The sequence below is a fragment of the Nonomuraea purpurea genome (genome assembly GCF_042650645.1).
Lineage (GTDB): Bacteria > Actinomycetota > Actinomycetes > Streptosporangiales > Streptosporangiaceae > Nonomuraea > Nonomuraea purpurea.
Genome location: NZ_JBHSBI010000053.1, coordinates 1 through 50,747, shown reverse-complemented (window position 1 = coordinate 50,747; position 50,747 = coordinate 1). Strand labels below are relative to the sequence as shown.

47 protein-coding genes are annotated in these 50,747 nt (G+C 69.1%); 22 read left to right on the top strand and 25 right to left on the bottom strand.

What is annotated here, in order from left to right; genetic code table 11:
* Positions 1-328: 328 nt before the first annotated feature.
* The 3 genes from ACFOY2_RS52900 to ACFOY2_RS52890 all read right to left on the bottom strand — a co-directional run bounded on the left by ACFOY2_RS52900 (position 329) and on the right by ACFOY2_RS52890 (position 3,476).
* Positions 329-2,014 (bottom strand): ribonuclease J, encoded by a 1,686-nt coding sequence (locus ACFOY2_RS52900; protein ID WP_379535787.1) that lies wholly within the window; start codon positions 2,012-2,014, stop codon positions 329-331.
* A 54-nt stretch (positions 2,015-2,068) separates the two neighbouring features.
* Positions 2,069-2,986 carry a 4-hydroxy-tetrahydrodipicolinate synthase gene (gene dapA, locus ACFOY2_RS52895; RefSeq protein ID WP_379535786.1) on the bottom strand — a complete coding sequence of 306 codons (918 nt, stop codon included), beginning with the start codon at positions 2,984-2,986 and terminating at the stop codon, positions 2,069-2,071.
* Positions 2,987-3,251: 265 nt separating this feature from the next.
* Entirely contained in the window at positions 3,252-3,476 is a 225-nt protein-coding gene (locus ACFOY2_RS52890; RefSeq protein ID WP_379535785.1) for a hypothetical protein, read from the bottom strand.
* 909 nt (positions 3,477-4,385) lie between these two features.
* On the opposite strand from ACFOY2_RS52890, the gene ACFOY2_RS52885 reads away from it, so the two are divergent.
* Positions 4,386-5,102 carry a GntR family transcriptional regulator gene (locus ACFOY2_RS52885; protein WP_379535784.1) on the top strand — a complete coding sequence of 239 codons (717 nt, stop codon included), beginning with the start codon at positions 4,386-4,388 and terminating at the stop codon, positions 5,100-5,102.
* 828 nt (positions 5,103-5,930) lie between these two features.
* On the top strand, positions 5,931-6,587 hold the full coding sequence (locus ACFOY2_RS52880) for a JAB domain-containing protein (RefSeq protein ID WP_379535783.1): 657 nt from the start codon (positions 5,931-5,933) through the stop codon (positions 6,585-6,587).
* Between the two features lie 1,801 nt (positions 6,588-8,388).
* Here ACFOY2_RS52880 and ACFOY2_RS52875 read toward each other — a convergent pair.
* Entirely contained in the window at positions 8,389-8,709 is a 321-nt protein-coding gene (locus tag ACFOY2_RS52875; RefSeq protein WP_379535782.1) for a hypothetical protein, read from the bottom strand.
* An 80-nt stretch (positions 8,710-8,789) separates the two neighbouring features.
* On the opposite strand from ACFOY2_RS52875, the gene ACFOY2_RS52870 reads away from it, so the two are divergent.
* Both ACFOY2_RS52870 and ACFOY2_RS52865 read left to right on the top strand, forming a co-directional pair.
* A complete protein-coding gene (locus tag ACFOY2_RS52870) occupies positions 8,790-9,305 on the top strand; it encodes a GntR family transcriptional regulator (protein WP_379535781.1) in 516 nt (171 codons plus the stop codon).
* A gap of 39 nt (positions 9,306-9,344) precedes the next feature.
* Positions 9,345-9,833 carry a GntR family transcriptional regulator gene (locus ACFOY2_RS52865; protein WP_379535780.1) on the top strand — a complete coding sequence of 163 codons (489 nt, stop codon included), beginning with the start codon at positions 9,345-9,347 and terminating at the stop codon, positions 9,831-9,833.
* 423 nt (positions 9,834-10,256) lie between these two features.
* On the opposite strand, the gene ACFOY2_RS52860 is transcribed toward ACFOY2_RS52865, so the two are convergent.
* Positions 10,257-11,279, bottom strand: a complete 1,023-nt coding sequence (locus ACFOY2_RS52860; RefSeq protein ID WP_379535779.1) for a hypothetical protein — start codon at positions 11,277-11,279, stop codon at positions 10,257-10,259.
* A gap of 46 nt (positions 11,280-11,325) precedes the next feature.
* Complete coding sequence (locus ACFOY2_RS52855) at positions 11,326-12,177, bottom strand: DMT family transporter (RefSeq protein WP_379535789.1); 852 nt, start codon at positions 12,175-12,177, stop codon at positions 11,326-11,328.
* 259 nt (positions 12,178-12,436) lie between these two features.
* Between ACFOY2_RS52855 and ACFOY2_RS52850 the strand changes: the two genes are divergently transcribed.
* The 4 genes from ACFOY2_RS52850 to ACFOY2_RS52835 all read left to right on the top strand — a co-directional run bounded on the left by ACFOY2_RS52850 (position 12,437) and on the right by ACFOY2_RS52835 (position 16,602).
* Positions 12,437-13,837 carry an aminotransferase-like domain-containing protein gene (locus ACFOY2_RS52850; protein ID WP_379535778.1) on the top strand — a complete coding sequence of 467 codons (1,401 nt, stop codon included), beginning with the start codon at positions 12,437-12,439 and terminating at the stop codon, positions 13,835-13,837.
* A 236-nt stretch (positions 13,838-14,073) separates the two neighbouring features.
* Positions 14,074-14,682, top strand: a complete 609-nt coding sequence (locus ACFOY2_RS52845) for a GNAT family N-acetyltransferase (protein WP_357810921.1) — start codon at positions 14,074-14,076, stop codon at positions 14,680-14,682.
* A gap of 36 nt (positions 14,683-14,718) precedes the next feature.
* Complete coding sequence (locus ACFOY2_RS52840; RefSeq protein WP_379535777.1) at positions 14,719-15,594, top strand: 1,4-dihydroxy-2-naphthoate polyprenyltransferase; 876 nt, start codon at positions 14,719-14,721, stop codon at positions 15,592-15,594.
* Between the two features lie 9 nt (positions 15,595-15,603).
* A complete protein-coding gene (locus ACFOY2_RS52835) occupies positions 15,604-16,602 on the top strand; it encodes an adenosine deaminase (protein ID WP_379535788.1) in 999 nt (332 codons plus the stop codon).
* A gap of 172 nt (positions 16,603-16,774) precedes the next feature.
* Here ACFOY2_RS52835 and ACFOY2_RS52830 read toward each other — a convergent pair whose 3' ends face one another.
* The 6 genes from ACFOY2_RS52830 to ACFOY2_RS52805 form a co-directional block, all read right to left on the bottom strand.
* The gene (locus tag ACFOY2_RS52830) at positions 16,775-17,254 is read right to left on the bottom strand and encodes a GNAT family N-acetyltransferase (protein ID WP_379535776.1); all 480 of its coding nucleotides are present in this window, start codon (positions 17,252-17,254) and stop codon (positions 16,775-16,777) included.
* A gap of 144 nt (positions 17,255-17,398) precedes the next feature.
* Positions 17,399-18,136, bottom strand: a complete 738-nt coding sequence (gene dapB, locus ACFOY2_RS52825; protein ID WP_379535775.1) for a 4-hydroxy-tetrahydrodipicolinate reductase — start codon at positions 18,134-18,136, stop codon at positions 17,399-17,401.
* A 9-nt stretch (positions 18,137-18,145) separates the two neighbouring features.
* Positions 18,146-19,456, bottom strand: coding sequence for a M16 family metallopeptidase (locus ACFOY2_RS52820; RefSeq protein ID WP_379535774.1), 1,311 nt, complete (start codon positions 19,454-19,456; stop codon positions 18,146-18,148).
* A gap of 40 nt (positions 19,457-19,496) precedes the next feature.
* Complete coding sequence (locus tag ACFOY2_RS52815; RefSeq protein ID WP_379535773.1) at positions 19,497-21,827, bottom strand: polyribonucleotide nucleotidyltransferase; 2,331 nt, start codon at positions 21,825-21,827, stop codon at positions 19,497-19,499.
* Positions 21,828-22,147: 320 nt separating this feature from the next.
* Positions 22,148-22,417, bottom strand: coding sequence for a 30S ribosomal protein S15 (gene rpsO, locus ACFOY2_RS52810; RefSeq protein ID WP_132592555.1), 270 nt, complete (start codon positions 22,415-22,417; stop codon positions 22,148-22,150).
* Positions 22,418-22,727: 310 nt separating this feature from the next.
* Entirely contained in the window at positions 22,728-23,654 is a 927-nt protein-coding gene (locus tag ACFOY2_RS52805; protein WP_379535772.1) for a bifunctional riboflavin kinase/FAD synthetase, read from the bottom strand.
* 82 nt (positions 23,655-23,736) lie between these two features.
* Here ACFOY2_RS52805 and ACFOY2_RS52800 point away from each other — a divergent pair, with 82 nt between their 5' ends.
* Complete coding sequence (locus tag ACFOY2_RS52800) at positions 23,737-24,756, top strand: TRM11 family SAM-dependent methyltransferase (protein ID WP_379535771.1); 1,020 nt, start codon at positions 23,737-23,739, stop codon at positions 24,754-24,756.
* Positions 24,757-24,767: 11 nt separating this feature from the next.
* Here ACFOY2_RS52800 and truB read toward each other — a convergent pair whose 3' ends face one another.
* The 8 genes from truB to rimP form a co-directional block, all read right to left on the bottom strand.
* Positions 24,768-25,640, bottom strand: a complete 873-nt coding sequence (truB, locus tag ACFOY2_RS52795) for a tRNA pseudouridine(55) synthase TruB (RefSeq protein WP_379535770.1) — start codon at positions 25,638-25,640, stop codon at positions 24,768-24,770.
* Positions 25,640-26,698: a DHH family phosphoesterase gene (locus ACFOY2_RS52790; protein WP_379535769.1), complete on the bottom strand. Its 1,059-nt coding sequence runs from the start codon at positions 26,696-26,698 to the stop codon at positions 25,640-25,642. Before ACFOY2_RS52790 ends, truB begins: the two co-directional genes overlap by 1 nt.
* Positions 26,695-27,135, bottom strand: a complete 441-nt coding sequence (rbfA, locus tag ACFOY2_RS52785; protein WP_379535768.1) for a 30S ribosome-binding factor RbfA — start codon at positions 27,133-27,135, stop codon at positions 26,695-26,697. Before rbfA ends, ACFOY2_RS52790 begins: the two co-directional genes overlap by 4 nt.
* Positions 27,136-27,175: 40 nt before the next feature.
* Complete coding sequence (locus ACFOY2_RS52780; protein ID WP_379535767.1) at positions 27,176-27,472, bottom strand: DUF503 domain-containing protein; 297 nt, start codon at positions 27,470-27,472, stop codon at positions 27,176-27,178.
* Positions 27,473-27,592: 120 nt separating this feature from the next.
* Positions 27,593-30,763 (bottom strand): translation initiation factor IF-2, encoded by a 3,171-nt coding sequence (infB, locus tag ACFOY2_RS52775; protein WP_379535766.1) that lies wholly within the window; start codon positions 30,761-30,763, stop codon positions 27,593-27,595.
* Positions 30,764-30,875: 112 nt separating this feature from the next.
* Positions 30,876-31,187 carry a YlxR family protein gene (locus tag ACFOY2_RS52770; RefSeq protein WP_379535765.1) on the bottom strand — a complete coding sequence of 104 codons (312 nt, stop codon included), beginning with the start codon at positions 31,185-31,187 and terminating at the stop codon, positions 30,876-30,878.
* Complete coding sequence (gene nusA, locus ACFOY2_RS52765) at positions 31,171-32,175, bottom strand: transcription termination factor NusA (RefSeq protein ID WP_379535764.1); 1,005 nt, start codon at positions 32,173-32,175, stop codon at positions 31,171-31,173. Before nusA ends, ACFOY2_RS52770 begins: the two co-directional genes overlap by 17 nt.
* An 11-nt stretch (positions 32,176-32,186) precedes the next feature.
* Positions 32,187-32,672 (bottom strand): ribosome maturation factor RimP, encoded by a 486-nt coding sequence (rimP, locus tag ACFOY2_RS52760; RefSeq protein ID WP_379535763.1) that lies wholly within the window; start codon positions 32,670-32,672, stop codon positions 32,187-32,189.
* A 224-nt stretch (positions 32,673-32,896) separates the two neighbouring features.
* Here rimP and ACFOY2_RS52755 point away from each other — a divergent pair, with 224 nt between their 5' ends.
* Both ACFOY2_RS52755 and ACFOY2_RS52750 read left to right on the top strand, forming a co-directional pair.
* Positions 32,897-33,394: a hypothetical protein gene (locus ACFOY2_RS52755; RefSeq protein WP_379535762.1), complete on the top strand. Its 498-nt coding sequence runs from the start codon at positions 32,897-32,899 to the stop codon at positions 33,392-33,394.
* A 32-nt stretch (positions 33,395-33,426) separates the two neighbouring features.
* The gene (locus ACFOY2_RS52750; RefSeq protein WP_379535761.1) at positions 33,427-33,876 is read left to right on the top strand and encodes a ferritin-like domain-containing protein; all 450 of its coding nucleotides are present in this window, start codon (positions 33,427-33,429) and stop codon (positions 33,874-33,876) included.
* Here ACFOY2_RS52750 and ACFOY2_RS52745 read toward each other — a convergent pair.
* Positions 33,853-34,947, bottom strand: coding sequence for an ArsR/SmtB family transcription factor (locus ACFOY2_RS52745; protein ID WP_379535760.1), 1,095 nt, complete (start codon positions 34,945-34,947; stop codon positions 33,853-33,855). The genes ACFOY2_RS52750 and ACFOY2_RS52745 overlap by 24 nt on opposite strands.
* Before the next feature lie 38 nt (positions 34,948-34,985).
* Between ACFOY2_RS52745 and ACFOY2_RS52740 the strand changes: the two genes are divergently transcribed.
* The 4 genes from ACFOY2_RS52740 to ACFOY2_RS52725 are packed head-to-tail and all read left to right on the top strand — an operon-like array spanning position 34,986 to position 38,788.
* Positions 34,986-35,834, top strand: a complete 849-nt coding sequence (locus tag ACFOY2_RS52740) for a hypothetical protein (RefSeq protein ID WP_379535759.1) — start codon at positions 34,986-34,988, stop codon at positions 35,832-35,834.
* Positions 35,831-36,817, top strand: a complete 987-nt coding sequence (locus ACFOY2_RS52735; protein WP_379535758.1) for a Bug family tripartite tricarboxylate transporter substrate binding protein — start codon at positions 35,831-35,833, stop codon at positions 36,815-36,817. The genes ACFOY2_RS52740 and ACFOY2_RS52735 overlap by 4 nt, the downstream gene beginning before the upstream one ends.
* Complete coding sequence (locus ACFOY2_RS52730) at positions 36,814-37,287, top strand: tripartite tricarboxylate transporter TctB family protein (protein WP_379535757.1); 474 nt, start codon at positions 36,814-36,816, stop codon at positions 37,285-37,287. The genes ACFOY2_RS52735 and ACFOY2_RS52730 overlap by 4 nt, the downstream gene beginning before the upstream one ends.
* Position 37,288: 1 nt before the next feature.
* A complete protein-coding gene (locus tag ACFOY2_RS52725) occupies positions 37,289-38,788 on the top strand; it encodes a tripartite tricarboxylate transporter permease (RefSeq protein WP_379535756.1) in 1,500 nt (499 codons plus the stop codon).
* 60 nt (positions 38,789-38,848) lie between these two features.
* Here the strand turns inward: ACFOY2_RS52725 and ACFOY2_RS52720 are convergent, their stop codons facing one another.
* A complete protein-coding gene (locus tag ACFOY2_RS52720; protein ID WP_379535755.1) occupies positions 38,849-40,591 on the bottom strand; it encodes a proline--tRNA ligase in 1,743 nt (580 codons plus the stop codon).
* A gap of 83 nt (positions 40,592-40,674) precedes the next feature.
* The gene (locus ACFOY2_RS52715) at positions 40,675-41,346 is read right to left on the bottom strand and encodes a hypothetical protein (protein WP_379535754.1); all 672 of its coding nucleotides are present in this window, start codon (positions 41,344-41,346) and stop codon (positions 40,675-40,677) included.
* Positions 41,347-41,478: 132 nt separating this feature from the next.
* Between ACFOY2_RS52715 and ACFOY2_RS52710 the strand changes: the two genes are divergently transcribed.
* Entirely contained in the window at positions 41,479-42,426 is a 948-nt protein-coding gene (locus ACFOY2_RS52710; protein WP_379535753.1) for an acyl-CoA dehydrogenase family protein, read from the top strand.
* A gap of 212 nt (positions 42,427-42,638) precedes the next feature.
* Here the strand turns inward: ACFOY2_RS52710 and ACFOY2_RS52705 are convergent, their stop codons facing one another.
* Positions 42,639-43,124, bottom strand: coding sequence for a hypothetical protein (locus tag ACFOY2_RS52705; protein WP_379535752.1), 486 nt, complete (start codon positions 43,122-43,124; stop codon positions 42,639-42,641).
* 94 nt (positions 43,125-43,218) lie between these two features.
* Between ACFOY2_RS52705 and ACFOY2_RS52700 the strand changes: the two genes are divergently transcribed.
* From ACFOY2_RS52700 to ACFOY2_RS52680, 5 genes are all read left to right on the top strand, one after another.
* Positions 43,219-44,286 carry an LLM class flavin-dependent oxidoreductase gene (locus ACFOY2_RS52700; protein ID WP_379535751.1) on the top strand — a complete coding sequence of 356 codons (1,068 nt, stop codon included), beginning with the start codon at positions 43,219-43,221 and terminating at the stop codon, positions 44,284-44,286.
* Complete coding sequence (locus ACFOY2_RS52695; RefSeq protein WP_379535750.1) at positions 44,283-45,329, top strand: hypothetical protein; 1,047 nt, start codon at positions 44,283-44,285, stop codon at positions 45,327-45,329. The genes ACFOY2_RS52700 and ACFOY2_RS52695 overlap by 4 nt, the downstream gene beginning before the upstream one ends.
* A gap of 12 nt (positions 45,330-45,341) precedes the next feature.
* Positions 45,342-46,856: an AMP-binding protein gene (locus ACFOY2_RS52690; protein ID WP_379535749.1), complete on the top strand. Its 1,515-nt coding sequence runs from the start codon at positions 45,342-45,344 to the stop codon at positions 46,854-46,856.
* Positions 46,857-47,027: 171 nt separating this feature from the next.
* A complete protein-coding gene (locus ACFOY2_RS52685) occupies positions 47,028-48,329 on the top strand; it encodes an FAD-dependent oxidoreductase (protein WP_379535748.1) in 1,302 nt (433 codons plus the stop codon).
* Complete coding sequence (locus ACFOY2_RS52680; protein WP_379535747.1) at positions 48,313-49,455, top strand: DUF6986 family protein; 1,143 nt, start codon at positions 48,313-48,315, stop codon at positions 49,453-49,455. The genes ACFOY2_RS52685 and ACFOY2_RS52680 overlap by 17 nt, the downstream gene beginning before the upstream one ends.
* Positions 49,456-49,468: 13 nt before the next feature.
* Here the strand turns inward: ACFOY2_RS52680 and ACFOY2_RS52675 are convergent, their stop codons facing one another.
* Positions 49,469-50,149, bottom strand: coding sequence for a copper homeostasis protein CutC (locus ACFOY2_RS52675; protein WP_379535746.1), 681 nt, complete (start codon positions 50,147-50,149; stop codon positions 49,469-49,471).
* 152 nt (positions 50,150-50,301) lie between these two features.
* Between ACFOY2_RS52675 and ACFOY2_RS52670 the strand changes: the two genes are divergently transcribed.
* On the top strand, positions 50,302-50,655 hold the full coding sequence (locus ACFOY2_RS52670) for a hypothetical protein (protein WP_379535745.1): 354 nt from the start codon (positions 50,302-50,304) through the stop codon (positions 50,653-50,655).
* Positions 50,656-50,747: the final 92 nt, after the last annotated feature.

Genomic DNA, 50,747 nt, shown 5'->3' with positions numbered 1-50,747 from the left:
TACGGCTACACCACACGTCAGGAGAGCATCATTGAACGGTGAACGTCAGGGCACGCTCAGGCCCTTGAGTGCCTTCCCGTTCCCGTTTCCTCCCCGGAGTGAACGCCGGGGTATCCACGAGAGCTTCTGATAAACGAATCACTGCACCACACGGCGGACCAATCACCAAACCGACGGATGATGAGCGAATCGGCCCATCGGCCGAAGAAGGGCAAGTCGCCCCACCCGTGCCTGACCAACGAACAAGCCCGGTGGCCGACCACAGCTTCAACCTTCCGCGCGGGTACGGCAGGCGGCAGCGCCTGCCGTACCGTCATCGCCAGAGGGCTCAGACCTCGAGCACCACAGGAATGATCATGGGGCGTCGGCGATAGGTGTCACTCACCCAACGCCCCACCGTCCGCCGCACCACCCGACGGATCTCCTGCATGTCCACCACGCCGTCCGCGGCCTTCTCCTGGAGGGCCCGTTCGATCTGTGGGATGAACTCGTCGAACTGCTGCGGATCGATACCCGACCCACGCGCGTGGATCTCGGGGCCGGCGGTGAGCTTACCCGTGGTGGAGTCGACCACGACGACCACGGAGATGAACCCCTCGTCGCCGAGGATCCTGCGGTCCTTCAACGAGGTGTCGGTGATCTCGCCCACCGACGAGCCGTCGACGTACACGTACCCGGCGTGAACCGCACCGACGATCTCCGCTCGGCCGTCGACCAGGTCCACCACGACGCCGTCCTCGGCGATCACGATGTGGTCTTTCGGCACGCCGGTGAGGGCGGCCAGCTTGGCGTGCGCACGCAGGTGCCGCCACTCGCCGTGGACGGGCATGAAGTTCGAGGGGCGCGTCAGATTCAGGACGTAGAGGAGTTCGCCCGCGGCCGCGTGGCCGGAGACGTGCACCTTGGCGTTGCCCTTGTGCACGACGCGGGCTCCCCAGCGAGTCAGGCCGTTGATGACCTTGTTGACCGCGGTCTCGTTCCCGGGCACCAACGACGAGGCCAGCAGGACGGTGTCGCCGTCGGCGATGCGGATCGGGTGATCGCGGTTGGCCATCCTGGACAGCGCGGCCATGGGCTCGCCCTGGGACCCGGTGCAGATCAGCACCACGTCCTGCGGCGGCCACTCCTCGATGTCGCGCGAGTCGACGATCAAATCCGGGGGCACCTTGAGGTAGCCCAGATCGCGAGCCACCCCCATGTTTCGCACCATCGAGCGCCCCACCAGGGCCACCTTCCGGCCGTGCTTGGATGCGGCGTCCATGACCTGCTGGATTCGGTGGACGTGCGAGGCGAAGCTGGCCACGATGACCCGCTGCTCGGAGGTGCGGATCACCTCGTCGATGACCGGACCGATCTCGCGTTCGCTGGTGACGAACCCCGGCACCTCGGCGTTGGTCGAGTCGGACATCAGCAGATCGACGCCCTCGCTGCCGAGCCGGGCGAATCCGCCGAGGTCGGTGAGGCGGCCGTCGCTGGGCAGCTGGTCCATTCGGAAGTCGCCGGTGTGCAGAACGATGCCTGCGGGCGTCCTGATGGCCACAGCCAGGGCGTCGGGGATCGAGTGGTTGACCGCGAGGAACTCGCATTCGAAGGGCCCGAACGCGTGCCGTTCGCCCTCGACGACCTCGCGTTTGGTCGGCTGGATCCTGTGCTCGGTGAGCTTGGCCTCGATCAGGGCAAGCGTGAGCTTGGATCCGATGAGCGGGATATTGCGCCGCTCGCGCAGCAGATAGGGCACGGCCCCGATGTGGTCCTCGTGGGCGTGCGTCAGGACCACGGCCTCGATGTCGTCGAGCCGGTCCCTGATGTATTCGAAGTCGGGCAGGATCAGGTCGACACCCGGCTGGTCGGGCTCGGGGAACAGCACCCCGCAGTCGACGATCAGCAGGCGCCCGTCGTACTCGAAGACGGCCATGTTCCTGCCGATCTCCCCCAATCCGCCGAGCGCGACGATGCGCAAGCCGCCCTCAGGCAGCACCGGCGGCGGGCCAAGCTCAGGATGCGGGTGGCTCATACCTGGCCCCCACGGTCAGATCGTGTTCTCAAAACTCCCAGTTCCTCCCCGTTCCTATGCGTCTGTCAACTTCACCCCGCCGGCTACCAGGCAAGCACGCAGCTCGGCGATTTGCTTCTCTGTCGCGTCCACCAGCGGCAGCCGTACCGGCCCCGCCGGCACGCCAACCATGCTCAGTGCCGCTTTTGCCATGATCGCGCCACCTGCGCGCAGCATGATCCCGTCGACGACGGGGGCCACCTGACTGTGCACCGCCAGGGCCTGGGAGACGTCGCCGCTCTTGTGGAACTGGATCATGCGAGCCAGTTCGGCACCCACGACATGACCCACAACGCTGACGAACCCGGCCGCTCCAAGCGAGAGCCAGGCCAGGTTGAGCAGGTCGTCGCCGGAGTAGAAGGCGAGATCGGTCGCGGTCATGACCTGGCTGGCGGCGTACAGATCGCCCTTGGCATCCTTCACAGCCACGATACGCTCATGCTGCGCCAGCCGGATCAGCGTCTCGGTGTTGATCGGCACACCACTACGCCCCGGGATGTCGTAGAGCATCACGGGCAGGCCGGTCGCGTCGGCGACGGCGGTGAAGTGGCGATACAGCCCCTCTTGCGGAGGCTTGTTGTAATAGGGCGTCACCACAAGCAGACCGTGCGCCCCCACCTGCGCCGCCTGCTTCGCGAGCTCGACGCTGTGACGTGTGTCGTTGGTACCGGCCCCGGCCACCACGGTCGCGCGATCGCCCACCGCTTCGAGGACCGCACCGACAATACGCTGCTTTTCCTCGTCAGTCGTGGTGGGCGACTCGCCGGTCGTCCCATTGACGATCAAGCCGTCGTTCCGCTGCTCGTCCACCAGATAGGCGGCAAGAGCTCGCACAGCCGCATAATCGACCTCGCCGTCGGAGGTGAACGGCGTGACCATCGCGGTCAGCATGCGGCCGAAGGGTGCGTCGGTGGTTCCAGTTGGCGATGCCATAGTGCGAACGCTACCTGGATTCAGAAATCCATTGGACCTCGCCACCCCGCTTCGCCTGCCCAGGGCTGCCTATTGCCCCGGTTCGGTGACATTCAGGACCCCCTGTCCCACATTGATCAACAGCCGCTGACGCAGTCAGCCGACGCACCCGTACGGATCAAGCGCTCGAATCCGGAACCCCGCCCGCACGAACATACCGATCACCAGAGACCCACGCGCCGGCCTCCTGCCCAGGACGCGATCATGAAGCCCTTGCCGCAGCAATTCAATCTGCCACCTGATGATCTACCTTGCCGTTCGAGCGACGTGCCGTGACCTCCTGGGCCAGATGGTGGGGCTGCTCCCGCGTGTACGGGAACACGGACAAGTCGAACAGCACGGTCGTGGCCAAGGGCGAGTCCAGGGGGTGACCACCGCGTTGATCGAAGTCGGTCTCGCAGTTGAGCTCGAGCAGCGCGCCGGACGAGTCGCCGTCCCGCTTGAGCGCCACCAGACCGTTGGACGCGGTACGGGTGATGGTGCCCCGCCGAATGGTGGATCAACGATCCCAATGGCAGGTCGGCTGCCACACCGGATGACACCAACCCGGCACGAAACTACACCCCTCGACGGGACGCCACCTTCTCCACCGCCTCCGTTCAGACACGTGCACGTCGAACGGTGGCCCTCTTGGCTTCGTGGGGAAGCCGACTCGCCTTGGGCAGGCACCGAAGCCGACCCCACCTTGGGCTGACCAGGATATTCGGTCCGGCTCCGGCAAAAGCGGAGGTACCACCCCACCGGACACGAAAGCCGACCCGACCCGCCTGGCCAGAGACATCGATCCGGCCCTCACGAGCGCGAAGGCCACCCCACCGGACACCGCGCCAACCCGACCTGACTGGGCAAGGAAGCCGATCCGGCCCCCACGAGCGCGAAGGCCACCCCACCGGACACCGAGTCGGCCTGACCTGACTGGGCAAGGAAGCTGATCCGGCTCCGGCAAACGCGGAAGCGGCTTGCCCCGGCGCGGAAGCTCGCCCGCCTGGTGCACGCAGACATGGGCGGCCTTGGCGAACCGGGCACCCGGGCTCAGTCCTGCACCTGGAAACTCACCCCGCAGTCGAAGCGAGCCGCCGTCGTCGCTCAGACCGGCGACCGACCAGGCACTCCGCCGGGCATCAGCCCTCACGGAGCCAGGAGCGAGCATTGGTAGAGGCCGCCGATATGTGCTCGGGGGTACACACATCGACGACCTCTACCGGAGAATCGGCACCCCTTACATCGGCGTTACAGGGTTTCTTCGATAATTTTCCGCTACCGCAAAGTTGGGGCTCCAACAGTCGTCGATGACGGTCGGTTACCTGCCGAATACGGCAACATGGGGCAACGCCTCACACGAACCCCCAGGGATGGACTAGTGGCCACCTCAGATCCGGTCTACCTGCGTGTCGTCGAAGACATTCGGCGGCAGATCACCGACGGCACCCTTCCCCCCGGCGCGCCCATCCCATCTCGGGCGCAGCTAACCCGTAAGTACCAGGTCGGCGAGACCGCCGCACGTCACGCGCTACGCGTGCTCGCGGGCGAAGGTCTCATCATCGGCCGAGTGGGCTCGGGTCATTACGTCAGGGAACGCCCCGATCTTACGACCCTCTACCGATGGCGCTTTTTGGATCATCCGGCCCCGTTCGCGGCCGACCTGCAGTCGCAGGGCAGACGCGTGACGTGGGACTGGCACAGCGAACCAGCCGAAGCGGGCCCTGAGATCGCCAGACGGTTGCGCCTCAAAGAGTCGGCCGCGCTCACGCGGACGCGTTATGTCTTCCGTGGCGACGGCAGACCGCTCCAGATCGCCACCTCTTATGAGCCGATGGAGTTCACACCCCATACGGAGGAGGAGCGGCGGAGTCTGGTCGCGAGGATGTATGCACACGGCATAAAGATCACGGAGATCGTCGAGAGTGTGCACACCCGCGTGCCGAAGCCTGGGGAGAGCGATGCGCTCGATCTGGCGGCGGGCGTTCATGTGCTGCATGTCGAACGCACGCACTGGGCTGGTGACCGTCCCGTTGAGACCAGCGACATCGTCATTCCCGGCGATCGTTTCCGGATCACCTACAGCATGCCGGTATAAGTCGGAATCGCATCGAGAATGCCCACCTTAGGGCGGAAGGTTCCGGGCATTCTGCCCGCACTTGCCCGGAGCCTCCGACCTGACCAACCTGCCCCACCGCCCGAGGCCCACCCCAAGCACGACCAGCACGACAGCCGCACCGGCCCACACGCAACCAACCACGAGGCCACCGATCGCGCAGCCCATCCGGCACACGAGTTGGCGCCCGACCGCCCAAGCATGCGAGCGGGGCAGGCCCGGGATGATGTCCCGTTGAGCGGTGAGAGGCCCTCCCCGGCGAACCCCGTGATTTCTCACTCGCCTGACCGCACCCGACCTGTTGGGCCGCCTACCGCTGGATCGTCGATCCACCACTCGACGGGACACCACCTTCAGCGACGGCAAGGGCAACCGCGAGTGGGGGCACCCGCGCAGGCACCATCAGGCGCGCGATCCCGCAGCTACGCACCGGCCCTCCTATCGAGACTGGTCGCCGGAGCGGCGCCGACGGCCGACGCGAGGTCCTCGACATGGACGTCGCCTCGGGCGAGGACGGCGGGGGCTGCCGGCGTTCCTGCGCGAGCTGGCGTTCCCGCCCCGCCTGACGGCGCCCGGACTGTCCAGCGTCCAACTGGAGGCTTGAATCCGTACTCCTTCGCTGTAGAGCTTTCGGGTCATCAGCCTCAAACGAGACACAGGATCGCCACGTAGGCGGAACGCCCCCTGCCCCTGTCCTCACCGAAGCCAATACACCGACCCAAAAGGGGCCGCTGAGGAACATCGTCAGCCCTGAACACGCAGGCCAGAGATTGTCGGTGCGCTTTGATACAACGGTTGCGGAGGTTGCCGATGCGAGTCAAAGACCTGTCCGCGCGTGATCGACCACGCGAACGACTCATGTCCACCGGTGCCGGCGCGCTGGCCGACTGGGAGCTACTGGCCGTGCTGCTCGGCTCGGGTTTCCGCGGCTCAAGTGCCCTGGAACTGGCCGCCCAGGTGATCGCCCACTGCGGCGATCTCAACGGGCTCGGGCAGTCCGACCCGCATCGGTTACTCGCCGTGCCCGGCGTCGGCCCCGCCAAGGCTGCGAGGGTCGCCGCCGCCTTCCACCTCGTACGTCGGGCGGAGACTCCGCCCGAACGCGAGCGGATCACCAGCTCCTCCGACCTGGCCCACCATTGCGCTCCCCTGCTGCGTAACCGCACGCTGGAGCGGCTCGTCCTGGTGGTGTGCGACGCCGGTGGCAGGGTGATGAAGCGTGCGGTGCTGTCTGAAGGCGCGACCGATCACACGGCGATGCCGATCCGCGAGGTGATCACGCAGGTGCTCACCACGGGCGGAGCCGTGTTCGGTCTCGCGCACAATCATCCGAGCGGGTGCCTCGAACCGAGCCCGGACGACGTGGAGGCCACGATCCAACTCGCGGAAGCGGCCGAGACGGTCGGCCTGCGACTCCTCGACCATCTGATCATCACAGACGCGGCCTGGAGGCGGATCCCCATATAAACCACCCACACTACGGATCATGAGCCCACCAGCCAGCAAACGGCATTATCCCGCCTATAGCGCCGAACTGCAGCTTTCCAAGGGACGGCCATGAGAATCTAATGGCGCGGGAAGGTCGTTGTGGACGTCAATCGACCTCCTCGCCATGGCGTGCGTCTCGTGTATCCCAGAGGGCACGTACCATGCCATGCTCTGTACCAATCCCAGGCCGGATCGCCTCTTGGTCTCCCTGGCAGTCTGCTTGCCTGGGATCTGGTACGGCGCACGGCGTGTGAAAAGAAGCCGGATTCACGCGCTGGGACAGGGGGCCAATTCGCGCATTTCTTTAGCCAGTGCGCGAATTGGACCCCTGTCATACGTTTCTCCCCATTCGATGAGTGGATCAATCGACCGGCACCTGTCACCCTCCGCGCCGATGGCGTTGGGGAGTCAGTTCCCGTGTGCGGCCGGCTTCTCCTCCGCGGCCGAGACCGTCTGGTCTGATGGGTCCACGCCTTCAACTTCTTGGTACGGATGGGGCCACTGGGTCTTCGGCGAGCTTGAAGATCGCGGTGTGTGCGGCGGTGAGGTTGGACGTCAGGAGCGATCTCCGTGTAGTTCGCCCTACGACATGGCTTCAACACGTCCACGAAGTCCGCCGGTCTGTACTTCTCCTGCAACGGAAGGGTGCCGGCGGGAGTTCCACGCTCTGCTGCCTGTACGTGGCCGTTCCTTCATAGGCGCGGCCTCTTGAGGGACCCAGCGCCTCCGTCGTTGACATCTTCCTCCTGCGCGTGGAAGCCCACAACGGATCCGCGGTCGGCCTCTCGCACGTTCCCGGCTCCGGAACCGCCCTGGGAGGGAGAGGTACGTGGTGATTGCGTGTTCCCAAGCCGCGGTTTGTTGTTCTGGCGATGGTGCCAGGGGCAACGGGGGTCGGGACGGGGAGGCTTGGGCGGGGAGGTATCGGGGCGGTGGCGTGGGGTGGGTGGCAAGGGGCTTGGGGGTGGCGGCTTGGCGTGAGTGGCGCAGGAATTCGTCCGAATTTGGGTTGATCATCTATGTTGTCGGCTTAATCTGCGATTAGACGATGATAATGCCAATCTGTTGGTGCCCGACATAATCGGCTTGGTATGATCCGCGAACTCGGCCACCGATAAAAGTCAGACCATTGTTCTCCATGGGTTGCGCTCGCAGGTTCGCAGGCGTCACACTAGTCCTGCGGTCATCGCGAGTCGCCTTCGAACCTGAATCGTTGCTACGAAGGGTCTACGCGATGACCGTCAAAAAAACCGGACAAGCCGCAATTCCCAAACTGCGCGAGGAAAACGGCTTGTATGCGGGTGCCCTCGCAAGCCTGGCGCGGAGAAACGGCTTGCGAGGGCGAAAAAGCCCGGCAGGCTCGGCGCATCGGGATGACACCTGTCGGGGAAAACGGACAGACACCGGCCCAAATGCCTGTTCGACTGAACGGGATGTGGTCCTGACTCACATACCCGCGAAACACAGCTCTGTGAGCACCTGATATCCCTCGATCAGCAAAGCCGTGCGACCCGGCTCCGACGATGGCAGCGAGAGAGCCGGGGGTTCTTCAAATTGAAGATCCGAGGGCCGCAGTAGGTCGCGGAGGGGTACGGCCCCCGGATCAGCTTGGGCACGTCGCGGGCTGCCAGAATGAACGAAAAGCCGGCAGCGGGCGACGGACGGGCCGATTCACGGCCCGTCGTGGTCGTCTGGGCACTGGGGCTACCCTTGACCTATGATGCGCTGGGTATACGTCTAGTCATAGTCTGCGATTAATGGACGCCAGAATTGATTTCTTCTATTTGAGCCGGCTTGCCTGACCTTTCTCCTTGTTCTCTTCTGGGTCCACCATCTCGAGCCAGGCGGCGAACACTTCGGAGTTGGTCCGAGCGGTGAACTCGTGAACTATGTCCTCGTCGTCGCCTTTACGGGTCCGACGAATGAACATGATGCCGCCCGCCAGGCAAAGTTCATAAACCACCGAACTGCACTCACATGTGTGATCGCGTACCCGCACCTTTTCGCCCCGGAAGACCCCCGGCGTCCATTTCATACCCTCCGGCTCCTTGCTGACCATTGGCATGTGTCGACCGTGGTAGTCGCCCTCCTCCCACTTCATGCCATCACTATAGCTCCGTCGTATCTCCTGGTCTAGCAAACGTCTCCATAGATCTTATTGAGCGTCTGCTTTGAGCACGCATGTACGGTTTCGTCTATAATCCGAGCGTGCTGGATCGTGAAGGACCCGTGCCCATTTACAAGCAGGTCGCAGAGCTGGTCCGCGATCAGATCGAACGCGGGGAACTCAAAGCGGGCGATCCGGTCCCGAGCGAGGCCGCCCTCGAGAGGGACTACGAGATAGCGCGCACCACGGCCCGGCGGGTGGCCCGTGAGCTGCGCGAACAAGGGCTGGCGTACACCGTCCAAGGCGAAGGCACGTTCGTCGGCCAGCCCGGCACTCCGCGCTCACCCAGGAAACTGCCCCTCTATCAGAAGATCGCCGAAGAAGTCGCTGAGAGCATCCAGCGCGGCGAGATCCCACCCAACAGGGCCATTTCCGGCGAGAAAGTCATGATGCGGCAGTACGGGGTCGCAAAGGTGACGGCACGCCAGGCCGTGGCGCACCTTCGGGAACAAGGATGGGTCTTCACCGTCCCCTATAGGGGCACATATGTGAACGAGCCCGAAAAGTGGCCCACGAATAGGGGTTCTTAATCGCCTCCGTTTGACAGATCCCTTGTATACCCTTGAAGGGTGCTGGATCGCGAGGGTGATACCCACCTATATCTTCAGATCAGTGAGGTCATCAGGTCGCGCATTATCGAGAGCCTCTCCCCAGGGGATCCCGTCATCAGCGAAGCGGGGATCCAACGGGAGTTCCGCGTAGCGCGTACGACCGCACGGCGAGCAATTCGCGTACTGCGCAACCAAGGACTTATCCACACCCGCCAGGGAAAAGGGACATTCGTCAGCTCCCCCGATGAAACCTGCCCTTCTGGCCACCAACCTCCGCTCTATCAGGCCATAGCCAACGAAATCAGGCAGCGCATCCAGGCCGGAGAGCTGGTTCCGAGCCGGCCGATTCCAAGCGAGGTCGCGTTGGTTCAGGAGTTCGGGGCGGCGCGGGAGACCGTGCGACGGGCCATCGCGTTTCTTCGGCAGCAGGAGTGGATCTACACCATTCCTCATCGGGGGAGTTACGTCTCACCCCGGGAGCAATGGCCTTCTCAAGGATCTACGTGAAACGTTACTCCTCGTCACTGTCGCCCCTTATGGCCGCCTCGAATGGTTGCGTTTGGGGTGGTTACGGCCCTGAGGGGTCCGAGCTGATGTCGGCTCACGTTGACGCCTGTGGCGGGGCAGAACGTCGCCGACAGGTTCGCGAGTGGCCGAAGGGTTCGACCGCAGCTCTCTGATCGGAACAAGCCGAAGGCCTGCAGACCGACGAGACGCGGGCCAACTCGACGCCGACCGGAGGGTTTGCCGCGGGAGCGGGTGCTACACCGCTTGCCGGGAGCGCCCATGCGGAAGGACTCTGGGCGGCGGCGCGGTACCAGGCGGGTGCGGTGGTGCCGCGCCGCTTACAGGGAGCGCCCACGCGGAAGGGCTCTGGGCGGTGGCGCGTGGCTTGTTCCGGAGGAGCAGGCCGCTGCGCGGGAGCTCGAATCAGAAGACCGGGATTATGTCCTCCGGGTCGATGAAGTCGACGTCCACACCTTTAAGATCCAGCTCTGGAATGGCGGGGAAGGCTATGCCCCAGCGTTCTACTATCGCGCGGATTCTGGCCATGGCCACGCGCCAGTTCTCCGCCTGTTCCTCGTACGACAGGACGCCCAGGCCCGCCTGCCTGGCGTGGTCCATGAGGACGCGGTGGTTGGGCAGGAAGTAGGGCGGGAGTTCCCAGAAACCTTCAGGAGGCTCCCAGAGGATCATGCTGAGGAAGACGAAGCCCGCTCTGAGCTGGCGGGTGATGAGCGTGCGGGTTTCGTCGGTGAGGCCCGGCCATTCGTTCTCCAGGATGGTCATGCAGATTTGGAGATGGCGGGACTCGTCCCGGCCGATGCGGTGGAACATTTCGCTGAAGACCGGGTGCTGGGTGCCTGACGCCATGCCCCTGAACAGCGTCGAGGCGGCCATCTCGCCCATCATGAAACTGGTGAACAGGACCGGCAGCGAATATCTGCCCACGGCCGAGCTGTAGCCGTTCCAGTAGCGGCCGCCGTTGTGGTAGAGCCAGCCGATGTTGTTGTGGGCAGCGGACTCGAGGTCGTCCGATGGGGTCCAGTTGAGGGGGCCGCCCGGCCAGAGCTTGGCGATGGTGCGCTGGCAGCATTCCTCGTGGTTCATCTCGTCACGGGTGATCGAGAAGAAGCACTTGCGGACCGGGTCCTCCTCGTGCTTTTCGAATGCCTGGATGGTGGCTCGGGCGAACACCGCCGGTCCTGAGGCGTCGAAGTTCGCCAGGACCGCGAACCAGTACATGATTCCCAGGCGCTGCTCCCTGGTGAAGTCGTCCGGGCTGAGGCCGTCCCAGGGCAGGTCGGCCGGGTTCCAGACCATGCGCTTGGACTTCTCGTAGATGGCGGCGAGCTTCTCGGTCTCCACCCGCCATTCCATGGGATAGATATTGGGCTGCGGGACCTCTGGCGCCGGCCAGAAGCCGCCTTCCGGGATCGTGAGGTCCGCCATGGTTGTGACACCTCCTCTCCCATCCTGCGTGGCGGCGTCACGGCTTTCAAGTACGGGCACGCTGGGTGACGGCCACACAGACGAGGACGGCCAGCGCGGCGGCCACCGTGGCGAGGCCGAATCGTTCGCCCATGAACAGCCAGGCCCATAGGAGGGTCAGGAGGGGCTGGGTGAGCTGGGTCTGGCCCGCTCTGGCGATGCCGCCTCTGGCCAAGCCCGCGTACCAGGGGATGAAGCCCACGAACATCGAGATCACGGCCACGTACGCGAAGCCGATCGCGGCTTGGGGGGTCGGGGTCATCGGGGTGGTCAGGGCCAGGATCGCGGTGATGGGGACGGTTACGGGGAGGGAGAGGACGAGGGTGTGGGAGATCACCTGCCACCCTGGGGTTCGCCTGGACAGACGGCCGCCTTCCGTGTAGCCGATGGCCGCCGAGAGGAGCGCGGCCACCAGGAGGAGGTCTGGCCAGGTCGCCGCTGCCTGGGACTGGTCGTGTTGGGTGAGGGTGAAGGCGGTTACGGCTGTCGCTCCTACCACGCAGGCTGCCCAGAACAGAGGGCGGGGGCGTTCGGCGGCTCTCAGGACGGCGCAGGCTGCCGTGGCGGCTGGGAGGAGGGCTATGACCACGGCCGCGTGGGAGGTGCTGACGCCTAGGGCCAGAGCCAGGCCGCTGAAGATCGGGAAGCCGAAGACCACGCCCAGGGAGATCAGGGCGTAGGAGGGCCAGAGGGGTCTTGGGGGGAGGAGGGGGTGGTTGGTCGCTTTCAGGCAGGTCAGGGCTATCGCACCGGCCAAGGCGGCGCGGCCTGTCGCCACCAGCCAGGGATTCATGCCTTGCATGGCGTAGACGGTGGCCGGGAAGGAGCCGGAGAACGCAAGAACGCCCAGAAATGCCAGGGCTGTCCCTTGGCGGATGGGCGTGTTGCGGGGGTTCTGTTCGGGGGTGGGGGCGGGGGTGGCTTGGGGTGCGGACGTGTCAGGCGCGTGCGGGTGGGGTGCGGACGAGCCGGGCGCAGATGGGCCGGGCGCAGATGGGCGGGATGCGGGCGGGTCGGGCGGCAGAGACGGGCCCGAGCAGGGGTGCTTCTGGCGGGGGTGGTGGGTGGGAGGAGGGATCGCTACTCGGTCGGATGGAGTAGCGCTATCCTATTCTTTCATGAACAATGATAGCAGTATCGATCAAATCGCCACGATACTGCGTGAAGAGGCCGCCCGCCTCGGCCCGGGTGCCAGGCTCCCGTCCAGCCGGGAGATCATGCGCAGGCACAACGTCAGCCCCGTCACCGTCTCCCGCGCCATCGCGCAGCTCACCGCCGAGGGCAGGGTGGTCACCAGGCCGGGCAGCGGGGCTTTCGTGGCGCAGCGGGTCAGCGGGGCGCGTGAGGCCCCCGACCTGTCCTGGCAGACGGTCGCGCTCGGCGATCGGGTCGTGGACGAGGGGCCGACGGCGGCGTTGCTGGGCGGGGCGCCCGAAGGGGTGGTGCCGCTGACCGGCGGGTACCTGCATCCGGGGTTGCGGCCCGACAAGCAGTTGGCGGCAGCGGCGGCCAGGGCGGTGCGGAGGCCGGACGCGTGGGCCATGCCGCCCCTGACGGGGCTGCTGGAGCTGCGCAGGTGGTTCGCGAGGCAGGCCGGGGGCGAGGTGACGGCGGCTGACGCGTTGATCGTGAGCGGCGGGCAGGCGGCGCTGACGCACGCGTTCAGGGCTCTGGCCGCCCCCGGGACGCCGGTGCTGATGGAGACGCCCACGTACCCGGGGGCGATGGCCTCGGCGAAGGCTGCCGGGCTGCGGGCGACGGCCGTACCGGTGGACAGGGAGGGTGTGCGGCCCGACCTGCTGGCCGAGGCGTTCGCCGTCACCGGCGCGCGGGTCTTCTACTGCCAGCCCACCCTGCAGAACCCGACGGGCGCCACCCTGCCGCTCGAACGCCGCCTGCAGGTGCTCGAGGTGGCCAGGGCGGCGGGGGCGTTCGTGATCGAGGACGACTACGCCCGCTACCTGACCGAACACGCGCCGCCGTCCCTGGCGTCCATGGACGACCATGGGAGCGTGGTCCACGTCGGCTCGCTGACGAAGATCCTGTCGCCGAGCCTGCGGGTGGCGGCCGTCGTGGCCAGGGGGCCGGCCGCGCACCGGTTGCGGGCCAGTCAGCTGGTGGAGTCGTTCTTCGTGGCGCGGCCGTTGCAGGAGACGGCGCTGGAGTTCGTCGGGTCGCCGGCCTGGGGGCGGCATCTGACGGCCGTGCAGAGCGAGATCAGGACGCGGCGTGACGCGCTGGCCGCCGCGCTCGCCGCCCACATGCCGGAGGCCGAGCTGCGGCTGCTGCCCATCGGCGGGATGCACCTGTGGGTAGGGCTGCCCCCGGAGGTCGATGAGAACGCGCTGGTCGAGGCCGCCAGGGTCAACGGGGCGCTGGTGAGCCCCGGCAGGATGTACTACCCGTCGGAGCCGCCGGGGCCGCATGTCCGCCTCACCCACATCGCCGCCGCTCACCTGTCTGAGCTGCGCGAAGGGGTACGCAGACTGGCCGGGGCGCTGGCCCACATGGCGACATAGCGCGCCGCGCGTGTCCGATCGTGTCGAAGACCACTCGGCGTGCATGATCATAATGACCGGAGGTGTTCACCGACTCGTCGAGGACCGTTCCCGCTCGTGGTGTTCCATGTAGGTATGTGGCAACCGCGCCGAGACGGGGCCAGGAAGAGGGGTTCGCGTCGTCTCCAAGGGTCAAACACCGATACGGTGTAACTCGTGCCTTGTGGCATGGACGGCAGGCGAAGGAGCGGGCCGAGATGGCAGACGTAGGCGTCCGGGCGGCCCGGCGCGAGGATGTGCTCCAGGTTGCGAACACTCAGATCCGCGCCTGGCGCTACGGCTATCGGGACTTCCTCCCCGAAGGCCCACTCGAGCAGATGACAGGCGCGGCGGCCGAGAAGATGTGGCTGCGCCAGTGGGATGAGGCGATCGTCGCCCCGCCCACCCCCATGCACCGGGTGCTGGTGGCGGTGGAGACCATCCTCGACACCGAGGGGTTCCCGGCCCTCGGCGCGGGCGGCAGCGCCGCCCTCGTCACCCCCCGCGGCGGCGAGCGCGTGGTCGGGCTGGCCTCCCATGCCCCCGCCGAGGATCCCGACCTTGATCCCAGCGTGGTGGCCGAGATGCTGACGCTGCTGGTCGACCCCGATTTCGTCCGGCGGGGCCACGGCAGCCGCCTGCTCAACGCGACGGTCGACTACCTGCGTGAAGACGGTTTCCGGCAGATCGTGACCTGGGTGTTCGCCGACAACTACGCGGTGCTCGGGTTCCTTGAGTCGGCGGGCTGGGGCGAGGACATGGCAGAACGCGTTCTCGACATGGGCCGCCCGATCAGGATGGTCAGGCTCACGACGGACATCAGCTAGGCAGCTACGCGCAGCGGACAAGAGGTCTCGGCAAATATGGCAACTCCCGGCCAGTGGATCGCCGGCGCGCGCCCGCGCACGCTGCCCAACGCCATCGTCCCCGTCATGGTCGGCACGGGCGTGGCGATCGGCGAGGGCGGCTTCGTGTGGTGGCGTGCGATCCTGGCGCTGCTCGTGGCGCTTTCGCTGCAGATCGGCGTCAACTACGCCAACGACTACAGCGACGGCATCCGCGGCACCGACGACCAGCGGGTCGGCCCGATGCGGCTGGTGGGCTCGCAGGCGGCGGCGCCCCGGCAGGTGCTGTTCGCGGCATTGGGCTGTTTCGCGCTCGCGGCGGTGCTGGGGCTCGTCCTGGTGATCGTCACGCGGGCGTGGTGGGTGCTGCTGGTGGGTGCCGCGGCGATCGCGGCGGCCTGGTTCTACACCGGCGGCAAGCGCCCGTACGGCTACCGAGGGCTGGGCGAGCCGGCCGTGTTCGTGTTCTTCGGGATCGTGCCCGTGGTCGGCACCGCGTACGTGCAGACCGAGCACCTGAGCTGGGCGGCGTTCTTCGCCTCCATCCCGGTGGGCTTGTTGTCCTGTTCGATGCTGGTCGTGAACAATCTGCGTGACGTGGGCACCGACGGCCAGGCGGGCAAGCGAACGCTGGCGGTCGTGCTGGGGGCCGAGCGCACCCGTGCGCTCTATGTGGCCTGCCAGGTGATCCCGTTCGTGGTGGCGCTGGCGATGGTCCCCATCACGCCGTGGGCCGCGCTCGTGCTGCTCGCCGCGCCGCTGGCGGTCTCCCCCATCAAGATCGTGCTGGGCAAGGCGGTGGGCCCGGCGCTGATCGCGGTGCTGCAGCAGACGGGCAAGCTGCAGATGGCGTACGGATTGTTGTTCGCGGTGGGTCTGTCGATCATCTTTTAGGGTGGGATGGTGAAGGATTTCATCGCCGGGCTGCCCAAGTGCGAGCTCCACCTGCACATCGAGGGCACTTTGGAGCCGGAGCTCAAGTTCGAGCTGGCCAGGCGTAACGGTCTGGAGCTGCCGTACGCCTCCGCCGAGGAGATGCGGGCCGCCTACGCCTTCGACGACCTGCCGTCCTTCCTCAAGATCTATTACGAGGGCATGCAGGTGCTGCGCACCGAGCCCGACTTCTACGACCTGGCCATGGGCTACCTGCGCAGGGCCGCCGAGCAGAACGTCCGCTACGCCGAGATCTTCTTCGACCCGCAGGCGCACACCTCACGCGGTGTGCCGTTCGACGTGGTGATCCGCGGGCTGCGCAGGGCGCTCATGGACGCCGAGGCCAGGCTCGGGGTGCGGGCCCAGCTCATCATGTGCTTCCTGCGCGACTTCCAGGCCGAGTACGCGATGGCGACGCTGCTGGAGTCGCTGCCCTACAGGGAGTGGATCGCCGGCGTCGGGCTGGACTCCGACGAGAAGGGCAACCCACCTGCCAAGTTCGCGGCCGTCTACGAACGCGCCCGCCAGGAGGGCTACCTCCTGACCATGCACTGCGACGTGGACCAGGACAACGCCGTCGAGCACATCCGCCAGGCCATCGAGGACATCGGCGTCGACCGCATCGACCACGGCGTCAACATCCTGGAGGACCAGCGGCTGGTGGAGACGGTCCTGGCGCGCGGCATCGGGCTGACGTGCTGCCCCATCTCCAACGGCCACGTCACCGACTCGATGAAGGCCGAGGGCATCCGCAAGCTCATGGACCTGGGCGTCCGCGTGACGGTCAACTCCGACGATCCCGCCTACTTCGCGGCCTACGTGCAGGAGAACCTCGAAGCCCTTCAGAACGCGCTCCAGCTCACCCGGCAGGAGCTCGCCCAGCTCGAACGGAACGCCTTCGAGATCACTTGGCTGCCCCGCCATCGCAAGGACGCCTACCTCGCCGAAATCAACGCATACGTCTCCTGAACACCTCCACCCTGGGAAGCCACCCCGACCGTGCCCACGGACGTCGAGGCGAGGAGCCGCCGCCTCCCGAAGGTGGTCCCCACGGCGTGAGGCCGGGTGGGGAAGCCCTGACTGCTCACTCGTGGTTTCCCCGAATTCCTGGACGTGGACGCGCTGCTGGCCGGCGCAGGAATCAGGGCTCGCGGCGCATCACCACGCGCGGGGCGATCTCGATGCCGAGCTCGCGTTCACGCTCCACCAGCGCGCGCAGCTCAGGCCCCCATTCGGGCTCGGGCATGACGGAGAAGCCGTGGCGCTCGTACCACGGCGCGTTCCACGGCACATCCCGATAGGTCGTCAGCGTCACGGCGGGCGCGCCCGAGGCCCGCGCGTGGTCGATCACCGCCGTCATCAGCCGCCCGCCGATGCCCTGGCGCATGCTCGCGGGGTGGACGGCGAGCTGTTCGAGATGCAGGTTGCCGTCAACCCGGCCGACCAGCGCGAACCCGGCGGGAGGCGCCCCCTCGACCAGGACCGACCCCGGGTCGTCCACCTCTTCGATCATGGTGGTGCCCGGTGGGAAAACGATGCCCACCTGCTCGAACAGCCGATCTGCGGCCAGCTCGATCGAGACCAGCCCGGAGAGGTCGTCCGCCTCCGCCCATCGCACCATGGCGACACGATCTCACGTTTCCGGTGGATCTCGCGGCTCGTATTAGGGTTGAAGATCGTAGGCCCGGCTGTGCGGAGCCGGGGACCCTCTCCTCACGACGTGCCCACGGCTCACCAGAGCGGGTCGTGGGCAACGTCGTGCTCCCTAAAGGTCGAGGAGGGGCTCCAGGCCGACCGTGAGGCCGGGAAGCTCGCGCACCCGGCGCACCCCCAGCAACACCCCGGGTGTGAACGACGCCCGGCTCATCGTGTCGTGCCGGATCGTGAGGATCTCGCCGTCGCCGCCGAGCAGCACCTCCTGGTGCGCGATCAGCCCCGACAGCCGCACCGCGTGCACGCGGACGCCCCCCACGTCGGCCCCACGAGCCCCCGCAAGGGCCGTGCTGGTGGCGTCGGGCATCTGGGCCAGGCCCGCCTTCACGCGCGCCTCAGCCACCATCTCAGCCGTGCGACGGGCCGTTCCGGACGGCGCGTCGGCCTTGCCCGGGTGGTGCAGCTCGACGATCTCGGCGGACTCGAAGTAGCGGGCCGCCTGCTGCGCGAAGTGCATCATCAGCACCGCGGCGATGCCGAAGTTGGGGGCGATCAGGCAGTTGGCGCCGGGAGATGCCGCCAGCCAGCCGCGTACGGTCTCCAGCCGCCCCTCGTCGAACCCGGTCGTGCCCACCACCGGATGGATGCCGTGGCCGATCGCCCATTCGAGGTTGTCCATGACCACGTCGGGGTGGGTGAAGTCGACCACCACCTCGGCGCCCTGCAGCCCCTCGACGGGGTCGTCCTTGTCGAGCGCGGCCACCAACTCCATGTCGGTGGCCGCCTCGACCGCCTTGCACACCTCGACGCCCACACGCCCGCGGGCCCCGAGCACACCTACCCTGATCACAGGCAGACCCTATCGGATGGCGTCGGTGAAGTCCTTGTCGCCGTACGGGCCGATCACCGCGAGCGTGAGCGGCCGGTGCAGCACGTCGGCGGCCACCTCGGCGATCTCGTCGGGGGTGACGGACTCGATGCGCGACAGCACCTCGTCCACCGACATCAGCTCGTCGTAGACCAGCTCGTTCTTGCCGATGCGGGACATCCGCGAACCGGTGTCCTCCAGGCCGAGCACGAGCCCGCCGCGCATCTGCCCCTTGCCCCGCATGATCTCGTCGGCGCTCAGCCCTTCGGTCACCACCCTGGACACCTCGTCCCGGCAGATCTTGAGCACGTCGTCGATCTTCGACGGCAGGCAGCCCACGTAGATCCCGAACTGCCCGGTGTCGGCGTAGGCCGAGGTGTAGCTGTAGGCGGAGTAGGCCAGGCCGCGTTTCTCCCTGATCTCCTGGAAGAGCCGGGAGGACATGCCGCCGCCCAGCGCCGCGTTCAGCACGCCGAGCGCGAACCTGCGATCGTCGGTGCGGGACAGGCCGAGCGTGCCGAGCACCAGGTTGGCCTGCTCGGTCGGCCGGTCGAGCACCCTGACGCCCGAGCGCGTCTGCGCGCCCGGGCCCGTGGTGCGCGGCGCGGAGAACTCGGCGGGCCCGCCCAGCGCGCCCGCCCGCTCGTACGCCCTCGTCACCAGCTCGACGACCTCTTCGTGCCGCACGTTGCCCGCCACCGACACGACCGTGCGCCGGGGACGGTAGTAGCGCTCGTAGTACTCGGCGATCCGCTCGCGGCCCAGGGCGTTGATCGAGTCGACCGTGCCCAGGATCGGCCGGCCGATCGCCGAGTCACCGTACAGCGCGGCGGCGAACTGCTCGTGCACCACGTCGGAGGGGTCGTCGTCGTGCATGGCGATCTCCTCAAGGATCACGCCCCGCTCCGACTCGACGTCCTGCTCGGTCACCAGCGAGCTGGTCACCACGTCGGAGAGCACGTCGACCGCGATCGGCAGATCGTCGTCGAGCACCCGCGCGTAGTAGCAGGTGTACTCCTTGGCGGTGAAGGCGTTGATCTCGCCGCCGATGCCCTCGATGGAGGCGGAGATCTGCATGGCGTCACGCGTCGGGGTGCCCTTGAACAGCAGGTGTTCGAGGAAGTGGGTGGCCCCCATGTGCTCGGGGGCCTCGTCGCGCGAGCCGATGCCGACCCACATGCCGACCGCGACGCTGCGCACGGTCGGCATGGTCTCGGTCACCACGCGCAGCCCACCCGGCAGGACCGTGCGGCGGACCACTCCGGCACCGTCCTTGCCAGGGTGAAGCGTCGTTGTACTCACAGCCCCTCCAGGGTGACCAGAGTGCCGAAAGGGGTGTCGGTCACGAGTTCCGGTCGTCCCCGTCGCCGCTGCGGGTGGTGCGCACGCGGGTGCGGGTGCGGCGAGGACGCTCGGACTTGTCCTCGCCGGCGGGCGCGGCGGCCTCGGGCTCGGGAGCACTCTCCCCGCCCTCGGCGGCCTTGGCCTCCTTCTCGGCGGCCTCCTTCTCGATGACCTCGACGGGCACCAGGGAGAGCTTGCCCCGGCCGTCGATCTCGGCGATCTCGACCTGGATCTTCTCGCCGACGCCCATCACGTCCTCGACGTTCTCGATGCGCTTGCCGCCGTGCAGCTTGCGGATCTGCGAGACGTGCAGCAGGCCGTCCTTGCCCGGCATGAGCGAGATGAACGCGCCGAAGGCGGCGATCTTGACGACCGTGCCCAGGTAGCGCTCGCCGACCTCCGGCATGTGCGGGTTGGCGATGCCGTTGATCGCCGACCTGGCGGCCTCGGCGGACGGGCCGTCGGTGGCGCCGATGTAGATCGTGCCGTCGTCCTCGATGGTGATCTCGGCGCCCGTGTCGTCCTGGATCTGGTTGATCATCTTGCCCTTGGGGCCGATGACCTCGCCGATCTTGTCGACGGGGACCTTGATGGTGATGATGCGCGGCGCGGTCGGGTTCATCTCCGCCGGAGAGGCGATCGCCTCCTGCATCACGTCGAGGATCGCCAGACGGGCGCCCTTGGCCTGCTTCAGCGCCCCCGCGAGCACGCTCGCCGGGATGCCGTCGAGCTTGGTGTCGAGCTGCAGCGCGGTGATGACGTCCTTGGTGCCGGCGACCTTGAAGTCCATGTCGCCCATGGCGTCCTCGGCGCCGAGGATGTCGGTCAGGGTGACGTAGGCGTCGCCCTCGCCGATCAGGCCCATCGCGATGCCCGCGACCATCTCCCTGAGCGGCACACCGGCGTCGAGCAGCGCCATCGTCGAGGCGCAGACCGAGCCCATCGAGGTGGAGCCGTTGGAGCCGAGCGCCTCGGAGACCTGGCGGATGGCGTAGGGGAACTCCTCGCGCGAAGGCAGCACCGGGATCAGCGCCCGCTCGGCCAGCGCGCCGTGGCCGATCTCGCGCCGCTTGGGCGAGCCCACGCGGCCGGTCTCGCCGGTGGAGTAGGGCGGGAAGTTGTAGTTGTGCATGTAGCGCTTGGTCCGCTCAGGGTTGAGCGTGTCGATGACCTGCTCCATGCGCAGCATGTTCAGCGTGGTGATGCCGAGGATCTGGGTCTCGCCGCGCTCGAACAGCGCCGAGCCGTGCACCCGGGGCACCACGTGGACCTCGGCCGACAGGGCGCGGATGTCCTTGGTGCCGCGGCCGTCGATGCGCACGCCCTCGTTGATGACCCGCTCGCGCATGAGCTTCTTCATCACCGAGCGGAACGCGGCCGAGATCTCCTTCTCCCGCCCCTCGAACTCGGGCAGGAGCTTCTCGGCGGCCAGCGCCTTGACCTTGTCCAGCTCGTTCTCGCGCTCCTGCTTGCCGGGGATGGTCAGCGCGGCGGTCAGCTCGGTCTTCACCGCGGCCTCGACCGCGGCGTAGACGTCCTCCTGGTAGTCGAGGAAGACCGGGTACTCGGCCGTCTCCTTGGCCGCGACCCGCGCGATGCGCGACTGCGCCTCGCACAGCACCTTGATGAAGGGCTTGGCGGCCTCCAGGCCCTGCGCCACCGTCTCCTCGGTGGGCGCGACGGCGCCCTCGGCGACCAGCTTGAGCGTGTCCTTGGTGGACTCGGCCTCGACCATCATGATCGCGACGTCGCCGTCCTCCAGCACCCGCCCCGCCACGACCATGTCGAACGTGGCCCGCTCCAGCTCGTGGTGCGTCGGGAAGGCCACCCACTGGCCCTCGATCAGCGCGACGCGCACACCGCCGATCGGGCCGCTGAACGGCAGCCCGGCGAGCTGGGTGGACAGCGACGCGGCGTTGATGGCGACCACGTCGTAGAGGTGGTCGGGGTTGAGCGCCATGACGGTGGCGACAACCTGGATCTCGTTGCGCAGGCCCTTGACGAACGACGGGCGCAGCGGCCGGTCGATCAGCCGGCAGGTGAGGATGGCGTCCTCGGAAGGACGGCCCTCACGGCGGAAGAACGAGCCGGGGATGCGGCCCGCGGCGTACATTCGCTCTTCGACGTCGACCGTCAGCGGGAAGAAGTCGAAGTTCTCCTTCGGAGACTTGGACGCGGTGGTCGCGGAGAGCACCATCGTGTCGTTGTCGAGATAGGCGATGGCCGAACCCGCCGCCTGGCGCGCCAGACGACCGGTCTCGAACCGGATTGTGCGCGTGCCGAACGAGCCGTTGTCTATAACGGCTTCAGCAGTGTGGACACCCTCCACGGGGGACCTCCTTGTAGTCGGTCTCCCGCGCCCTTTTCACCGGCACCCTCGTTAGGTGCAGCGCCGGTCTTCGATCGAAGCGCCCGGTCGAGGATCACTGTCGTTCCTACCGGAAGCCACTACCGAGGACCGGCCCGCAGGCGTCGCGGGTCGCATGGTGCTCAGCGGACGCGGGGGCTGTGTGTCTCGGATCTTCAGTTGTACGTCAGGCGCCGGGCGGTTTCACCTCGCCGCGCTCATCGCGCCTGACCATGGGCTCCAACCCAACTTCAGGAACCCATATGAGAAGGGAGCGGCGCGTGCGCCGCTCCCTTGTCATGCTATCGGCGCAGGCCGAGCCGCTCGATGAGCGAGCGGTAGCGCTGGATGTCGACCTTCTGCAGGTACTTCAGCAGGCGACGCCGGCGACCGACGAGCAGAAGCAGGCCACGACGGCTGTGGTGGTCGTGCTTGTGCGTCTTCAGGTGCTCGGTGAGCTCGCTGATGCGCTTGCTGAGCAGCGCGATCTGCACCTCGGGCGAACCGGTGTCGCCCTCGGCCGTCGCGTACTCGCTGATGATGGACTTCTTGGCAGCGGTGTCGAGAGACACGGCTCTCCTTCGATCTACGGACACGCACGAATAAGACGAAAGTGCGAACGACCGTGCGTGCCTACAGTCGCCGCGGGTGAAGGCCGTCATAAGGGCAGCGCAACGCGCCGCCTGAAGCCGACGTGTAAGACTATCACCTTCGTTCGTTACGCGTTGCCACGCCCGCCCATCATGCTCCGGGCGCGGTGGTTTTTCCTTCCGTACGCGCTGCCGTGGCCCCCACCCGCCGCCCCCGGCTGGCCTCTGTCCAGGGAAACGGCCGCTGACCGGTCAGTGGCGCGCCACCGTTACGGAGCGAAACGTCAACCGGTTACGTGGTCAGGCGGCGGGTGGCGGCCACGTCGGCGTGGATCTGGGCGATCAGCGCGTCGATCGACTCGAATCGGGTGTTGCCCCGCAGGCGCGCCGCGAACTCGACCGCCACATGCGCCCCATAAAGCTCAAGGTCGTCGCGGTCCAGCGCGTACGCCTCCACCGTGCGCGGCACCCCCTCGAACGTCGGGTTGGTGCCGACCGAGATCGCCGCCGGCCACCGTTCGCCTTCGTAGAGGGCGGGCATGTTGGCCACCGGGACGCATTCCAGCCAGCCCGCGTACACCCCATCGGCGGGGATGGCCGTGTATTGGGGCGTTTCGACGTTGGCGGTGGGGAAGCCGAGTTGGCGGCCGCGCTGGTAGCCGCGTACGACCACGCCCTCCACGCGGTGCGGGCGGCCGAGCTCGCTGGCCGCGCCCTCGACGTCGCCCGCCACCAGGCGCTCGCGGATCGACGTGGCGGAGACGGCGTCAAGAGTCGGTATGGATTCCACCGCGAAATCGCATTTTTCGCCCAGCGTCCGCAAAGTCTCGACGTTGCCCTTCCCCCCGTACCCGAACACGAACTCCTCCCCCACCACGACGACCGCCGCCCGAAGCCGCTCGGCCAGCAGCGACTGGGCGAAGTCGTCCGGGCTGGTCCGCGACACCTCCAGCGTGAACTCCACGACCTCGACCTCGTCGATCCCCAGCCCCTTCAGCAACTCGGCCCTGCGCCGGGGGTTGGTCAGCCGCTGCGGATGCGACCCTGGCCGCACCACCTCGTCAGGATGCGGCTCGAACGTGACCGCCACGCTCCGCAGGCCCCGCTCCCCCGCGACGGCGACGGCGCGCTCGACGACCCGCTGGTGCCCGCGATGGACCCCGTCGTACACGCCGATGGTGACGACAGACCTTCCCGAACCCTGCACGCTAGGCCCCATTCGCTCGTGGCTCGATCAATCCGAGACAAGCCTGCCACGCGCCGGGCGGTTCGCTCCAACCGGGGAGATAGGATCGGCCATCATGCCTCGTTACGCGCTGCTGATCCTGCCCGCCTTCAACCGGGTCTACGGCGAGAGCTCCATCCGGCTGACCATGAGCGAGCTGGCCGTCTTCAGCGACAGGGCGCTCGCCGGCAGGGTGCCGGCCAGCGAGGAGACCACGATCGGCGGCGTGCCGTACGTGACGTTCGAGACCTCCGAGCCCCTCGCAGGGCCCGACGTCGCGCTGCTGTCCAACCTCTCCTCGGTCTACGCGCTCTTCGGCCTGGAGGGCGATCTGCTCAGGCCGCTGACCATGCGGCCCCTCGACCGGCTGAGCAGCGACCTGATCACCATCCAGAAGTACGCGGGCAAGACCAACGAGCACTTCACCAAGCTGCTGCTCAACGTCACCGCTCTGGCCGGCGACAAGGGCCTGGGCGGGCGCCTTGCGGTGCTCGACCCGCTGTGCGGGCGCGGCACGACCCTCAACCAGGCCCTCATGTACGGCTGCGACGCCTCGGGCATCGACGTCGACGGCAAGGATTTCGAGGCCTACACCGGCTTCATCAAGACCTGGCTGCGCAACAAGCGCCTCAAGCACACCGCCGAGACCGTTCCCGTGCGCCGCGAGCGGGCGCTGGTCGGGCGGCGGCTCAACGTCACGTTCGGGCTGTCGAAAGAGTCGGTCAAGGCGGGCGACGTGCAGCATCTGAGCGTGGTCAACGCCGACACGCTCAAGAGCCGTGAGTTCTTCAAGCCGCGCTCGTTCGACGTCCTGGCCGCCGACGCCCCCTACGGCGTCCAGCACGGCAGCAAGGGCGGCGCCGGTCTGTCGCGCAGCCCTCTGGAGCTGCTGCGCCAGGCCGTGCCCGTCTGGGCCGAGCTGCTGCGGCCCGGGGGCGCGATGGGCATCGCCTGGAACACCTACGGCGGCAAGAGTTCGGAGCTGGCCAAGATCCTCGTGGCCGCCGGGCTCGACGTGATGGACTATCCCGACTTCGAGCACTGGGTGGATCAGGCGATCGTCCGCGACATCATCGTGGCCCGCAAACCTTCGTGAACCGCCGGGCCTCAGCCTGCGAAGACGGCGATGGGCTTGGCGATCCTGCCCTGCTCCTCCACCAGCGCCAGCAGTTCGCCCTCCGGCCCGAACACCCCGATCGGCCCCTCGCCCAGCCCGGCCGAGGGCAGCCGGCCCCCGTGGCCGATGACGCGCGCCTCATCGGCGGTCACGTCCCTGCGCGGGAAGGCAGCCGCCACCGCCTGCCCGATCGGCAGGATGACGCACTCCTCCGCAAGCTGCTCGACGGTCCTGGCCAGCGACAGGTCGTAGGGGCCCACCCGGGTACGCCGCAGCCGCGTCAGGTGGCCGCCGACCCCGAGCCCGGCCCCCAGGTCGCGGGCCAGTGCGCGGATGTAGGTGCCGCTGGAGCAGGTCACGACCGCGTCCACGTCCACGACGTCGCCCACGGCCCTGATGTCCAGCACCTCGAACGAGCGCACGGTGACGGGCCTGGCCCGCAGTTCGACCTCCTCGCCCGCCCGCGCCTTCTTGTAGGCCCGCTGCCCGTTCACCTTGATGGCGCTGACCTGCGGCGGGACCTGCATGATCGTCCCGGTCAGCGCCGCCACACCCTTGTGGACCTCGGCGGGCGTCACCCGCGCCGCGGACGCGGACGCGGTCACCTCGCCTTCGGCGTCGTCGGTGTTGGTGCTGACGCCGAGCCGGATCGTGGCCTCATACACCTTCTCGGTCAGCGTCAGGTGCCCCAGCAGCCTGGTCGCCTTCTCCACGCCGATCACCAGCACGCCGGTGGCCATCGGGTCGAGCGTGCCCGCGTGGCCGACCCTGCGGGTGCCCGCGATGCGCCGCATCTTGGCGACCACGTCGTGAGACGTCCAGTCGCCCGCCTTGTCGACGATGATCAGACCGCTCTCGGCCATCAAGCCTTCCCCAGCTCTCGCCTGAAGGCGGCCATGGTCTCCTCCACGCTGTCGTGGGAGGTGTACCCGGCCGCGTTGTGATGCCCGCCGCCGCCCAGGGCCACGCACACGGCCCCCACGTCGACGGCGCCCTTGGATCTGGTGGACACCTGCCAGGCGCCCTGGTCGTCCTCTTTGAGCACGACCGCGACCTCGGCCTCGTCGGTGCGGCGCACGATGTCGATGATGCCCTCGACCTCGGAGTACGGCAGTCCGTACGCGGCCCGGTCCACCCGCGTCACGTACGTCCACACCAGGCCGTCCTCCAGCATCACCCGCTCCAGGGCCCCCGCCAGCACCTTGAGGTAGCTGAACGGCGAGCGGTCCCACAGCTCGCGGGCGATCTCGTCCGTGCGCAGCCCCGTCGCCACCAGCCTGGCGGCCATCTGGTGCACCGCGGGCGTGGTCGAGGAGTGGCGGAAGGAGCCCGTGTCGGTCACCAGCCCCGCGTACAGGCACGTGGCGATGTCGCGGTCGAGCCGCCCGCCGAGCCGGTAGATGAGCTGCTCGGCGAGCACGGCGGTGGCCGCGGCGGTGGAGTCGATGAGGCTGAGCGTGCCGAACCCCTCGTTGGACGGGTGGTGGTCGACCACGATCACCTCGCGCGCCGCGGCGGTGTTGGCCCGCAGCAGCCCCAGCCGTTCGAACGTGGAGGAGTCGAACGTGATCATCAGCGCCGGCTCCGCCGGGAACTCCTCCGGCGGCACCAGCAGATCCTGACCGGGCAAAAAACGCAGCAGCCGAGGCACCGCGAAGTGCCGGTCGCCGAACGAGGCCGCGACCCGCTTGCCCAGCGACCGCAGCGCGAACCCGACGGCCAGCATCGAGCCGAGCGCGTCGCCGTCGGGCGTCACGTGGCAGGACAGGGCGACCTCGTCGGCCGCGCTGATCAGCCGCAGCGCCCGATCCCAGTCGGCCTCCGCGATGGCGGACCTGGGCCCGCCGCCGCCCTCGTCACGGGACTCCGCTCGCGCCGGGCGGTCGGCCCGGCGGGCTTCGTCACGAACGTCGGGCGTCACGCCTGATCGTCCTCGCCCTCGTCGGGCTTGCGGTAGGGGTCGGCCTCGCCGGCGTAGGAGGCGCTCTGGGCCTGGCGCGCCACCTCGGCGTCGCGCGCCTTGGCCACGTTGATCAGGTCGTCGAGTTGGCGCGCGCTGTCGGGCAGGGGGTCGTGCTTGAACGTCAGAGTGGGGGTGAAGCGAACGCCCGTCTGCCGGCCCACTTCGGAGCGGATGATCCCCTTGGCGCTTTCGAGCGCCGCCGCGCTGTCGGCCCGCTCGACCTCGGAGCCGAACACCGTGTAGAACACCGTCGCCTCGCGGAGATCCGCGGTGATGCGCGTGTCGGTCACGGTGACGAAGCCCAGGCGCGGGTCCTTGATCCGCCGCTCCAGCATTTCTGCGACGATCTGCTGGATGCGGTCGGCGAGCTTGCGCGCTCGTGCGGCATCCACCATGGTTCGCTCCCCCTCACGCACGACCTGGCCGTGCAGTTGTTCAATCTTCGTCGTTGTAGAGCCGCTGCCGGGCCGACAGCAGCTCGATCTCGGGGCGGAAGGCCACCATCCGCTCGCAGGCGTTCAGCACCTCGTTGCAGTTTCCCGCCGTGGCGGAGACCACCGCGACGCTGACCTCCGCCCTGCGGTGCAGATCGAGATGGCCGGTCTCAGCCACCGCGATGCTGGGATAACGGCGCTGCAGCTCGGCGATCAGCGGACGCACGACAGAGCGCTTCTGCTTGAGCGATCTGACGTCGCCGAGCAGGATGTCCAGGGTTAGAGCACCCACATACATCGTTGGCAACCACCGCTTGAACTGGTGTGGTGGACGCACGACCGGCCCGCTGCGGTGGGGAGGGGGTCAGGACGTGCGACAGGCGCCCGGCGGATGTCCCGCCGGGCGCCCGGCCGCGTGTCACACGCGCGGCTTCTCCCGCATCTCGAACGTCTCGATCACGTCGTCGATCCGCAGGTCGTTGTAGCCGACCCCGATACCGCACTCGAAGCCCTCGCGGACCTCGGTCGCGTCATCCTTGAAGCGACGCAGCGAGGAGACGGTCAGGTTGTCGGCGATGACGACGCCATCGCGGATCACCCTGGCCTTGCTGTTGCGGACGATCAGGCCGGAGCGGACCAGAGAACCGCCGATGTTGCCGATCTTCGGCACCTTGAAGATCTCGCGGACCTCCGCCGTGCCGAGCTGAACCTCTTCGAACTCGGGCTTGAGCATGCCCTTGAGCGCCGCTTCGATCTCCTCGATCGCCTGGTAGATGACCGAGTAGTAGCGGATGTCGACGCCCTCGCGCTCGGCCAGGTCGCGCGCCCGCGGCTCGGGGCGCACGTTGAAGCCGATGATGACCGCGTTGTCGTCGGCGACGGCCAGGTTGACGTCGTACTCGGTGATGGCGCCGACCGCGCGGTGCAGGACACGGAGCCTGACCTCGTCGCCGACGTCGATCTTGAGCAGGGCGTCTTCCAGGGCCTCCACCGAACCGGACACGTCGCCCTTGATGATGAGCTTGAGCTCGTCGACGCTGCCCTTCTCGAGGTCCTTGAAGATGTCCTCGAGGCTGCGGCGACGGCTCGACTTCGCCATGTCGGCGGTGCGCTTGCGCGCCGCGCGCTGCTGGGCGATCTGGCGGGCCATCCGGTCGTCGGTGACGACGATGAAGTTGTCACCGGCGCTCGGCACGGCCGTCAGACCCATCACCTGGACGGGACGCGACGGCGTCGCCTCTTCGACCGGCTCGCCGTTGTCGTCGAGCAGCGCCCGGACGCGGCCGAACGCCTCGCCACAGACGATCGAGTCGCCGACGCGCAGCGTGCCGCGCTGGACCAGGACGGTCGCGACGGGGCCGCGGCCCCGGTCGAGGTGGGCCTCGATCGCGATGCCCTGGGCGTCCATCGTCGGGTTGGCGCGCAGGTCGAGCTCGGCGTCCGCGGTCAGCAGGATGGCCTCGAGGAGGTTGTCGATGCCCGTGCCGTTCTTCGCCGAGATGTCGACGAACAGCGTCGAGCCGCCGTACTCCTCCGCCACCAGGCCGTACTCGGTGAGCTGGGCCCGGACCTTGCTGGGGTCGGCGCCCTCCTTGTCGACCTTGTTGACCGCGACCACGATCGGCACGTCGGCCGCCTGGGCGTGGTTGAGCGCCTCGATCGTCTGCGGCTTGACACCGTCGTCGGCCGCGACCACCAGCACCGCGATGTCGGTGGACTTGGCGCCTCGGGCACGCATGGCGGTGAACGCCTCGTGACCCGGGGTGTCGATGAAGGTGACCTTACGGTCCTGGCCCTCGTGCTCGGTGGCGACCTGGTAAGCGCCGATGTGCTGGGTGATGCCACCCGCCTCGCGCGCCACCACGTTGGTCTTGCGGATGGCGTCGAGCAGTTTGGTCTTACCGTGGTCGACGTGACCCATGACGGTCACGACCGGCGGACGCGCGGCCAGGTCGGCCTCGTCGCCCTCGTCCTCGCCGAACTCGATGTCGAAGGCCTCGAGAAGCTCGCGGTCCTCCTCCTCCGGGCTGACGACCTGGATGTTGTAGTCGAGCTCGCCGCCGAGGATCTGCAGCGTCTCCTCGCTCACCGACTGCGTGGCGGTCACCATCTCGCCGAGGTGCAGCATGATCTGCACGAGCGAGGCGGGGTTGGCGCCGATGCGGTCGGCGAAGTCGGCCAGGGACGCGCCGCGCGGCAGGCGGATGACCGCGCCGTTGCCACGGGCGACCTGCACACCGCCGATCGCCGGGGCCGACATGTTGTCGAACTCCTGGCGCCTCTGCCGCTTCGACTTGCGCCCGCGGGCAGGACGGCCGCCGGGACGCCCGAAGGCTCCCGCGGTGCCGCCGCCACGGCCACGACCGCCGCCACCGGGACGACCGGCGAAACCGCCGCCGCCACCGCCGGGACCGCCGGTGCCGGTGCGCTGACCGCCGCCGCCGGGACCACCGCCGGGACGGCCGCCGAAACCGCCGCCACCACCGGGACGGCCACCGCCGCCACCGCCAGGACGGCCACCGCCGCCACCACCGGGACGACCGCCACCGCCGCCGCCACCGCCGGGACGGCCACCGCCGCCACCACCACCGGGGCCGGCAGGACGGCCCTGCGGCATCATCATCGGGTTGGGCCGCGGACCACCAGGACGGGGACCGCCCGCACCGGGACCGGGACGCGGACCGCCCGAGGGCGGACCAGGACGCGGACCCGCGGGACGCGGACCACCGTCACGACCCTGCGGCGGACGCGGCATGGCGCCGTCGCGTGGCGGGCCGTCGCGGCGCTCGCGCTGGCCGGGGCCGCCGCCTCCGCGGTTGCCGCCGGGACGCGGCGGACGGGACTGGCCCATGCCGGTGGCGTTGGACGAGAACGGGTTGTTACCGGGACGCGGACCACGCGGGCCGGGCTTGGGACCCTGGCCGGGACGCGGGCCGCCGCCACGCTCGCCACGCTCCCCGCTGGGACGCGGAGCGTGCGTGGAGCCGCCGCCACGCTCCCCGCCACCGCCGCCGCCGGAAGGCCCCGGACGGGGGCCGGGCTTGGGACCCGGACGGGCGGCGGGACCGGGACGCGGACCCGGAGTCGGACGAGCGGGCGCGCCGCTCTCGAAACGTGCCTGCGGAGCCCCGGAGGTCTCACCGCGCGCGGCCTCGGGCTGCTGCGTCGGCTGGTGCGGCATCGGCACCGGCGGACGCGGCGCGGGGCCGCCGCCCGCGGAACCGCCGCCCGCAGGACCACCGCCCGCGGGACCGCCGCCCGCAGCGGGGCCTGGACGCGGACCGGGCTTGGGACCCGGACGCGGCGGGGCCGAGGGGACCGGCGCCTGCCTGGCGCCGTTGCCGGCCTGGCTGTCCGCCGGCCGGGGAGCAGCCTTAGGCGGCTGCGGCTTGTTGGACGGCTGACCGCCGCCTCTTGAGGGCCCACCCTTCGATGCGCCCAGAGCTTCGGTGAGCCTGCGGACCACCGGCGCCTCGATGGTCGAGGACGCCGAGCGGACGAACTCTCCCATCTCCTGGAGCTTGGCCATGACGACCTTGCTCTCTACGCCGAACTCCTTAGCGAGCTCGTATACCCGGACCTTCGCCACTGCACTCCCTTACTCGGCCCGGGAGGCTGGCTATGCCGTCCGGACCGTCGCTACCTTGACGTCTTCATCGCCGCGTGCTCATCAGGCGCTCATAGCAATCTGACTCCGCCCATCAACTCGGCGTCCTACATGACATTTCGTGGTCCTCCTCCAGGTGTGCCCGCACGCGCGAGACGTCAAGCGACCCCGCTACGCGAAACGCGCGCGAGAACGCTCGGCGACGCTCGGCAAGCTCCAGACAGTTCAAGGACGGATGCAGCGATGCACCGCGGCCAGGAAGCCGTCCTCGCAGGTCAGGGACCACATGATCCTCAACCAGCACCAAGCGGAGCAGCTCGGACTTAGCCGTGCGTACCCTGCAGCCCACACAGGTGCGCTGTGGGGCCGCGTGGCCACCATATTCCAGCTTACCGTGTTGACGCATCTACGGAACCGGCGGCATCTTCGGCCTGTGTGTCCGGCCGGATGTCGATCCGCCATCCGGTGAGCCTCGCGGCGAGCCGGGCGTTCTGCCCCTCTTTCCCGATGGCCAGCGAGAGCTGGTAGTCGGGCACGGTCACCCGGGCGACGCGCCCCTCGAGATCGAGGACCTCAACGTGGGAAACACGCGCGGGCGACAGGGCATTCCCGACGAACTCGCCCGGGTCCTCCGACCAGTCGATGATGTCGATCTTCTCGCCGTGTAGTTCCGTCATCACGTTGCGCACCCGCGAACCCATGGGCCCGATGCACGCGCCCTTGGCGTTGACGCCCGGCTTGCGGGACCGGACCGCGATCTTGGTGCGGTGACCCGCCTCGCGCGCCACGGCGGCGATCTCGACGGTGCCGTCGGCGATCTCGGGCACCTCCAGCGCGAACAGCTTCTTCACCAGCCCGGGGTGCGTGCGCGACAAGGTGACGGAGGGACCCTTGTGGCCCTTCTTCACCTGCACGACGTAGGCGCGGATGCGCTCTCCGTGCACGTACTCCTCACTGGGAACCTGCTCGGCGTGCGGCAGCACGGCCTCGATCTTGCCCAGGTCGACCAGCACCACGCGCGGGTCCTTGCCCTGCTGGATGACGCCGGAGACCAGCTCGCCCTCGCGGCTGGCGAACTCGCCGAAGTTGATCTCGTCTTCCGCGTCGCGCAACTGCTGCAGGATGACCTGCTTGGCGGTGGTGGCGGCGATCCTGCTGAAGTTGTTGGGAGTGTCGTCGAACTCCCTGACGACCTCGCCGTCCTCGTCCAGCTCGGCGGCCCAGATCGTGACGTGCCCGCTGCTCCTGTCGAGCTCGGCCCGCGCCTTGGACGCGGCGCCGTCGGTGCGGAAGTAGGCGATCAGCAGCGCGTCCTCGATCGCCTTGACGACCAGGTCGAAGGAGATGTCCTTTTCTCGCTCCAGGCTGCGCAGGACGCTCATGTCGATGTCCACGACGGCTCCCCCTAGCCTTCGTCGCCGTCGACGTCGTCGATCCGGCGGAACTCCACCTGGACCCGTCCCCGGGTCAGGTCTTCGAAACCAAGTCTGCGTGTGGCGCCCGCGACGTCGATGTCGACGCCGCTCTCGTCGGCGGCGACGATGCGGCCTTCGACGACGTCGCCGTTCTTCAGCTCCGCCTTCACCAGCCGTTTGGCGGCCCGGCGCCAGTGACGCGGCTCGGTGAGCGGGCGGTCGACGCCCGGCGAGGAGACCTCGAGCGTGTAAGCCGCCTGGCCCATCGAGTCGTCGTCGTCCAGCGCCGCGGAGACGGCCTGGCTGACATCGGCCACTTCGTCAAGGCTCACGCCGCCGTCGCGATCGACGACCACTCTCAGCAATCGTCTCCTGCCCGCCTGGGTGACAGTGATGTCCTCCAGGTCCAGGCCCTCCGCGCCGACCACGGGCTCAAGGAGCTTCATCAGGTGGTCGCGGGGTGATGCGCTGCCCATATCGACCTCCCCTATTGTCATGTCTCAGCCGGGCGGACCTCGCCTCGGGCTCTCCGCCGCCGGCCGCTCGGCCAGCGACGACAGTTGACACCCTATCCGTATGAGGGCACGGAAAGAGCGCCACTCGTCATGGTCGGGTGGCGGGCGTCGCCTGACAGCGATCCGGGGCGCTAGCCCGTACGATGCGATGCTATCCGCGTCTGTTGTAACTGGAGGTCGAGTCCGTGCGCCCGCGTCACCTCTCCCGGCGAGCCTTGCTGGCGGGCGGAGCGGCCGCGCTCACCGCCTGCAGCGCCTCAGGACCGCCGCAGCCGGCGGTCCCGGCTCCCGACTCTCCCGAAACACTGTTGCTCAAGAGCCTGATCTCCGAGAAGGAACACACGATCGTGCTCTACTCCTCCTTGATCGCCGAGGGGGGCGACAAGCTGGTTCCCTTCAGGGACCGCCACCAGGCGCATCTGGCCGAGCTGCGCAAGCACGTCAACGCTGACGTGCGCAGCGGACAGAACGCTGACGTGCGCGGCGGACAGAAGGTCGCCTCGCCGTCCGCCACGCCCACGACCGCGAAGACGTCGTTGTCGAAGCTGCGCGACCTGGAGCGCAAGGCGGCGGCCCAGCGGCTGCGCCAGCTCGACGGGGTCTCGCCGGGCCTGGCCCAGCTCATCGCCAGCATCGGCGCCTGCGAGGCCGCCCACGTCATGGCACTGCCGAGGTCGCTGTGAACGCCTGGACCAGAGCGGCTGCCGGTGACGATGTGGAGAAGTTGCGCAAGGCGCTGGCGGCCGAGCATGCGGCGCTGTTCGCGTACGGGCTGCTCGGCGCGCGCACGTCGGGCTCGCTGCGAGCCAGGATGACCACGGCCTTCGACGCCCATCGGGCCCGCCGCGACCAGTTGCGCGGCTTCATCACCACGCGGGGCGCCAAGCCGGCCGAGCCCGACGCCTCGTACGCGCTGCCGTTCTTCCCCGCCAGTTCCACGCTGGCCACGAAGCTGGCGGTGCACCTGGAAACCGGTGTCACGGCCGCCTACCTCGAACTGGCCGCCGCCCAGGACGTGGCGCTGCGCCGCTACGCCGCCGTGGCCATGCAGGAGGCCGTCACCCGCTCCCACGGCTTCCGGCCTGCGCAGCCGGTGGCGTTCCCCGGCATGCCGGTCGCGGCGTCGCCGCCGCCGTCGTCGTCACCGGTAAAGGACGGAGAGTAGGTCGGGCCCGAGGCGTTCGACGGCCTCGGCGTCGAGCTGGTAGTAGACGACCGAGCCGCGCCTGTGGGTGTGCACGAGCTGGGCCTCCCTGAGCCTGCGCAGGTGCCTGGAGACCTGGGGAGCGGTCATGCCGAGCTGGTTGGCCAGCTCGGCGGTGGCCACGGGGTTGCGCAGGATCGCGTAGCACAGCCGCAGCCTGGTCGGGTCCTGCAGGGCGGCGAGGCGGCGTCTGGCGGTCTCCAGTGACGGCGTGGCGGGCGCGTCGGCGCTGTACTGGATGACGACCGGGTAGCCGGGATAGTGCTTGATCACGAAGTGCGGTCTGCCGTGGACGGTCGGCACGAGCAGGCAGGGCCGCCCGGCGTCCACGCGCGCGGTGGCGGTGTAGAGCTTGTCGAACACGATCCGCAGCCGCCCCGCTCCGTTCTCGACGGCGGCGGTGGGGAAGTCTCCCAGGGCCAGGGGGCCGCGCCTGCGCAGGTCGCGCTCGCGCGAAGCGCCGTCGCGGTCGAGTGCGGGGCGCAGGGCCGGCCATTCGGCGTCGAAAGCTTCGGCGGCGAAGGCCCGCAGGAACGCCAGCAGCTCCTCCCTGACCCCCTCGGGGTCGGCGCGCAGCCGGGCGCCGATCTCCAAACGGCTGGAGGAGATCAGCCGCAGCCGATGAAGCGTCTCCTCGCCGAGCCTGGGCGCCAGCTCGGTGTCGTTCTTGCCGATCAGGGCCTGGACGGTCATGGCCACGAAGTCACCGATCGGCAGCCCGGCGACCTCCTCCAGCTCGGCCTCCAGGGTGCGTCTGGGGCCCGCCGACAGCGGCAGCAGGTAGCGGGCGCGGAAGGCGCCCCAGAGCGGCGCCCAGGCGGCCGCGGTGGCCAGCAGCCCGCTGTCGAGCTCGGCGTTCGCCCTGGCCACCCAGGCCGCGCTGGCGGGGTGGTGGCCGGGCTCGTCGAAGGCGTGCAGGCAGGCGCACAGCTCGGCCAGCGGCGACTGCTGCACGGCGAGGGATCCGGCGGCGGACGGGGCGACGAGGAGCGAGACGGCCACCCTGCAGATTACCGCGTTCGCGGCAATCATCTTGTGGTCCATCCCGCGTTTACCCAGGCTGTGGCCTCATGGCTGAGGCACTGCACGTGGTCAAGCATCCGACGGGGTTCTACTCGGCGGGCGCGACGACCGTCTTCGCGTCGCGATATGACCAGAGGTTCTCGTACTGCATGTACGTACCGTCCACGCACGACAAGGACGGGGAGCCGCTGCCGCTGGCGGTCCTCCAGCACGGTACGGGGCGGCGCGGCCCGCAGTACCGCGACAACTTCGCCGAGTGGGCCGAACAGCACGGATGCCTGGTGCTGGCCCCGCTCTTCCCCGCCGGCATCGGCGACGACCCCGACGACCTGCACAACTTCAAGTTCCTCAAGTACGGCGACATCCGCTTCGACCGCGCCCTGCTGGCCATGGTCGAGGAGGTCGGCGAGCGCTTCAACGTGCGGACGTCGCGGTTCCTGCTGCACGGCTTCTCCGGCGGGGGCCAGTTCGTGCACCGCTTCGGCTACCTGCACCCCGACCGGCTGGCCGGATTGTCAATCGGCGCACCGGGGCGGATAACGTACATCGACCCGAGCAACCCGTGGTGGATCGGGTTGAAGGGGTTCGAGGCGGAGTTCGGGTGCGCTCCGAGGGTGGAGGAGCTGCGCGCGGTACCGGTGCAGATGGTCGTGGGCAGCGCCGACGTGGAGACCTGGGAGATCAACAACCCGGGTGACTCCAACTGGATGGAGGGCGCCGACGCCCACGGCGTGACGCGCATCGAGCGGCTCAGGGCGCTGCGCGACAACTTCGAGGCCCACGGCATCGACGTGCGCTTCGACGTCGTGGAGGGCGTGGGCCACAACCCGATGGCGGTGCTCGAGCCGGTCAAGGACTTCTTCGCATCGATCCTCACCCCCCGGGAGTCACAATGAAGATCAAACTGCTGGCCGCGGTCGCCGTGGCCGTGACACTGAGCGGCTGCGCCGTCGGCGAGAGCGCCGACGCGGGCGGCGGCTATCCCAGCAAGGCCCTGTCGATCATGGCGCCGGGCAGCCCAGGCGGCGGCTGGGACACGCGGGCCCGCGGCCTGGCCGGCGCCATGAGCGAGTGCAAGGTGGCCGACGTGGACGCCACGGTCACGAACGTGCCGGGCGCGGGCGGGACGATCGGCCTGGCCCAGTTCGCCAAGCGCAACGGCGACCCCTACCAGCTCATGGTCATGGACAGCGTGACCATGCTGGGCGGGATCGTGAACAACAAGTCGCCGGTCGACCTGTCCACGCTCACCCCCGTGGCCGGGCTGAGCCGGGGGCCGAGCGCCATCGTGGTGCCGGCCAAGTCGCCGTACAAGGACCTGAAGGGCCTGCTCGACGCCATGGAGGACAAGCCCCACAGCGTCAAGTGGACGGGCGGCTCGCTGGGCGGGCCCGGTCAGATGACGGTGGCGGCGCTGGCCAAGTCCAGGGGCCTGGCGGCCAAGGACGTCAACTTCGTGCCCACGGCGGGCGGCGGCGAGTCCATGAACCTGCTGCTGAGCGGGGCCGCCACGGCAGGCGTCGACACCGTGGCCGAACTGCGCGCGCAGATCGACGCCGGGGAGCTGCGCCCGCTCGTGGTCGACTCCGCGCAGCGGACCGCGGGCGTCGAGGCGCCGACGCTGAAGGAGCTCGGGCTGGCCGAAGAGGCGATCTCGACGCTGGCCGGCGTGCTGGCCCCCGCCGGGCTGTCCAAGGAGCAGCAGCAGGACGTCATCGGCCTGCTGGACAAGGTGCGCCAGACCCCGTGCTGGAAGAAGGTCCTGGAGCGCAACAACTGGACCGAGGACTGGAAGCCCGGCGACGAGTTCGCCAAGGTGCTGACCGAGCAGCGGACCCAGGTGACGGCCATCCTGGGTGAGCTGGGGCTCGGCAAGTGACGCAGCGGATCGTCTCCGTCGGGTTCCTGCTGGCCGCCGTGGTCGTGCTGGGCCAGGCGTTCGCGATCACCGAGGGCAACGGGTACCAGGCGGTGGGGCCGAGGGTGTTCCCGCTGCTGGTGGGGTTCGGGCTGGCGGTGGTGGCGGTCATCGGGGTCGTCCAGGCTTTCAGGCCGGGCGTGCCTGACGAGCCCGCGACGTCCGGCACCGCCGAGTCGCAGGACGACGTGCACTGGCCCTCCGTCCTCATGCTCCTCGCCGCGCTGGCCGGGTACGCGCTGATTCTGGTGCCCGCCGGCTACTGGCAGGCCACGACCGTGTTCTTCGTGGCCGTCGCCAGGGTGCTCGGCAGCCGGCGACTCCTGCGCGACCTGCTGGTGGGCCTGGTGCTGGCGCTGGCCACGTACTTCCTGTTCGACCGGCTCCTCGGCATCTCGCTGCCGCCGGGCCTGATCAGATTGGCGTTCTGAGATGGACGTGCTCGGCAACCTGCTCGACGGCTTCGGCCACGCGCTGAGCCTGCAGAACCTGCTGCTCGCCATGCTCGGCGTCACCATCGGCACGCTCGTGGGCGTCCTGCCCGGCCTCGGGCCCGCCACCACGATCGCGTTGCTGCTGCCGCTGACGTTCGTCTTCGATCCCGTGGGGGCGTTCGTGATGTTCGCCGGGATCTACTACGGAGGCATGTACGGCGGCTCCACCACCGCGATCCTGCTCAACATCCCCGGCGAGACGGCCTCGATCCCGACCACGCTTGAGGGCTATCCGATGGCCAGGCGCGGCAGGGCGGGGGCGGCGCTGGCGACGGCGGCCATCGGGTCGTTCGTGGCCGGGTCGATCTCCACCGTGGTCATCACCTTCCTGGCCCCTGGCATGTCGAACATCGCCAAGCTCATCCAGCCCGCCGAGTACTTCTCGATCATGGTGCTGGCGTTCGTGACGGTGACGTCCCTGATGGGCGACTCGATCGTGCGAGGGCTGTCGAGCCTGTTCCTCGGCCTGGCGATCGGGATGGTCGGGATCGACCAGATGACCGGACAGCCGCGCTTCTCCTTCGGGGTCCCCGAACTGTACGAGGGGCTGTCGGTGGTGGCGGTCGCGGTCGGGCTGTTCGCGGTGGCCGAGGCCGTCTCCACGGCCGCCTCCCGTCACGCGCCCGCCCAGGCCCCGATCAAGATCGACGGGAAGATCGGCATGACCCGCGACGACTGGCGCCGGTCGTGGAAACCCTGGCTGCGCGGAACGGCCTTCGGACTGCCCATCGGCTCGTTGCCCGCCGGGGGCGCGGAATTGCCGACGTTTTTGAGCTACAACGTGGAAAAGCGGCTCTCCAAACACAAGGAGGAGTTCGGCAAAGGGGCCATCGAAGGCGTCGCCGGGCCCGAGGCGGCCAACAACGCCGCCTTTTCCGGGGTGCTGGTGCCGCTGCTCACCCTGGGCATTCCCACGTCCGCCACGGCCAGCATGTTGTTGATCGCTTTTCAGATCTACAACGTGCAACCGGGGCCGCAGCTCTTCGACCAGCAACCCGTACTGGTATGGACGCTGATCGCCAGCCTTTACATCGGGAACGTGATGCTGCTGGTGCTGAACCTGCCGCTCATCCGGGTGTGGGTGAAGCTCCTCACCGTCCCCGCCGCCCTGCTCACGGCCGCCATCCTGACCTTCGCGACCCTGGGCGTGTACTCGATTTCGCAGAGCGTTTTCGAGGTGCTGGTGGCTTACGGGTTCGGCCTGCTGGGCTGGGCGCTGCACCGGGCCCGATATCCCGTCGCGCCGTTGATTCTCGGGGCCGTTCTCGGGCCCTTGATGGAGGTGCAGTTCCGGCGCGCGCTGGCCTTCAGCGAAGGCGACCCATCGGTGTTCTTCACCCGCCCGGTGTCGCTGGTCATTTTGCTGATCGCATTCGCCTGTCTGGTGGGACCCGCCATTGTCAGAAAGCGCACCAAGGTCTCACTGCCGACGGGCTGACCGTCTTTTGGCGAACCGATTCCGCCCGGACCGGTGTTCACCGGCCCGGGCGGCATGGTGTCAGGCCGTGGCGGCCAGGATGCGATCGACGGCCTCCGCAAGGGGAATTTCCGACTTCTCCCCGGACACCCGGTCCCGAAGCTCCACGACCCCCTGGGAGAGCCCACGCCCCACCACGACGATGGTCGGCACCCCCAGCAGTTCGGCGTCTTTGAACTTGACCCCGGGCGAAACCTGGGCCCGGTCGTCCACCAGGACCCGCAGCCCGCGCGACTCCAGCTCGGCCCCCAGTTCCAGGGCCGCCTCCACCTGGTTCTCCTTGCCGGTGCCGACGATGTGCACGTCGGCGGGGGCCACCTCGCGGGGCCAGGCCAGGCCGAGCGCGTCGTGGGCCTGCTCGACGATGACGGCCACGGCGCGGGAGACGCCGATGCCGTAGGAGCCCATGGTGACGCGGATCGGCTTGCCGTCGGGGCCGAGGGCGTCGAGGCCGGCGGCGTCGGCGTACTTGCGGCCGAGCTGGAAGATGTGGCCGATCTCGATGCCGCGGTCGATGGACAGGTCGGAGCCGCAGCGGGGGCAGGGGTCGCCGGCGCGCACCTCGGCGGCCTCGATCGTGCCGTCAGGGGTGAAGTCGCGCCCTGCCACCACGTTGGCGGCGTGCTTGCCGGGCTCGTTGGCGCCCGTCACCCAGGAGGTGCCGGTGACGACGCGGGGGTCGACGAGGTAGCGGATGCCGAGCTCGCGCAGGATCTGCGGGCCGATGTAGCCGCGCACGAGGCCGGGGTGCTTGGCGAAGTCGGCGGCCTCGAAGATGGCGGGCTCGCCGGGGGACAGCGCGGCCTCCAGGCGCTTGAAGTCGACCTCGCGGTCGCCCGGAACGCCGATGATGAGCGTCTCGACCTTGTCGGAGCCGGGCGTGCTGATCTTGACGACGACGTTCTTGAGCGTGTCGGCGGCGGTGACGGACAGGCCGTGGTGCTCGTTGACGTAGGAGACGAGGGTCTCGATCGTCGGGGTGTCGGGGGTGTCGAGGACCTGCAGCGGCGCCGCGTCGTCGGTGGGGCGGGCGGCGGGGGCGGGCGTGGTGACGGCCTCGGCGTTGGCCGCGTAGTCGCACGAGTGGCAGGCCGCGAACGTGTCCTCGCCCGTGGGCGTGGGCGCCAGGAACTCCTCGGAGGCCGATCCGCCCATCGCGCCCGACTGCGCGAACACGATCTTGTAGTTGATGCCGAGCCGGTCGAACACCCGGATGTAGGTCTCGCGGTGCTGCTCGTAGGAGTGCTTGAGGCCGTCGTCGTCGAGGTCGAAGGAGTAGGAGTCCTTCATGAGGAACTCGCGGCCGCGCAGGATGCCGGCCCTGGGCCTGGCCTCGTCGCGGTACTTGGTCTGGATCTGGTAGAGGGTGACCGGATAGTCCTTGTAGGAGGAGTACTCGCCCTTGACCATGTCGGCGAAGAGCTCCTCGTGCGTGGGACCGAGGAGGTAGTCGGCGCCCTTGCGGTCCTGCAACCGGAACAGGGCGTCGCCGTACTCGGTCCAGCGGCCGGTGGCCTCGTAGTATTCGCGCGGCAGCAGGGCGGGGAAGAGCACTTCCTGGCCGCCCATCCGGTTCATCTCCTCGCGGACGATCCTGGCGACGTTCTCCAGCACCATCTTGCCCAGGGGCAGCCAGGAGTAGATGCCCGGCGCGACGCGGCGGACGTAACCGGCGCGGACCAGGAGCTTGTGGCTCGGCACTTCCGCGTCTGCCGGGTCGTCCCGCAGGGTGCGAAGAAACAACGACGACATGCGCAGCAACACGGCTACTCCTTGCTCGAACCCGGATGTGAAGGACTACAGGCTATCGAGTCAGGCAGTGTCGACGCGCGACCTTAAACCAAAGCTCAGACACCCAGCGGGATCCAGCCCACCACGAACGCCGCCAGAGTGACGCTCAGCACGCCGCCGAACAGCGCCGACAGGGTCAGCGACCGTGCGCGGGCGCGCGCGTTCCTGCGCAGCACCGGCACCAGGGCGACGGACAACAGGCCGATCACGAGCGCGGGTCCCGGCCAGAACGAGTTCTCGCGGCCGAGGAACCCGGGCATCGCCCGGTGCACCACGTCGGCGATCAGCGCCGCGCCGACCGTGCCCGCCGCGACGTCGCCCCACGTGTCGTCCCTGCGGGTGACGTAGGCCAGCAGGCCCAGCACGACGAGCAGGGCGATCGTCCGGTTGGTCCCCACCGCGTCACTGTCGATGATCTCGGAGACGTCGTAACCGCGCAGCGCGCTCCCGCCCATGGCCGCCACCAGGGAGGCCACCGCCCCCAGGAACGTCGTCAGCAGCGCCCATCCGAACCTGGACGCGCTGGCGCCCACGGCCAGGGACAGGCCGAGGTAGGCGAACGGGTTGTAGAGCTGCCCGACCCAGTCGGGGCCCGTGCCGTGCAGGAGCATGCCGACGAGGCCGACGGCCAGTCCGCCGAGGAAAGCCGTGACCAGGTGGCGTTCGATGCCGCGTAGCCGCCGGTCGTGTTCGGCGTAGTCGGCGTAGTCGATGGTGGTCTTGTTCATCTCCATTCCCTGGTCAACCCCGCGTCCGGTTCGTCCAGGGATGACAACTTCAGCGTATGTATCCATACAAAAAAGGCAAATTTCGGTCATCCGAATACAAACGCAAGCAATCGCTTGGTTAAGCTAGCTGCCGTGGCACTCCCCTATGAGCTCAGCGCCGTCGTCCGCGCCTATCTCGCCGACCGCCCGCAGGCGTCGTGGCGGGAGTTCTCCGACGACGTCGGCATCGCGGGACTGCTCGTCCCCGAGGAACACGGCGGGGCCGGATGCGGCCCGGCCGAAATGACGGCCGTGGCCGAGGAGCTGGGCCGGGCGCTGTCACCCCACCCGTTCCTGCAGTCGGCGGTGATGGCCGTCGAGGCGCTCAAGGCGGACGGCCAGGGGCTGCTGCCGTCGCTGGCCGACGGTTCGCTCACCGCGACCGTGGTGCTGCCGGGCGACGGCGATCTCCGCTTGGAGGGCGGCAGGCTCACGGGCGTCGTCCCTTACGCGCTGGAGGGCGGACTGGCGCTGCTCTACGTCGGCGGACTGCTGGTGACGGCCGTGCCGGAGCGGCGCAGGACGTACCGGACCATGGACGGGAGCCGGCCGCTACAGGAACTCGTCTTCCACGACACCCCGGTACGACACCTCGGCGACGGCGGCTCGTGGGCGCGCGTGCGCGACCTCGGGATCGCGGCGCTGGCCGCCGAGCAAGCGGGCGGGGCGCGCCGGTGCCTGGAGATGGCGGCCGGGCACGCCAAGACGCGACGGCAGTTCGGGCGGCCGATCGGGTCGTTCCAGGCCGTCAAGCACAAGCTGGCCGACGTGTTCCTGCTGGTGGAGTCGGCCAGGTCGGCGGCCGGGGCGGCGGCGCGCGACGAGGTGCCCTCGGCCGTGGCCGGGTCGTACTGCACGGAGGCCTATCTGGCGGCGGCGGGCGAGAACATCCAGGTTCACGGCGGCATCGGCGTCACCTGGGAGCATCCCGCGCATCGCCACCTCAAACGGGCCGTCTCCGACGCCCAGCTCTTCGGCCCGCCGCAGGCCCACCGCACCCGCCTGGCGGCGCACGTCTTCGGCCCGGCCTCAAGCCGCTAGCGCCCCGCTTTCCGCCCCCGCCGCGCTACGGCTGGGATGTCTTCGGAGAGGGGCGGAAGGGGCATCTTCCCGGCGCGCAACCTCGCCCCAGTGCTCACTGGGGTGTTTTTGGAGAGGGGCGGAGGGGGCGTCTTCCCGGCGCGCGACCTCGCTGGGGCGTCTTTGGGCAGGGGCGGTGGGCCGGAGGCGACCCGCGGGGGCGGATTGCGGGGTCAGCCTCCGAGCAGTTCCTCCCAGGGGTGGCGGGTGTTGGTGCGGCGGGTGGTGTCGAGGGCCTCGGTGAGGCGCCAGAGCCCCGACCGCGCGCGTACGTTCGCCCGCCCCAGGGGGTCGATCGCCCGCAGCTCGAACCGCACGCCCATCACGTCGAGCACGGCGGAGCCCGGCCCGCCGGGTCCGGCCTCCGTGACCAGCAAGCCGTCGTAGTCGGGGTCGCGCACCTGCTCGGCGAGCAGGTCGGCCGCCTCAGAGGCGTAGGGCCCGTCGCGCCACTCGATGTGCCAACTGTGGTCGGATCCGCGCCACCACGTCAGATCACGGCACGACTCGATGAAGTCGGCCTCGGTCGCCAGCGCGGCCATCACCCGGCCGAACGCCTCGAACCGCCTGGCACTCGTGAGCGAGAGTTCGTCGTCGCCGGAGTCGGGTAGCGGGCCATCCTTCGGCCGCCGCAGCGCGTGCTTTCGCTTCACAGGCATCCACTCTGATCGCGGCCCCGCCCTTCCCGCAAGTCTTCGCCGCTGATACGCTCTACCAAGCGAGCGCTTGGTCACTATTTTCGCCGGAGGCGCGATGACGTCCCTACGGATCAGCTTGGGGTATGAACTGGAGGTCCGCGGCCGCACCCGCGAAGTCGAACAACAGGCGTTCCAGAACGTGATCGACCAGGTCGTGCTGGGAGACCGGCTGGGCTTCGACACCGCCTGGTTCGTCGAACACCACTTCACCAGAGGCTTTTCCCACTCCTCCGCCCCCGACCTGGTCCTGGCCGCCATCTCGCAGCGCACCGAGCGCATCCACCTGGGGCTCGGCGTGGTGCTGCTGCCGTTCCAGTCCCCCGTCCGCACCGCCGAACGCGTCGCCACGCTGGACGTGCTGAGCGGCGGACGGGTGGAGTTCGGGACGGGCAGGGGCGCCTCGCCGCTGGAGTACCAGGCTTTCCGGAAGCCGTTCGAGAAGTCGCGGCAGATCTGGGAGGACTCGCTGGAGGCGACGCTGGCCATCTGGCGGGCCGACGGCGAGCCGATCAGCCGGTCGAACGAGTTCTTCGAGATCCCCGACGTGGCGGTCTACCCGCGCCCGGCCCAGGAGCCGCACCCGCCGGTCTGGGTGGCCTCCACCTCGCTGGACGGCTACCTGGCGGCGGCCAGGCACGGTTACAACCTGCTCGGCATGACGATGCTGAAGGGCATCGACGACGTCGCCGCCGACATCACGAAATATCGTGAATGTTTGGCCGAGAGCGGCTTCGACCCCGCCACCCGCCGCGTCGCCCTCATGATCCCCTGGCACGTCGGCCCGTCCCGCGACGAGGCCGCCGCCGCGGCCGCCGACGCCGTCCTGTGGTACATCCGCCGCCAGGTCAACCTCGTCACCCCGCCCGACTACTACGACGCCCGCCACGCCACCCACCGCGTGCTGGGGCAGCTCGCCGCCGGGCTGCCGCCGGAGGAGTCCATGGCCACGCTGCGGGAGCACCTGATGGTGGTGGTGGACGACGTGGAGGGCTCGCGCAAGGCCCTGGCCAGGATCGCCGAGGCGGGCGCCACCGACCTCATCATCCAGGCCCAGGTGGGCGGGCTGGCCCACGACCGGGTGTGCGACTCGATGCGGCTGTTCATGACAGAGGTGGCCCGTTGACGGCCCGCTGGCTGACCCGTGACGATCTCGGAGCCGCCGCGCGCACCGCCACCGGGCTCCTGCTCGTCTCCCCCGACGCCTCCAGCGTCTACCCCCTGGACGCGGCCGAGGCCGTCCTGACGGGGGCGGCGCTGCGGGAGGCCGGGGTCGGCGAGCGCGACCGCGTCGTGGTGGCCCTGGCCGAGCCTGCGGGCTCGCTCTGGGCCCGCGCGGCGGCGGAGGTGGCCCAGGCGGCCGCCCGCGTGGACCCGCGCGGCCGGATGCGCCTGCACCACGCCCTGTCGGCGCTGGGGGCCACCACGCTGGTGAGCACCCCGACGGGCGCGATGGACTTCCTGGCCCGCCTGCACCTGGAGTTCCTGCTGGACCCGCTGGACCTCGGGCTGCGGACCATCGTCCTGACCGGCGAGATCGCCTCGAAACGCACGCTGGGCCACCTGGCGGGGGAGTTCGGGGCGCGGGTCACGGAGGTCTACGCCAGCCCGTTCAGCGGCGGGGCGCTGGCCTGGCGAGCCTCGGAGGAGGACCCGCTCACGCCGCTCACGGACGGCCTGCTGGAGCTGGCCGCGCCGTCCAAGGACGACCTCACCGACCACGGCCCGGCCGAACTCGTGATCACCCCGCGCGAGCACGGGACGCTCGGCGACGCCGTCCTGCGGACCGGCCAGGTCGCCAGGGCCGAGAGCGGGGGCATACCCGCGCCCGTCCACACCGTGGGCGAGCACGTGCTGGTCAGAGGGGTGTGGCTGGCGCTGCCCCGCATCGACAAGGCACTGTCGAAGATCGACGGCGTGACCGGCTGGGACCTGACGATCAGCAGGCAGGGCACACTGGACGCGGCGGCGCTGACGGTCACGTTCGGCAGGGAGAGCCTGGTCCGCAACCCCATGTGGAAGGCGCGCGTCGAACAGGCCGTCCGCGCGCTGACGCCCGTCTCGATCGGCGTGGAGATCGCCCAGGAGATCTCCGAGACCTCCAGGCCGGGCACGGTGAACGACCGTCGCGGCCACCACCTCGGAAGGGACCGCGCTCTCATCACCTAAAGGGGCACTTCGATGGCACCGGACTGGGAAACGCTCCCCCGCATGCTCCGCGACCAGGCAGAACGCCATCCTGACAGCATCGTGGTCGCGGACGGCGGCACCCGCATGACGCTGTCCGGGCTGCGGGCGGCGGCCTCCGAGGTCGCCCGGGGCCTCATCGCCCTGGACGTCGCCCCCGGTGACCGGGTGGCGCTGTGGGGGGTGAACTCGGCCCACTGGGTGCGGCACGCGTTCGGGATCTGGGACGCCGGCGCGGTCATCGTGCCGCTGTCCTCCCGTTTCAAGGGCTTCGAGGCCGCCGAGCTGATCGCGAAGACCGGCGCGAAGGTGCTGATCACCGGGGCGGGACCGTCCGCCGCCCCGCTCGCCGATCTCCTGCCGCCCATCCCCGGGCTGCGCCAGGTCACCCACCTGGACGGCGGGGGCGGCTCCGCGCGCGAGGCCGATGACCGGGCGCTGGCCGTCCGCCCGGAGGACCTGTGCGAGATCATGTCCACCTCCGGCACCACGGGCGCGCCCAAGGGCGTGATGCTGGACCACGCCCAGGTCCTGCGCGGCTACTGGGACTGGTCCGAGATCGTCACGCTGGACGAGCACGACCGCTACCCGATCATCGCCCCGTTCAGCCACGGGTTCGGGCTGAACGCCGGGTTGATCGCGTGCGTGCTGCGCCGCGCCACGATGGTGCCGATCCCGATCTTCACTCCGGACGCGCTGATGTCGCTGATCTCCGCCGAAAGGATCACCGTGCTGGCGGGGCCGCCCACGCTGTTCCACCGGCTGCTCGACGAGCTGGACCGAGGCTCCTGGGACGTCTCCTCGCTGCGCGTGGCCATCTGCGGGGCCGCCGCCGTGCCGTCCGCGCTGATCACCCGGCTGGTCGAGCGGGTCGGACTGAAACGGATGATCAACGCGTACGGGCTGATGGAAGGCACGGTCGTGTCGATGACCAGGGCCGGCGACCCCATCGACGTGATCGCGAACACCACCGGCAGGGCCGTGCCCGGCATCGAGGTCAAGGTCGTGGACGACGACGGCAAGCCGGTCGCGCCCGGCGAGCGCGGCGAGATCCTGCAGCGCGGCTACGGGGTGATGCGCGGCTACTGGAACGAGCCCGCCAGGACGGCCGAGGCGATCGACGCCGGCGGCTGGCTGCACACGGGCGACGTCGGCGTCCTGGACGCCGCGGGGAACCTGGCCATCGTGGACCGCAAGAAGGAGCTCTACATCGTCAACGGCTTCAACGTCTCGCCCGCCGAGGTGGAGTCGCTGCTGTTGAGGGAGGGCTCGCTGGCGCAGACCGCGGTCGTCGGCGTGCCCGACCCGGTCACGGGCGAGGCGGGCCTGGCGTTCGTCGTCCCCAGGCCCGGCGCGGCGCCCGACCCGGAGGCGCTGCTCGGCTGGGCGCGGGCGAACATGTCGAACTTCAAGGTCCCCAGGCGGATCGTCGTGGTCGACGCCCTCCCGGCCAACGTCAACGGCAAGGTCGACAAACCGGCACTCCGGAAGCAGGCTCTGGGCGAGTAGGTTGGAAGTGCTCCCTGGGCCCAGGGAGCCGCCATGTTGCGCCTGTTGACCGGTGAGGCCGCGCGTGGTAATTGCCGGTGACGGGTTCATCCGGACCGGTGATCGGGGATAGATCGATCACACTGACCGGTTGCATCTGGTTGGACGGGTAACCGGGTCTTAGGAGGCGGCGTGAGGTTGCACGTGGCGGTCATCGGATCGGGCCCCGCCGGGATCTACACGGCGGAGGCCCTGGTCAAGCAGTCGCAGGAGCCCGTTCTCGTGGACGTGCTCGAACGGCTGCCGACCCCGTACGGGCTGGTCAGATACGGCGTCGCACCCGACCACACCTCCATCAAGTCCATCGCCAACTACCTGCGCAAGGTGCTGGAGCTGCCCGAGGTGCGCTTCCTGGGCGGCGTCACGCTCGGCGAGCACCTGACGGTCGAGGACCTGCTCGGCGGCTACGACGCGGTCGTCTACTGCACGGGCGCCATGGTCGACAGGAAACTCGGCATCCCCGGCGAGGACCTGCCGGGCAGCGTGGCCGCGACCGACTTCGTCAACTGGTACTGCGGCCACCCCGACGTCGACCCCGACCGGTTCACGCTCGACAGCTCCGAGGTCGCGGTGATCGGCGTGGGGAACGTGGCCGTCGACGTCGTCCGCATCCTGGCCAAGACCTCCGAGGAGTTGCGCTCCACCGACGTGCCCCACGACGTGCTCGAACGCCTCGAAGACAGCCAGGTCAAGGCCATCCACATGGTCGGCAGGCGCGGGCCCGAGCACGCCAAGTTCACCCTCAAGGAGCTGCGCGAGCTCGGCGAGCTGGCCAACGCCGACGTCTGCGTCCGCCCTGAGGAGGCCGTCGTCCTGGGCGCCGACTTCCCACGCCAGGTGCAGGGCAACATCAAGGTCCTGCAGTCGTGGGCCGCCCGCGAGCCCGTCGGCCGGCCGCGCCGCCTCGACGTGCGCTTCTGGCTGCGGCCCGTGGAGATCCTCGGCACCGAACGGGTCGAGGGGCTCAGGCTCGAACGCACCCGGCTGTCGGAGGAGGGCCGCGTCGTCGGGACGGGCGAGTTCGAGACGCTGCCGGTCGGCATGGTGCTGCGCTCGGTCGGCTACCAGAGCGTTCCGCTGCCCGGGGTGCCGTTCTCCGAGCAGAGCATGACCGTGCCGAACGAGGCAGGACGGGTACGCGACCGCGAATACGTGGCGGGCTGGCTCAAACGCGGGCCCACTGGGGTGATCGGGACCAACAAGTCAGACGCGGCTGAGACCGTCCGTACGCTCCTGGCCGACCTCGGGGGCAGGCAACGGGCCGGGGACGGCGGCGTGGACGCCCTGCTGGCCGCCAGGGGCGTGCGGCCGATCACCTACGACGACTGGCTGGCCATCGAGGCGGCCGAGGCCGAGCTGGCCAGGTCGCTCGGACGGGGCGAACGCGTCAAGCTCGTCGGCTTGGAGGCCATGCTCCGTGCGTGCCGTCCCTGAGGGCTTCGAGGAGGTCTACCGGGTCCAGCAGGCCCGCTACCCGGCGGCCGAGGCCGGGTGGCAGCCCGTGCACACGGTCTACGTGCCCGCCGACCGCTTCGCCGCCCACACCGTCGCCGAGTGGGGCGATCAGGCGTTGTCGCTGGTCAAATCCCACCTGGCCGGGCCAGGCGAGCTGGCGGAGGTCTTCGGGGTGCCCGCGGAGATCGCCGGGGCCGTGCACGCCAAGGTGCTGCGCAAGTTGTCGTCCGAGCCGGTCGAGGACCTGCGCGTCGACTTCGAGGACGGATACGGCGTGCGCCCTGGCCCGGTGGAGGACGGGCACGTCGAGCAGGCCGTCGAGGCCGTGGCCGCGCTGCACGCCGACGGGGCGCTGCCGCGGCGGTGGGGGCCGAGGGTCAAGTCGTTCGCCGACGGCGACCCCGAGCGGGCGGTGCGGACGCTCGACGGGTTCGTCTCCGGGGTGGTCGCGCGGATCGGCCGGCTTCCCGCCGGGTTCACGGTGACCTTTCCCAAGGTGCTCATGGAGGAGTACCTCGGGCAGTTCGCGGGCGTCCTCGCCGGGATCGAGGCCGGGTTCGGGGGACGGCTGCGGTTCGAGATGCAGGTGGAGGCGCCGCAGACGCTGGCGTTCCTGCGCCCCGGCCTGGCCGGGACGCTGGGCGGGCGGCTGGCGGCGGCCCACTTCGGGGTCTTCGACTACACGGCCGCGATCGGGCTGCCGCCACAAGAGCAGCGGCTCGACCATCCGGCCTGCGACCACGCCAGGCACGTGATGCAGACGGCGTTCGCGGGCACGGGCGTGGAGTTGTCGGACGGGTCGCTGGCCGCCGCACCCGCCTCCGACCTGGCACGGGAGGTGCACGCACTGTGGCGGCGGCACGCCGAGACGGTCAGGCACTCGCTGCGGCACGGCTTCTACCAGGGCTGGGACATGCACCCGTCACACCTGGTGAGCCGCTTCGCCACCGTCTACGCCTTCCACCTGGCCCGCTACGAGGTCTATCGGGAGCGGGTCAGCGCGTGGGAGGAGCGGCGGGAGGCCGGGGGCGGGGTCATGGACGAACCCGCCACGATCCGCACGCTCGTGGCGGCCCTGCGCCGCGCGGACGCCGCTCTCCCCTGAGGTCGCCTGAACCTCAGTCGCGTTCGACCAGGGCGCGCCACTGGCGGACCAGCGGCCATTCGACCGGGTCCGACCAGCTCGCCCGCACGGCCGATCCGACGTGGAAGGCGCGGATGCCGTAGTCGAGCAGGGCGGAGACGTGCGGGGGCTTCAGCCCGCCGCCGGCCAGGATGATCGAGCCGTCACCCGCCTCGGCGCGCGCCTTCAGCACCGGCAGCCCCTCCCCCACCCCGGCGGGCGAGCCCGAGGTGAGCACGGTCGCCAGGTTCGGCAGCAGTCGCACGGCCCGCCAGGACGCCTGAACGTCGGCCGCGTGGTCCACCGCCCGATGGAAGGTCCAGGGGAGCGGGGAGACGGCGTGGATGAGCGCCTCGGTGGCCGTGAGATCGACGGTCCCCGCCCGGTCCAGGAAGCCGAACACGAACCCCGCCGCCCCCGCCTGAGCCAGCGCCTTGGCGTCGCGGGCGAGCCGGTCGAGCACGTCGGGGTCGGCGGTGAAGTTGGCGTCGCAGCGCAGCATCACCATCTGCGGCAGGGGGCATTCCGCGGCGATCGCGGCGACGGTCTCCGGCGTGGGGGTCAGCCCGTCGGCCGCCATGTCGGCGACGACCTCCAGCCGGTCGGCTCCGCCCTGTTCCGCGGCCACGGCGTCGCGCACGTTCAGCGCGATCACCTCGAGCAGGGATCCGGTCATGGAGGAGAGGTTATAGGGTGATCTGTCCTTTTGCGCCGGACAGTGCCCCGCTACCTGGGACGAAGCCAAACTCAACGCAGGCTCAACATATCCTCAACTCTCCCGCTTCTACCTTCCCTCTCACAACTTCACCGCTGAGAAGGGAACAACAGATGCGATCCCTCAAGACGCTGGTGGTGGCGCTCCTGGCCACCATCGCGATGTTCGCGACCCCGGCCCTCGCCCAGGCCGCGCCGGCCACGAGCGCCGCCGCGGCCCCGGTGGGCAAGATCGTGGTGGCCGCGGGCAAGCCGAAGCCCGGCGAGATCTGCAAGAGGTTCAAGTCCAGCTGGAAGAAGTACGCGGTCTGCTGGGCCGTGATGAAGGCCGGCGGCGTGTACGTGTGGGGTCAGCTTGAGAGCATCGCGAGGAAGGGCTGGACCCACTTCAAGAACCACCCGACGGTCAAGAGGTACGCCAAGAAGCACGCGCGTTCCCTGTACTGCATGCTCACCCTGAAGTGCTAGCCCCGTTTTCCGCACGTGAGTGATCTTCAGCGAAGGTCTCGTGGATCGATGTCGAGGAGGTCCAGGAGATCAAGTTGGAGTGCGGTGGGTTG

Bases quoted from the DNA above. Each gene is read 5' to 3' on its own strand.
- ACFOY2_RS52900 (WP_379535787.1), bottom strand. From the start codon at position 2,014: ATGAGCCACCCGCATCCTGAGCTTGGCCCGCCGCCGGTGCTGCCTGAG.
- dapA (WP_379535786.1), bottom strand. From the start codon at position 2,986: ATGGCATCGCCAACTGGAACCACCGACGCACCCTTCGGCCGCATGCTG.
- ACFOY2_RS52880 (WP_379535783.1), top strand. From the start codon at position 5,931: ATGCGAGTCAAAGACCTGTCCGCGCGTGATCGACCACGCGAACGACTC.
- ACFOY2_RS52875 (WP_379535782.1), bottom strand. From the start codon at position 8,709: ATGAAGTGGGAGGAGGGCGACTACCACGGTCGACACATGCCAATGGTC.
- ACFOY2_RS52870 (WP_379535781.1), top strand. From the start codon at position 8,790: ATGTACGGTTTCGTCTATAATCCGAGCGTGCTGGATCGTGAAGGACCC.
- ACFOY2_RS52860 (WP_379535779.1), bottom strand. From the start codon at position 11,279: ATGGCGGACCTCACGATCCCGGAAGGCGGCTTCTGGCCGGCGCCAGAG.
- ACFOY2_RS52850 (WP_379535778.1), top strand. From the start codon at position 12,437: ATGAACAATGATAGCAGTATCGATCAAATCGCCACGATACTGCGTGAA.
- ACFOY2_RS52845 (WP_357810921.1), top strand. From the start codon at position 14,074: ATGGCAGACGTAGGCGTCCGGGCGGCCCGGCGCGAGGATGTGCTCCAG.
- ACFOY2_RS52840 (WP_379535777.1), top strand. From the start codon at position 14,719: ATGGCAACTCCCGGCCAGTGGATCGCCGGCGCGCGCCCGCGCACGCTG.
- ACFOY2_RS52830 (WP_379535776.1), bottom strand. From the start codon at position 17,254: ATGGTGCGATGGGCGGAGGCGGACGACCTCTCCGGGCTGGTCTCGATC.
- ACFOY2_RS52805 (WP_379535772.1), bottom strand. From the start codon at position 23,654: ATGGGGCCTAGCGTGCAGGGTTCGGGAAGGTCTGTCGTCACCATCGGC.
- ACFOY2_RS52800 (WP_379535771.1), top strand. From the start codon at position 23,737: ATGCCTCGTTACGCGCTGCTGATCCTGCCCGCCTTCAACCGGGTCTAC.
- truB (WP_379535770.1), bottom strand. From the start codon at position 25,640: ATGGCCGAGAGCGGTCTGATCATCGTCGACAAGGCGGGCGACTGGACG.
- rbfA (WP_379535768.1), bottom strand. From the start codon at position 27,135: ATGGTGGATGCCGCACGAGCGCGCAAGCTCGCCGACCGCATCCAGCAG.
- ACFOY2_RS52780 (WP_379535767.1), bottom strand. From the start codon at position 27,472: ATGTATGTGGGTGCTCTAACCCTGGACATCCTGCTCGGCGACGTCAGA.
- ACFOY2_RS52770 (WP_379535765.1), bottom strand. From the start codon at position 31,187: ATGCGTCAACACGGTAAGCTGGAATATGGTGGCCACGCGGCCCCACAG.
- rimP (WP_379535763.1), bottom strand. From the start codon at position 32,672: ATGGGCAGCGCATCACCCCGCGACCACCTGATGAAGCTCCTTGAGCCC.
- ACFOY2_RS52745 (WP_379535760.1), bottom strand. From the start codon at position 34,947: ATGATTGCCGCGAACGCGGTAATCTGCAGGGTGGCCGTCTCGCTCCTC.
- ACFOY2_RS52740 (WP_379535759.1), top strand. From the start codon at position 34,986: ATGGCTGAGGCACTGCACGTGGTCAAGCATCCGACGGGGTTCTACTCG.
- ACFOY2_RS52735 (WP_379535758.1), top strand. From the start codon at position 35,831: ATGAAGATCAAACTGCTGGCCGCGGTCGCCGTGGCCGTGACACTGAGC.
- ACFOY2_RS52725 (WP_379535756.1), top strand. From the start codon at position 37,289: ATGGACGTGCTCGGCAACCTGCTCGACGGCTTCGGCCACGCGCTGAGC.
- ACFOY2_RS52715 (WP_379535754.1), bottom strand. From the start codon at position 41,346: ATGAACAAGACCACCATCGACTACGCCGACTACGCCGAACACGACCGG.
- ACFOY2_RS52705 (WP_379535752.1), bottom strand. From the start codon at position 43,124: ATGCCTGTGAAGCGAAAGCACGCGCTGCGGCGGCCGAAGGATGGCCCG.
- ACFOY2_RS52700 (WP_379535751.1), top strand. From the start codon at position 43,219: ATGACGTCCCTACGGATCAGCTTGGGGTATGAACTGGAGGTCCGCGGC.
- ACFOY2_RS52690 (WP_379535749.1), top strand. From the start codon at position 45,342: ATGGCACCGGACTGGGAAACGCTCCCCCGCATGCTCCGCGACCAGGCA.
- ACFOY2_RS52675 (WP_379535746.1), bottom strand. From the start codon at position 50,149: ATGACCGGATCCCTGCTCGAGGTGATCGCGCTGAACGTGCGCGACGCC.
- ACFOY2_RS52670 (WP_379535745.1), top strand. From the start codon at position 50,302: ATGCGATCCCTCAAGACGCTGGTGGTGGCGCTCCTGGCCACCATCGCG.